This is a genomic window from Planktothrix paucivesiculata PCC 9631 (assembly GCF_900009265.2).
GTDB classification, from domain to species: Bacteria; Cyanobacteriota; Cyanobacteriia; order Cyanobacteriales; family Microcoleaceae; genus Planktothrix; species Planktothrix paucivesiculata.
Genome location: NZ_LR735012.1, coordinates 1 through 57,671, shown reverse-complemented (window position 1 = coordinate 57,671; position 57,671 = coordinate 1). Strand labels below are relative to the sequence as shown.

Annotated in this window: 57 protein-coding genes and 1 pseudogene (1 of these 58 running past the window's edge); 17 read left to right on the top strand and 41 right to left on the bottom strand. The window is 41.6% G+C overall.

Annotated features, from left to right (window positions below; translation table 11 throughout):
* The 30 genes from rpmE to rplC form a co-directional block, all read right to left on the bottom strand.
* Positions 1-224 carry the 5' portion of a 50S ribosomal protein L31 gene (rpmE, locus tag PL9631_RS10310; RefSeq protein ID WP_026786878.1) on the bottom strand. The gene continues 4 nt to the left of window position 1, outside the view, so 224 of the gene's 228 nt are visible here — the first part of the coding sequence; it begins with the start codon at positions 222-224; the stop codon falls past the left edge of the window.
* Between the two features lie 95 nt (positions 225-319).
* Positions 320-730 carry a 30S ribosomal protein S9 gene (rpsI, locus tag PL9631_RS10305; protein ID WP_042151685.1) on the bottom strand — a complete coding sequence of 137 codons (411 nt, stop codon included), beginning with the start codon at positions 728-730 and terminating at the stop codon, positions 320-322.
* Positions 730-1,188, bottom strand: coding sequence for a 50S ribosomal protein L13 (rplM, locus tag PL9631_RS10300; RefSeq protein WP_083619851.1), 459 nt, complete (start codon positions 1,186-1,188; stop codon positions 730-732). The genes rpsI and rplM overlap by 1 nt, the downstream gene beginning before the upstream one ends.
* Positions 1,189-1,261: 73 nt before the next feature.
* A complete protein-coding gene (gene truA / locus PL9631_RS10295; RefSeq protein WP_197046322.1) occupies positions 1,262-2,065 on the bottom strand; it encodes a tRNA pseudouridine(38-40) synthase TruA in 804 nt (267 codons plus the stop codon).
* Between the two features lie 170 nt (positions 2,066-2,235).
* Entirely contained in the window at positions 2,236-2,586 is a 351-nt protein-coding gene (gene rplQ / locus PL9631_RS10290; RefSeq protein WP_026786882.1) for a 50S ribosomal protein L17, read from the bottom strand.
* A gap of 135 nt (positions 2,587-2,721) precedes the next feature.
* Positions 2,722-3,681, bottom strand: coding sequence for a DNA-directed RNA polymerase subunit alpha (locus tag PL9631_RS10285; RefSeq protein ID WP_197046325.1), 960 nt, complete (start codon positions 3,679-3,681; stop codon positions 2,722-2,724).
* 136 nt (positions 3,682-3,817) lie between these two features.
* Positions 3,818-4,210 (bottom strand): 30S ribosomal protein S11, encoded by a 393-nt coding sequence (rpsK, locus tag PL9631_RS10280; protein ID WP_026786884.1) that lies wholly within the window; start codon positions 4,208-4,210, stop codon positions 3,818-3,820.
* Between the two features lie 93 nt (positions 4,211-4,303).
* Positions 4,304-4,684: a 30S ribosomal protein S13 gene (rpsM, locus tag PL9631_RS10275; protein WP_083619842.1), complete on the bottom strand. Its 381-nt coding sequence runs from the start codon at positions 4,682-4,684 to the stop codon at positions 4,304-4,306.
* Positions 4,685-5,008: 324 nt separating this feature from the next.
* Entirely contained in the window at positions 5,009-5,122 is a 114-nt protein-coding gene (rpmJ, locus tag PL9631_RS10270) for a 50S ribosomal protein L36 (protein WP_071782548.1), read from the bottom strand.
* Between the two features lie 103 nt (positions 5,123-5,225).
* The gene (gene infA / locus PL9631_RS10265; protein ID WP_008191178.1) at positions 5,226-5,450 is read right to left on the bottom strand and encodes a translation initiation factor IF-1; all 225 of its coding nucleotides are present in this window, start codon (positions 5,448-5,450) and stop codon (positions 5,226-5,228) included.
* Positions 5,451-5,762: 312 nt separating this feature from the next.
* On the bottom strand, positions 5,763-6,335 hold the full coding sequence (locus PL9631_RS10260) for an adenylate kinase (RefSeq protein WP_083619839.1): 573 nt from the start codon (positions 6,333-6,335) through the stop codon (positions 5,763-5,765).
* Positions 6,332-7,639: a preprotein translocase subunit SecY gene (gene secY / locus PL9631_RS10255; RefSeq protein ID WP_083619836.1), complete on the bottom strand. Its 1,308-nt coding sequence runs from the start codon at positions 7,637-7,639 to the stop codon at positions 6,332-6,334. Before secY ends, PL9631_RS10260 begins: the two co-directional genes overlap by 4 nt.
* 120 nt (positions 7,640-7,759) lie before the next feature.
* A complete protein-coding gene (rplO, locus tag PL9631_RS10250) occupies positions 7,760-8,227 on the bottom strand; it encodes a 50S ribosomal protein L15 (protein ID WP_083619833.1) in 468 nt (155 codons plus the stop codon).
* Positions 8,228-8,266: 39 nt separating this feature from the next.
* On the bottom strand, positions 8,267-8,809 hold the full coding sequence (gene rpsE, locus PL9631_RS10245; protein WP_083619830.1) for a 30S ribosomal protein S5: 543 nt from the start codon (positions 8,807-8,809) through the stop codon (positions 8,267-8,269).
* Positions 8,810-8,952: 143 nt separating this feature from the next.
* Complete coding sequence (gene rplR / locus PL9631_RS10240) at positions 8,953-9,315, bottom strand: 50S ribosomal protein L18 (protein WP_083619827.1); 363 nt, start codon at positions 9,313-9,315, stop codon at positions 8,953-8,955.
* Between the two features lie 3 nt (positions 9,316-9,318).
* A complete protein-coding gene (gene rplF / locus PL9631_RS10235) occupies positions 9,319-9,867 on the bottom strand; it encodes a 50S ribosomal protein L6 (protein ID WP_083619824.1) in 549 nt (182 codons plus the stop codon).
* Positions 9,868-10,007: 140 nt separating this feature from the next.
* Positions 10,008-10,409 carry a 30S ribosomal protein S8 gene (gene rpsH, locus PL9631_RS10230; protein WP_083619821.1) on the bottom strand — a complete coding sequence of 134 codons (402 nt, stop codon included), beginning with the start codon at positions 10,407-10,409 and terminating at the stop codon, positions 10,008-10,010.
* Between the two features lie 18 nt (positions 10,410-10,427).
* Entirely contained in the window at positions 10,428-10,979 is a 552-nt protein-coding gene (rplE, locus tag PL9631_RS10225; RefSeq protein WP_083619818.1) for a 50S ribosomal protein L5, read from the bottom strand.
* 174 nt (positions 10,980-11,153) lie between these two features.
* On the bottom strand, positions 11,154-11,507 hold the full coding sequence (gene rplX / locus PL9631_RS10220) for a 50S ribosomal protein L24 (RefSeq protein WP_083619815.1): 354 nt from the start codon (positions 11,505-11,507) through the stop codon (positions 11,154-11,156).
* Positions 11,507-11,875 (bottom strand): 50S ribosomal protein L14, encoded by a 369-nt coding sequence (rplN, locus tag PL9631_RS10215; protein WP_083619812.1) that lies wholly within the window; start codon positions 11,873-11,875, stop codon positions 11,507-11,509. The genes rplX and rplN overlap by 1 nt, the downstream gene beginning before the upstream one ends.
* Before the next feature lie 38 nt (positions 11,876-11,913).
* Positions 11,914-12,171 carry a 30S ribosomal protein S17 gene (rpsQ, locus tag PL9631_RS10210; RefSeq protein WP_083619809.1) on the bottom strand — a complete coding sequence of 86 codons (258 nt, stop codon included), beginning with the start codon at positions 12,169-12,171 and terminating at the stop codon, positions 11,914-11,916.
* A 148-nt stretch (positions 12,172-12,319) separates the two neighbouring features.
* Positions 12,320-12,547, bottom strand: a complete 228-nt coding sequence (gene rpmC / locus PL9631_RS10205) for a 50S ribosomal protein L29 (RefSeq protein WP_083619806.1) — start codon at positions 12,545-12,547, stop codon at positions 12,320-12,322.
* A gap of 57 nt (positions 12,548-12,604) precedes the next feature.
* Positions 12,605-13,030 carry a 50S ribosomal protein L16 gene (rplP, locus tag PL9631_RS10200; RefSeq protein ID WP_026786898.1) on the bottom strand — a complete coding sequence of 142 codons (426 nt, stop codon included), beginning with the start codon at positions 13,028-13,030 and terminating at the stop codon, positions 12,605-12,607.
* Between the two features lie 79 nt (positions 13,031-13,109).
* Positions 13,110-13,838: a 30S ribosomal protein S3 gene (gene rpsC, locus PL9631_RS10195; RefSeq protein WP_083619803.1), complete on the bottom strand. Its 729-nt coding sequence runs from the start codon at positions 13,836-13,838 to the stop codon at positions 13,110-13,112.
* Between the two features lie 66 nt (positions 13,839-13,904).
* Entirely contained in the window at positions 13,905-14,261 is a 357-nt protein-coding gene (gene rplV, locus PL9631_RS10190; protein WP_026786900.1) for a 50S ribosomal protein L22, read from the bottom strand.
* A 68-nt stretch (positions 14,262-14,329) separates the two neighbouring features.
* Positions 14,330-14,608: a 30S ribosomal protein S19 gene (gene rpsS, locus PL9631_RS10185; protein ID WP_026786901.1), complete on the bottom strand. Its 279-nt coding sequence runs from the start codon at positions 14,606-14,608 to the stop codon at positions 14,330-14,332.
* 87 nt (positions 14,609-14,695) lie between these two features.
* On the bottom strand, positions 14,696-15,559 hold the full coding sequence (rplB, locus tag PL9631_RS10180) for a 50S ribosomal protein L2 (RefSeq protein WP_042151659.1): 864 nt from the start codon (positions 15,557-15,559) through the stop codon (positions 14,696-14,698).
* 121 nt (positions 15,560-15,680) lie between these two features.
* Positions 15,681-15,986 carry a 50S ribosomal protein L23 gene (locus PL9631_RS10175; protein WP_026786903.1) on the bottom strand — a complete coding sequence of 102 codons (306 nt, stop codon included), beginning with the start codon at positions 15,984-15,986 and terminating at the stop codon, positions 15,681-15,683.
* Positions 15,976-16,614 carry a 50S ribosomal protein L4 gene (gene rplD / locus PL9631_RS10170; protein WP_083619800.1) on the bottom strand — a complete coding sequence of 213 codons (639 nt, stop codon included), beginning with the start codon at positions 16,612-16,614 and terminating at the stop codon, positions 15,976-15,978. The genes PL9631_RS10175 and rplD overlap by 11 nt, the downstream gene beginning before the upstream one ends.
* Positions 16,615-16,628: 14 nt before the next feature.
* Complete coding sequence (rplC, locus tag PL9631_RS10165; RefSeq protein ID WP_083619797.1) at positions 16,629-17,318, bottom strand: 50S ribosomal protein L3; 690 nt, start codon at positions 17,316-17,318, stop codon at positions 16,629-16,631.
* 972 nt (positions 17,319-18,290) lie between these two features.
* Between rplC and ndhN the strand changes: the two genes are divergently transcribed.
* The 10 genes from ndhN to PL9631_RS10115 all read left to right on the top strand — a co-directional run bounded on the left by ndhN (position 18,291) and on the right by PL9631_RS10115 (position 32,292).
* On the top strand, positions 18,291-18,767 hold the full coding sequence (gene ndhN / locus PL9631_RS10160) for an NAD(P)H-quinone oxidoreductase subunit N (RefSeq protein WP_083619794.1): 477 nt from the start codon (positions 18,291-18,293) through the stop codon (positions 18,765-18,767).
* 133 nt (positions 18,768-18,900) lie between these two features.
* Positions 18,901-20,157, top strand: coding sequence for a circadian clock protein LdpA (ldpA, locus tag PL9631_RS10155; RefSeq protein ID WP_083619791.1), 1,257 nt, complete (start codon positions 18,901-18,903; stop codon positions 20,155-20,157).
* 143 nt (positions 20,158-20,300) lie between these two features.
* Positions 20,301-22,040, top strand: coding sequence for a R3H domain-containing nucleic acid-binding protein (locus tag PL9631_RS10150; protein ID WP_083619788.1), 1,740 nt, complete (start codon positions 20,301-20,303; stop codon positions 22,038-22,040).
* A 160-nt stretch (positions 22,041-22,200) separates the two neighbouring features.
* Positions 22,201-23,766, top strand: a complete 1,566-nt coding sequence (locus PL9631_RS10145; RefSeq protein WP_083619785.1) for a CheR family methyltransferase — start codon at positions 22,201-22,203, stop codon at positions 23,764-23,766.
* A gap of 48 nt (positions 23,767-23,814) precedes the next feature.
* Positions 23,815-24,897, top strand: coding sequence for a chemotaxis protein CheW (locus PL9631_RS10140; protein ID WP_083619782.1), 1,083 nt, complete (start codon positions 23,815-23,817; stop codon positions 24,895-24,897).
* Positions 24,898-24,950: 53 nt separating this feature from the next.
* Entirely contained in the window at positions 24,951-26,396 is a 1,446-nt protein-coding gene (locus PL9631_RS10135; RefSeq protein ID WP_083619779.1) for a methyl-accepting chemotaxis protein, read from the top strand.
* Positions 26,397-26,416: 20 nt separating this feature from the next.
* Positions 26,417-27,823, top strand: coding sequence for a methyl-accepting chemotaxis protein (locus PL9631_RS10130; protein WP_083619777.1), 1,407 nt, complete (start codon positions 26,417-26,419; stop codon positions 27,821-27,823).
* 42 nt (positions 27,824-27,865) lie between these two features.
* Positions 27,866-30,337 (top strand): hybrid sensor histidine kinase/response regulator, encoded by a 2,472-nt coding sequence (locus tag PL9631_RS10125; protein ID WP_083619977.1) that lies wholly within the window; start codon positions 27,866-27,868, stop codon positions 30,335-30,337.
* Positions 30,338-30,376: 39 nt separating this feature from the next.
* On the top strand, positions 30,377-31,495 hold the full coding sequence (gene cheB, locus PL9631_RS10120; RefSeq protein WP_083619773.1) for a chemotaxis-specific protein-glutamate methyltransferase CheB: 1,119 nt from the start codon (positions 30,377-30,379) through the stop codon (positions 31,493-31,495).
* Positions 31,496-31,536: 41 nt separating this feature from the next.
* Positions 31,537-32,292, top strand: a complete 756-nt coding sequence (locus PL9631_RS10115; protein WP_197046321.1) for a hypothetical protein — start codon at positions 31,537-31,539, stop codon at positions 32,290-32,292.
* 69 nt (positions 32,293-32,361) lie between these two features.
* On the opposite strand, the gene PL9631_RS10110 is transcribed toward PL9631_RS10115, so the two are convergent.
* Positions 32,362-33,846: a BCD family MFS transporter gene (locus PL9631_RS10110; RefSeq protein ID WP_083619767.1), complete on the bottom strand. Its 1,485-nt coding sequence runs from the start codon at positions 33,844-33,846 to the stop codon at positions 32,362-32,364.
* Between the two features lie 338 nt (positions 33,847-34,184).
* On the opposite strand from PL9631_RS10110, the gene PL9631_RS10105 reads away from it, so the two are divergent.
* Positions 34,185-34,736 carry a cyclic nucleotide-binding domain-containing protein gene (locus PL9631_RS10105; protein WP_083619765.1) on the top strand — a complete coding sequence of 184 codons (552 nt, stop codon included), beginning with the start codon at positions 34,185-34,187 and terminating at the stop codon, positions 34,734-34,736.
* 34 nt (positions 34,737-34,770) lie between these two features.
* On the opposite strand, the gene PL9631_RS10100 is transcribed toward PL9631_RS10105, so the two are convergent.
* The 6 genes from PL9631_RS10100 to PL9631_RS10075 all read right to left on the bottom strand — a co-directional run bounded on the left by PL9631_RS10100 (position 34,771) and on the right by PL9631_RS10075 (position 42,254).
* A complete protein-coding gene (locus PL9631_RS10100; RefSeq protein ID WP_083619762.1) occupies positions 34,771-35,166 on the bottom strand; it encodes a hypothetical protein in 396 nt (131 codons plus the stop codon).
* Between the two features lie 20 nt (positions 35,167-35,186).
* A complete protein-coding gene (locus tag PL9631_RS10095; protein ID WP_331281258.1) occupies positions 35,187-36,947 on the bottom strand; it encodes an ABC transporter ATP-binding protein in 1,761 nt (586 codons plus the stop codon).
* A gap of 66 nt (positions 36,948-37,013) precedes the next feature.
* Positions 37,014-37,634, bottom strand: coding sequence for a Uma2 family endonuclease (locus PL9631_RS10090; RefSeq protein ID WP_083619759.1), 621 nt, complete (start codon positions 37,632-37,634; stop codon positions 37,014-37,016).
* A gap of 63 nt (positions 37,635-37,697) precedes the next feature.
* On the bottom strand, positions 37,698-40,097 hold the full coding sequence (locus tag PL9631_RS10085) for a GH116 family glycosyl hydrolase (RefSeq protein ID WP_083619756.1): 2,400 nt from the start codon (positions 40,095-40,097) through the stop codon (positions 37,698-37,700).
* Between the two features lie 98 nt (positions 40,098-40,195).
* Entirely contained in the window at positions 40,196-40,594 is a 399-nt protein-coding gene (locus PL9631_RS10080) for a VanZ family protein (protein ID WP_083619753.1), read from the bottom strand.
* A gap of 568 nt (positions 40,595-41,162) precedes the next feature.
* On the bottom strand, positions 41,163-42,254 hold the full coding sequence (locus PL9631_RS10075; RefSeq protein WP_083616174.1) for an ISAs1 family transposase: 1,092 nt from the start codon (positions 42,252-42,254) through the stop codon (positions 41,163-41,165).
* 130 nt (positions 42,255-42,384) lie between these two features.
* Between PL9631_RS10075 and PL9631_RS26090 the strand changes: the two genes are divergently transcribed.
* Both PL9631_RS26090 and PL9631_RS10065 read left to right on the top strand, forming a co-directional pair.
* Positions 42,385-43,146 carry a hypothetical protein gene (locus PL9631_RS26090; RefSeq protein WP_083619750.1) on the top strand — a complete coding sequence of 254 codons (762 nt, stop codon included), beginning with the start codon at positions 42,385-42,387 and terminating at the stop codon, positions 43,144-43,146.
* 198 nt (positions 43,147-43,344) lie between these two features.
* Positions 43,345-44,149, top strand: a pseudogene (locus tag PL9631_RS10065) (transposase).
* 286 nt (positions 44,150-44,435) lie between these two features.
* Here PL9631_RS10065 and polA read toward each other — a convergent pair.
* Positions 44,436-47,336, bottom strand: coding sequence for a DNA polymerase I (gene polA / locus PL9631_RS10060; protein ID WP_083619747.1), 2,901 nt, complete (start codon positions 47,334-47,336; stop codon positions 44,436-44,438).
* 119 nt (positions 47,337-47,455) lie between these two features.
* Between polA and PL9631_RS10055 the strand changes: the two genes are divergently transcribed.
* A complete protein-coding gene (locus PL9631_RS10055) occupies positions 47,456-47,899 on the top strand; it encodes an aspartyl protease family protein (RefSeq protein WP_083619744.1) in 444 nt (147 codons plus the stop codon).
* Between the two features lie 76 nt (positions 47,900-47,975).
* Here the strand turns inward: PL9631_RS10055 and PL9631_RS10050 are convergent, their stop codons facing one another.
* From PL9631_RS10050 to PL9631_RS10040, 3 genes are all read right to left on the bottom strand, one after another.
* A complete protein-coding gene (locus tag PL9631_RS10050; protein WP_083619741.1) occupies positions 47,976-50,432 on the bottom strand; it encodes a protein kinase domain-containing protein in 2,457 nt (818 codons plus the stop codon).
* Between the two features lie 123 nt (positions 50,433-50,555).
* On the bottom strand, positions 50,556-50,732 hold the full coding sequence (locus PL9631_RS10045) for a hypothetical protein (RefSeq protein ID WP_156090506.1): 177 nt from the start codon (positions 50,730-50,732) through the stop codon (positions 50,556-50,558).
* A 223-nt stretch (positions 50,733-50,955) separates the two neighbouring features.
* Positions 50,956-53,433, bottom strand: a complete 2,478-nt coding sequence (locus PL9631_RS10040; RefSeq protein ID WP_083619738.1) for an ATP-dependent Clp protease ATP-binding subunit — start codon at positions 53,431-53,433, stop codon at positions 50,956-50,958.
* A 649-nt stretch (positions 53,434-54,082) separates the two neighbouring features.
* Between PL9631_RS10040 and eno the strand changes: the two genes are divergently transcribed.
* From eno to PL9631_RS10025, 3 genes are all read left to right on the top strand, one after another.
* Positions 54,083-55,372: a phosphopyruvate hydratase gene (eno, locus tag PL9631_RS10035; protein ID WP_083619735.1), complete on the top strand. Its 1,290-nt coding sequence runs from the start codon at positions 54,083-54,085 to the stop codon at positions 55,370-55,372.
* Between the two features lie 586 nt (positions 55,373-55,958).
* On the top strand, positions 55,959-56,282 hold the full coding sequence (trxA, locus tag PL9631_RS10030; protein WP_083619732.1) for a thioredoxin: 324 nt from the start codon (positions 55,959-55,961) through the stop codon (positions 56,280-56,282).
* A 215-nt stretch (positions 56,283-56,497) separates the two neighbouring features.
* The gene (locus PL9631_RS10025) at positions 56,498-57,565 is read left to right on the top strand and encodes an LOG family protein (protein ID WP_083619729.1); all 1,068 of its coding nucleotides are present in this window, start codon (positions 56,498-56,500) and stop codon (positions 57,563-57,565) included.
* The last annotated feature ends 106 nt before the right edge of the window (positions 57,566-57,671 follow it).

Sequence of the window (57,671 nt, the reverse complement as noted above, 5' to 3'; positions counted from 1 at the left end):
TTCTCAGACTGCTTATCGTCGATCATCCCGTATTTCCGCAGGAAGCGCTCAACTCGTCCTTCTGTGTCTAGGATTTTCTGATTTCCGGTGTAGAAAGGATGATTTCCTGACCACACATCAACATTAAGTCGAGGCTGGGTAGAACCAACGGTGGTGACTAATTCACCGTTGCAATAGACTTCGGCCTCTGGATACCATTCAGGGTGAATACCAGGTTTAGGCATGGTTTTGACGTTCTAAATTTTACGAGTTGTTAACTAACAATTTTAACACCGGATCATTGCCCGGTGAGACACCGAAACGGTAAACCCATGGGGTTTTAACGTTTGGAGTATTGAGGAGCTTTACGCGCTTTGCGTAAACCATATTTTTTCCGTTCCGTAGCCCGGGGGTCACGGGTTAAGTAACCTTCGGTTTTCAGGGGTTTACGGTTATCGGGGTTGAGTTCACACAAAGCACGGGCTACACCCAAACGGATGGACTCGGCTTGGCCGGTTAAACCACCACCACTGGCATTGACCAAAATATCATAGTCATTTTCTAGGCCCAGGGTTTCTAAGGGAGACTTAGCCGCGGATAGATAGCCCTGGTTATATTGCAGGTACAAATCCCCATCTTTACCATTAATGGTTAATTTACCCGTACCCGGAACGAGTCGAACCCGGGCTACAGAAGATTTACGACGGCCAGTTCCCCAGTAAACGGCACGACCAGTATCAGTTGCTTGCATTAATTACCTCCTGTTGGAATAGTATTGATGATTAAGGTTTCGGGTTTTTGAGCTTGATGGGGATGATCAGGCCCCGCATAAACTTTGAGTTTGGTAAACAGGTTCCGTCCCAAGACATTCTTAGGTAGCATCCCCTTAACGGCTTTTTCGATAATTCGTTCCGGGATGCGGGCTTGCAATTTCTCAAAGGTTTCAGTTTTCATTCCCCCCGGTCTACCGGAGTGATGGCGATATAATTTTTGGCTGCGTTTTTTACCCGTAACTTCAATTTTTTCCGCATTTACAATAATTACAAAGTCACCCGTGTCCATGTGGGGGGTGTAAATGGGTTTATTTTTCCCCCGAATAATCTGGGCAACTTCAGAGGCTAAACGACCTAAACGCTGGTTAGCCGCATCAATGACGTACCATTTGGGTTCTAGGGAGGCTTCTGAAGGAAGGAAGGTTTTTGTGCTCATTCTTGATTGTCCTTAAATTTAAGAATAAATGGTGTGTTGGCTTTTCAGGAGTTAAACCAGACTCGGTGTACCATCAACCAACGACAAATTTAGGAAAGGTGTCGAACCAAATATCTGGCTCAAAGGGAAACTCTGGATAACCAACCCGCAGTAGGCAAAGTCCCGGGGCGGGCGCCGCATATTTGACCAGTTCTCGGCGTTCTTGAGTCCAGATGTCTCGAAACTCCTCTAGGGAGCGTTCCCCGTTACCCACCTGTACCAGTAACCCGACTAACAACCTCATCATCCCGTATAGAAATCCACTGGCTTGTACTTCGATATGGATAAAGGGATTTTGGCGTTGACAACTGACAAACTGTACATCTACCCAAGCGTGAGGCCGGGAGGTGCCACTCCTTTGAAACGCCGATAAGTGGTGATATCCCACTAACTGTTCCAGGGCGGCTTGGATTAACTGTTCATCTAAAGGGTGATGATAGTAATGCCAACTGAAAGGACGGACAAATAGGTTTGGTCGAGCATCTGTATAGAGGGTGTACCGATATCGACGCCATTTTGCTGAAAACCGAGCGTGCCAGGAGCTAGGAACGGAGGCAGATGCCCGAATCAAGACATCCTCGGATAAACGGTTATTGAGAATGGTCGCCCAACGATAGTCAGGAATATAGCTGGGGGCATTGAAATGAGCCACTTGTGCCGCCGCATGGACTCCCGTATCGGTGCGACCCGCTGCGTGGAGTGTCACTGGAGCTTGAGTTACCGTTGCGATCGCGGTTTCAATTTCCTGCTGCACTGTCCTCTGATTCGGCTGTCGCTGCCAACCTTGAAAGTGAGTTCCCTGATACTGAATCACTAAAGCAATACGCTGTTGATCCATCACATAAATCAGTTGTCAGTCAACAGTTATCAGTTATCAGTTAACGAGTTATCAGTTAAGACGTTATCAGTCATCAAGTAAGAGTTAAAAATAGCTCATTAACTCTTAACTCTCGCACTGATAACTGTTTACTTTTAACTGATAACTGATAACTGATTACTGATTACTAATTACACCAATTCAATAATTGCCATTTCTGCATTATCTCCCCGACGGCTCACGGTTCTAATAATCCGGGTGTAACCCCCATTGCGAGAGCCATACCGTGATGGAGCCGCATCAAATAACGAATGAACCAGTTGTTTGTCATAGATATACCCCATGGCTTGGCGACGGGCTGCTAAGGAGCCGTCTTTGGCCAGGGTAATCATTTTTTCTGCTTCCGATTGTACCGCTTTGGCTCTAACTTTAGTGGTGGTGATTCGGCCATGGCGAATCAGTTCTGTAGCCAGCGATCGCAGCAATGCTTTTCGCTGATCAGCAGGTTTGCCCAATTGGGGAACACGACAACGATGACGCATAATTACCTTCTGGTAGAGAATGATTGAGTGGTTTAGTCAGTTATCAATTATCAGTAAACAGTTATCAGTGTAGGATTTAAGATTTAATCAACTATTTTTAAATCCTTACCTAATCACTGATTACTGAATTACTGACTACTGATTACTGACCACTGATTTAGATGCCCTTTCTTGAGGCAGTGTAATTCCTAAGCGTTTTTGTAACGCCTCGATGACTTCCTCCGCAGACTTCTGACCGAAGTTTTTAATTTCTAATAAGTCTTCTTGAGTATAATCTCGTAAGTCTGCGACCGAGTTAATTTGAGCGCGTTTGAGACAGTTATAAGCGCGAACCGATAACTGTAGTTCTTCAATCGGAATTTGACTGGTGGGATCAACATCATCATTCTGGTCACTTTTGATCGATTCCAGGGTGATGTCTTTCAACGGAGTGAACAAGTCCACCAAAATGGTCGCGGATTGGCTGATGGCTTCTTGGGGTGTTAAACTCCCATTTGTCCAAATCTCCATGATTAGGCGGTCTTTTTCCAAAGTTCCACCCACCCGTGCATCCTCAACGGTGTAATTCACTTTCCGTACCGGCATGAACACGGCATCAATTTGGAGAAAATCTACAGCCAGTCCCTCGTCCCGATTGCGCTCCACGGCGTGATACCCAGTTCCCTTATCAACTTGAAATTCCATTTCCAAGGTTGATCCTGGGGATAGGGTAGCGATATATTGGTTTTTGTCTACGACCTCAACTTCTGAAGGCAACTTAAAATGACCCGCCGTTACCGTCGCTGGGCCTTGAACTTCTAAGCGACCGATTTGTTTTTGGTGGGTATAGCTTTTGAGTACAACTTCTTTTAGATTCAGCAGAATTTCTAAAACATCTTCTCTGACCCCTTGAATCGTTGCAAACTCATGATTAACATTGGCAAACCGTGCTGATGTAATCGCCGTTCCTTCTAAGTTCGAGAGTAAAACCCGTCTTAGAGCATTGCCAACCGTTGTCCCTTGACCCCGTTCTAACGGTTCTAAGACGAATTTACCGTACTGACTCCGGTCTGTATCAGTGTTCGATTCAATACACTCAATCTTAAACTGCGCCACCGATGGACCTCCCTTCTCCATTGAACCCCAAAATGAATTGACAGTACAAGGCAAAGAATGAAACTAAACTTGAGTATTCATTCTTGCTAAACAAGACGCTAACTTCCAAGTCTTTAACCAAGAGTGAAAGCTGTAGTTAAACGCGACGTCGTTTGGGAGGACGGCAACCATTATGGGGAATTGGAGTAATGTCTCGAATCAAGGTAATTTCCAAACCAGCCCCTTGCAAGGCTCTAATCGCGGTTTCTCTGCCTGCACCCGGCCCACTAACCATCACTTCAACCTGACGCATTCCCTGATCATTGGCTCGGCGTCCGGCGTTTTCTGCGGCGGTTTGAGCAGCAAAAGGCGTTCCTTTCTTCGCGCCTTTAAACCCCGTAGACCCCGCAGAAGCCCAGGAAATGACTTCCCCATTCGGATCGGTGATCGTTACAATCGTGTTGTTGAAGGTGGATTGAATGTAGGCCAACCCATTCGGGACGTTACGTTTTTGCTTTTTAGGCCCTGTTTTTTTCGTTTGTCGCGCCATAGTAATCTCGTTTACGATTTTCTTTGCGGTGAGTAGAATAGACCTGCGGTGTAGTTAACCAGCAGTTCTTGTAAGTTGAAACGCCTAGCTAAATTATTTCTTAGCTGCCGCTTTTTTCTTACCAGCAACGGTACGGCGAACACCCCTACGGGTTCTAGCGTTCGTCCGGGTGCGTTGACCCCGCACAGGCAGACCTAAACGATGGCGACGACCACGATAAGTACCGATATCCATGAGGCGCTTAATGTTCATCGCCTCCATCCGTCGCAGATCCCCTTCCACCTGATACAGTTGGATGGCTGCCCGTAGGGCTGCAACATCGGCATCATTTAGATCTTTAATGCGGGTATCAGGATTAACACCCGTATCTTTGAGAATTTGTTGAGACCGCGAAAGTCCAATTCCATAAATGTAAGTTAGACCGATTTCAACACGCTTATCTCGTGGAAGGTCTACTCCGGCTATCCGTGCCACAATGAACGTCTCCCTTTAAAATGTACAATCACGACAATGCCTAAATCATGCAGTAAAATGATAGGCAATTAATGGATTCCCAATTTGCTGAATGGCCTGAGGCTTTTGGGCAAGTTGAAGCTACTGTACTGATTTCAACTGCACACTCTTTCTCTTTCCTTGGATATGGGAAGGAATAGGATTGTAGCTACTCTTTAAGACTTTACAAGGGTTGAGACTTGTGCAAGTCTAGGCGTGAATCACAGATTTTTCATGGGTCTAGTCTGTTTTTCGGTGTTTCAGCAAGACTCATAATCCGTCCTCTGTGGACGACGACCTTGGGTGTTAACCTTGGCGTTGCTTATGCTTGGGATTAGAACAAATCACCATTACCCGTCCCCGACGACGGATAACACGACACTTTTCACAAATTTTGCGGACTGATGCTCGAACTTTCATGCCAATTAGAGCGACGCTACAACAAATTTATTATTATATCACTGAAAGCTGATTTTTATCTAGTTTAACCCTTAACCTTTGGGATAAGGGGTAAGATTTCCATCTATTTTTTGCGTAGACGATAGGTAATTCTGCCTTTGGTCAAGTCATAGGGGGTTAATTCCACTTTGACTCTATCTCCAGGTAAAATCTTAATGTAATTTCTTCGGATTTTTCCCGAGATATGAGCCAAGACATTAAATCCATTATCTAGGTCTACGCGAAACATAGCATTGGGAAGGGATTCAGTGACTGTCCCTTCCATTTCAATCAGATCCTGTTTAGCCAAGTTGTTTTTACCTCAATTCAACAATCTATCCCCTCGATCAACAAATGACCGAGATTTGCCCATCTGATCACATTCAGAAATCCGAGTTTAAACGCATTTCTTAACATATTTTATCAAAAATCGGAGCGTAATCTCTGTTTTTTGTCAATATCCTCGCTTTAATTTTCATTAAAACTCCAGGTAAACCCATCGGTGAGGGAAGCTGTTGACTGAACTCGAAGGAATTACTTCATCCGAACCACTTTCAACTTAGCACTTGTAGCTACGTTGATTCCTAAAAGGATTTCCAACTTGGCAAATCAAGAATTTTTACTAAGTAGAAACAATCTGTTTCAACTCTTGGGTAATCTCATCTAAGGAACGGTTCCCATTGATAGATTGGAGTTGATTTCGCTGACCGTAATAATCAATTAAGGGAGCCGTCTGTTCCCGATACACTTGTAAACGGTGACGAATAATCTCCTCATGATCATCCTGACGCCCTCTGGCCAACAATCGCTGTACCAGAATTTCATCAGGAACATCAAGGTTAATCACCTTGAGTTCTCCCTCGCTATTTTTAGTTTCGCTGTCTCCCTGGAGTACCAAGGTGGCGATAAAATCAGCTTGAGAAATATTCCGAGGAAACCCATCCAAAATCCAACCGTTCTGAGCATCGGACTCCTCAAGACGATGTTCCACCATATCCAAAATCAGTTGATCTGGGACTAATTCGCCTTGATCCATATAGACCTTAGCTTTTTGACCCAGATCCGTTTTTTCACTGACATGGGTGCGTAAAATTTCACCCGTCGAAATATGAGGAATTCCAAAACTCGTCGCGACGATCGCGGCTTGAGTTCCTTTACCTGCCCCTGGAGGGCCTAAAAAAATCAACCGCACTATCGTTTCACCATCCCTTCATATCGTTGAGAAATCACATAGGTTTGCACCTGTTTAGCCGTATCAATGGCTACCCCGACTAAAATCAGGAGAGATGTAGCTCCAAATCCCCGAAACGTGGGAACTCTTGTGGCACTCTCAACGATAGTGGGGATAATGGCAACCAAGCCTAAAAAGATCGCACCTAAAAAGGTCAATCGATTTAAAACTCGCTCAATATACTCACTCGTAGCCCGACCAGGACGAATCCCGGGAACACTAGCCCCCATTTTCTTGAGGTTCTGTGACATATCTACAGGATTCATAATTAATGAAGCGTAGAAATAGCTAAAGAACACAATCAGTACCAAATAGAAAGCCGCATACAACCAGGGAGTTGATCCACTAGGAGTTAGGGCCGTCGCTATTTGAACCAAAATGGGATTGTTAGTAAATTGAGACAGAGATGCGGGCAAAACTAAAACCGCCGAGGCAAAAATAATCGGCATCACACCCCCTTGATTTAATCGCAGAGGCAAATAGCTGGTTTTTTCTCGGTATAGTTTCCGGCCGACTTGCCGACGGGCAGAAACAATCGGAATCCGACGAGTCCCCTCCTGAACAAAAACAATCCCAACGATCATCGCCAGGAAAACAATTAACAGGAGAATCACCCGACCCACAATGGCTTGATCTCCACTCTGGGCTAATTCTAAGGTCTGACCCAAAGAAGTCGGTAACACCGCTACGATTCCCAGAAAAATCAGTAAGGAAGCACCATTACCAATCCCCCGTTCAGTAATTAGTTCCGAGAGCCACATCACAAACATTGATCCGGCTACCAGGGCCAAAACCACTTGAACTTGGAATAGGATGCCCGGGTTATTGGCAAAGGGATTAATCCAAATCGAAATCCCCACGCTTTGTAAGACAGCCCACCCTAAGGCCACATAGCGAGTAATTTGGGAAATCTTCCGGCGTCCGGCTTCTCCCTCATTTTTCTGTAAATCTTCCAGAGTGGGCAAAGCCGCCGTCATCAATTGCATGATGATGGAGGCATTAATATAGGGCAAAATCCCCAGGGCAAAAATTCCCAGAGCCGAAAGTCCACCCCCAGAGAATAAATCGAGGAATCCAATTACTGGGTTATTTTGAATGGCTGCTCTGAAACTAGCCGTATCAATACCGGGAATCGGTAGGAATACACCCACACGCACCAGGAGCAGTAAGCCAATAGTGACTAAAATCCGACCTCTTAGACCAGCAGCTTGTGCCATCTGCAAGAAGGTTTCCTGTGCAGTTGGCGCTTTGTCTCGACTAACGACCATGAAGGACTCCCTCAATCAGTTATCAGTAATCAGTTATCAACAATCAGTTAAGAGTTATTAGTTAAGAGTTATTAGTCAAGAGTTATTAGTCATTAGCCAACAACTATTAACTCTTAACTCTTACACCGATAACGGTTTACTGTTTACTGATACCTGACAAATCCCGCCGGCGGCTTCAATTTTGGTACGGGCTCCTTGAGTAAAGGCAGCCGCTTCTATCGTCAGGGCAACATTGAGTTCCCCATTCCCTAAAATCTTCAGAGGGCCACGACTTGCGGTCAGGAGTCCGGCTTCTAACAGGGAAGCTAGAGTCACCTCTGTATTAGCAGACAGAGATGACAACTGACCTACATTAATCGTAGTGTACTCTTTCCGATTGACTTGAGGGAATCCCTTGAGTTTAGGCAGGCGTCGATACAGAGGGTTCTGACCGCCTTCAAAACCAGGGCGGGTACTGTGACCGGAACGGGAATTTTGACCCCGCATCCCTTTACCACAGCTTGCACCTTGACCAGCAGAGATCCCACGACCTAGGCGACGTCCGCGTTTGCGAGAGCCTGGTTTGGGTATAGCATCGTTGAGTCTCATGATTGCTTATACTTGAACAGTTTCAGATGGACAACGGAATTAAGCATAAAGATGCTCAATGGGGATTCCCCGCTCTTTGGCGACCTCGGCAAAGGTTCGTAAGGACTGCAATGCAGAAATCGTGGCTCTGGCGTTATTCAGAGGATTACTCGAACCCAGTTGTTTGGCTAAGATATTCCGAACCCCAGCGAGTTCTAAAACGGTACGGACAGCCCCCCCAGCAATTACCCCCGTCCCAGGAGAAGCCGGACGCATCATCACTTGAGCCCCTCCGCCTTCGCCGTTGATGGGATGGGGAATCGAATTGGATTTGGTTAAGGGAACCTCGATCACGTTTTTGCGACCATCGGCAACGCCTTTTTTAACGGCTCCAATCACATCGGCGGCTTTACCCACACCGACACCAACTTGACCTTTTTCATTGCCGACGATAACTACAGCCCGAAAGCTGAGTTTTTTACCGCCTTTGACTACTTTGGTGACCCGACGGATTTGTACAACCCGTTCTTGCCACTCCACTTCTTTTTCTTTGGTGCGGCTACCTTTTTTGTTGTTGCGCCGCTGTTGCTGCTGCTCTGCCATAGTTTGAATATCCTGAACAACGTTGATTTGCTGTGATCAGTCATCAGTAATCAGTAATCAGTTAGGTTGTTGTCGTCATTCATGGTTGATTAACAATAACTTCTATTTTATTTGATTGACTGTTTACTGCTTACTGCCTATTTTTAGAAGTCTAATCCAGCTTCTCGGGCTGCATCGGCGAGGGCTTTGACGCGGCCATGATAGATATATCCGCCCCGATCAAAAACCACTTTTTTGATGCCTTTGGCTACGGCACGTTCAGCAATTAATTGACCGATTTTTACAGAAGCATCACAGGTTGCACCCGATGAATCTGCGGCTTTAAAACCCGGTTCAACGGTAGAGGCTGCGACTAAGGTGTGATGTTGGGTGTCATCGATCACCTGGACGTAGATATGATGGTTGGAACGAAACACGGCTAATCTAGGCCGTTCAGAGGTTCCAACAACCTTGACCCGAACTCGGCGATGACGACGATCACGAGATTCTTGACGAGTTAGTTTCATAGTTTATTTTTTCCCACCCTTACCAGTTTTACCTGCTTTGCGTCTGACGACTTCACCCTGATAGCGAATGCCTTTGCCTTTATAGGGTTCAGGGGGACGCACGGCACGAACTTTGGCGGCCATATTACCGACAATTTCTTTGTCAATCCCGCTAATGATCACGTTCGTGTTGTTTTCAACGGCAACGCGAATACCTTCGGGGGGGATCATTTCCACGGGTTTGCTATAACCCACGTTTAACACCAGGTTTGTGCCTTGTACCGCAGCCCGATAACCGACCCCTTGGATTTCCAAACGACGCTCAAAGCCAGTAGAAACCCCTTCAACCATATTGGAAACCAGGGTTCGACACAGACCATGACGCTGACGAGCCGTGCGAGACTCGGAAGCCCGTTTGACGTTAACAGTTCCTCCGTCCTGTTCCACGACAACCTCGGGGGGCAGAACGCGAGACAGTTCACCCTTGGGGCCTTTGACTATAACCTGTTGACCATTAATGGTTAGGGTGACGGCGGGGGGTACAGAAATTGGACGTTTACCAATTCTAGACATAGTTATTTATTTCAATTCTCGAATAGAAAAGGGTTGGATAAGTTCTGATCGCTGTGAGTGACGATTCAGGACATCCCAAAACAAAAGACATCGCTTTGAAACTTGAAATCAGCAAGCCTGACAAGTGATAAAAGAACTTTTTACCAAATGTAACAAAGCACTTCACCGCCGACACCCTGGCGTCGAGCTTCTCGGTCAGTCATGACACCAGAGGACGTAGAAATAATTGCTACGCCAATGCCGCCTAAGACACGAGGGAGTTCTTTGCGGTTGCGATACACTCGCAAACCCGGTCGGCTGACTCGCTCTAATTTCTGGATGGTTGGAGCTTTAGTTTTAGAGTTGTACTTGAGAGAGACCACCAAATATTTTTTAATGCCTTCGTCTGTTTCCTCAAAGTCCCCAATAAAGCCCTCTTGTTTGAGAACTTGGGCTATACTACGAGTCATTCTTGTAGAAGGAATTTGTGTAGTCTGATGCCGCGCCATGCAAGAATTGCGAATGCGCGTCAACATATCCGCAATGGTATCGTTTGCCGCCATAGTTTCCTCGTTACTTTATTACACACCGCTTTCCCGAAAAGGCATTCCCATTTCCTTTAGCAAGGCTCGCCCTTCTTCATCGGTTTTTGCTGTGGTGACAATTGAAATATCTAAGCCTCGAATTTGATCAATACTGTCATAGCTGATTTCAGGAAAGATCAGTTGTTCTCGGACACCCAAACTGTAGTTACCTCGACCATCAAAACTTTTTCCACTGACACCGCGAAAGTCACGAATCCGAGGTAAAGATAGGTTGATCAGTCGATCTAAGAAGGCATACATCCGTTCTGAACGCAAAGTGACCATTACACCGACAGGCATTCCTTTGCGAACTTTGAATCCGGCAATCGCTTTTTTAGCGCGTGTCACCACGGGTTTTTGTCCGGTAATCACAGCCAATTCAGTCAGGGAAGACTCTAATGCTTTGGCATTTTGAGATGCTTCACCTAAACCTCGGTTGATTGTGACCTTAACAATCTTAGGAACTTGATGGATGTTCTCATATTGGAACTGCTCCATCATTTTGGGGACGATTTTGTCCAAGTAGACAGTCTTGAGTTTAGCTACCATAATAAGTTGCTCTTTACTAATCCTGGGCTTTGTCAGGATGGTTGACAGTTGGAATTACGAATTACGAATGGGTAATAGGTAATGGGTAATAGGTAATGGGTAATGGGTAATAGGTAATGGGTAATAGAGAATGAACTGTTCCCTGTTCCCTGTTCCCTGTTCCCTGTTCCCTCTTTAATCGATAATCTCACCGGTTTTTTTCAGCATTCTCACCTTGCGTCCGTCTTCGGTAAAGGTGTAACACACCCGACTGGCAACGTTTTCTTTGGTGGAATACAGCATCACATTAGAACTGTGAACCGGGGCTTCAAAAGTCATAATCTGACCGGATTCTCCCTCTTGACGAGGTTTAACGTGCTTGGTTCTCACGTTAACATCCTTAACAACGACTTTACTGGCTTTGGGAAGAACCCGGATAATCTCTCCGACTTTTCCTTTATCGCTACCCGTAATCACCTGCACGGTATCGCCTTTTTTAACGTGCATTTTATAGCGTTCGGGCTGATTGGATGTGGTTTTTTTGGACATTACAGAACCTCCGGTGCAAGAGAAACAATTTTCGTGAAATTCTTATCCCGTAGTTCTCGGGCTACAGGGCCAAATACACGAGTGCCTCTGGGATTACCGTCAGCGTTGATAATCACCGCCGCATTGTCATCAAACCGAATGGTCATACCACTATCCCGACGTAAACTATGACGGGTACGGACAATTACGGCCCGAACCACGTCAGACTTTTTCACGGCCATATTAGGGATAGCATCTTTGACAACCGCAATGATCACATCGCCGATTCCGCCATAGCGACAGTTACCACCCTTTAAAACGCGAATACACATTAATTTCCGCGCACCGCTATTATCAGCAACATTGAGAATTGTTTGGACTTGAATCATGATCTCCCGTTTTTCTTTCTCAAGTAATACCCAAATCCCTACAGATTGGTTTTGTCATTACCGCTTAGAATTTCGACCACATTCCAGCGTTTTGTTTTACTTAAAGGGCGAGTTTCAGAAATGCGAACCCGATCTCCTTCTTGACATTGGTTGTCTTCGTCGTGGGCTTTATATCGTTTAGTTTTAACGACAATTTTGCCGTATTTAGGATGGGGAGAACGGTTTTCCACCGTTACAACCACCGTTTTATCCATTTTGTTACTAACGACTAAGCCAACTCTTTCTTTTACTGCCATAGCGCAAATCTCTCCAAAATCAATTATCAAGTATCCGAATTATCAGTTATCAGTTTTTGGCTTTTAGTTATCAGTTATCAGTTTTTGGCTTTTAGTTATCAGTTCTGATCCAACAGTTGATAACTATTAACTATTAACTATTAACTTTTTACTGATCACTGATTTCTGATAACTGATTACTGATGAGGCGCTCCCGTTCCACCGTTTTTAATTGAGCTAAACGATGGCGCGTATGCTTAAACTCATGGGGTTTTTCTAAACGCCCGGTTGCTTTGAGCAGCCGCAGGTTAGCCAATTGTTTTTTGACGTCTAAGATTTGCTGAGACAGTTCTTCATCATTTAACTGTCTGGCTTCTGCGATTTTAGGAAAAGACATAACAGAGTCCTTGGAGATTGATAGTTAACCGTTAACCATTAACCGTTAACAACACTTTTATTGAGCTTCTTCGTCAACAGGGCGGGCAATAAATTTGGTTTTAATCGGTAATTTAAACGCCGCTAACCGCATTGCTTCTCGGGCAATTTCTTCGGTAACTCCGGCAATTTCAAATAATACGCGACCGGGTTTAACCACAGCCACCCAATACTCAGGAGCACCTTTACCAGAACCCATCCGGGTTTCTGCGGCTCTCATGGTCACGGGTTTATCAGGGAAAATCCGAATCCAAATTTTGCCACCCCGACGAATATAACGAGTCATGGCTCGACGGGCTGCTTCGATTTGGCGAGAGGTAATCCAACAGGGCTCTAAAGCTTGCAGTGCAAAATCACCGAAATTTAGATCATTACCGCGGGTCGCTTGACCTCTCATGCGGCCACGCTGTTGTTTGCGGAATTTTGTTCTTCTGGGACTTAACATGATCGAATCCGATAATCAGTATTCACGTATGTATCCGCATTATCAGTTATCGGTAAATAGATAACAGACAACAATCTTTTTATCCTTCGTTAGAACGGTCGTCATATTTTTGACGACGAGGTTGCCGATTCCGACGGGGTAGAGTGGTCGGAGAACTCGCTAATTCCTCTTGTCCAGGGATAATTTCGCCCTTAAAGACCCAAACTTTAACGCCGAGAATGCCGTAGATTGTCAGTGCCGTGCAGTAGGCGTAGTCAATATCAGCACGCAGGGTATGCAAAGGCACTCTCCCTTCCCGAGTCCATTCAGTCCGAGCGATTTCTGCCCCATTTAACCGACCACTGACCTGAATTTTGATGCCTTCAATTCCGGCTTTCTGAGCTCGGGTAATCGCTTGACGCACGACTCGACGGAAGGAAACCCGTTTTTCGAGTTGTTGGGCGATGTACTCAGCAATCAGGGTTGCATCCGCGTCAACTTTGGCAACTTCCACCACGTTGATCCGAATTTGGCGATTATTGCCGAGTTTTTTCTGGAGGCCCACACGCAGGGTTTCAATTCCTGCCCCCCCACGACCTACGACCACACCCGGTCTGGCGGTATGAATTTCTAGGTCAACTTGATCGGCTTTGCGTTCAATTCTGACTTTGGAAATTCCGGCATTGTTCAATTCCTTGCGAACATACTCCCGAATGGTATGGTCTTCCTGTAACAGTTCAGGATACTGTTTGGAATCCGCAAACCAACGAGATCGATGTTCTTGGGTAATTCCTAACCGAAACCCAATAGGATTAATTTTTTGTCCCATGTTTCAATTCTTTTTTAGAAAAGAGTTTAGAATGTCCTACTCGCGCTTTTTGCTGATTACTGTTCCCTACTCCGTCGCTGGAGCTACGGCAACAACAATATGACAAGTCGGCTTTCTAATTTGGTAGGCACGACCCTGGGCGCGAGGTCTAAACCGTTTAATGGTTGGCCCTTGATCCGCATAAGCCTGGGAAATCACTAAACTGGCTGGATCTAAACCAGAATTGTGTTCTGCGTTAGCAACCGCAGAGCGTAAAACTTTGAGAATTGGCTCACAAGACCGATAGGGCATGAATTCCAAAATAATCAAGGCTTCACGGTAGGATCGTCCTCGAATCTGATCCAGGACTCGTCTTACTTTATGAGGTGACATCCGAATGTAACGAGCGATCGCCTTCACCTCGGCGCTAGTATCTATAGCCATAGTTCATGTGTCAGTCATTATGTATCCGCATCATCAGTTACCAGTGAAATAATATCGACTGTTAACTTTTAACGGCGGGCTTTTTTGTCACTTTTGGCGTGGCCTCGAAAAGTACGAGTTGGAGCAAATTCTCCTAATTTATGACCGACCATTTGCTCCGTCAGAAACACGGGAACGTGTTGTCTACCGTTATGGACAGCGATCGTATGACCCACCATTTGAGGAATAATCGTCGATGCTCTTGACCAGGTTTTAATCACCTGTTTTTCTCCTTTGGCATTGAGTTTTTCAACTTTGCTCAGGAGATGATCCGCCACAAAAGGGCCTTTTTTAAGTGAACGAGACATAGTTAATTTATTAACCGTTAAGGTGTCAAGGTTTTGCAGTGTTGACTGTTGACCGAATGAACTGTCAACCGCCAACTGACAACCCGATTAAGTTTGCCGTCCACCTTTACCCCGTTTCGAGGACTTCCGACGACGACGAACAATCAAAGCGGTACTGCGTTTTTTCTTGTTCCGAGTCTTCGCACCTAGGGCGGGTTTACCCCAAGGGGTAACAGGGCCAGAACGACCGATAGGAGCGCGTCCTTCACCACCACCATGGGGGTGATCCACCGGGTTCATGACACTACCGCGAACTTCAGGACGACGACCTTTCCAACGCTTACGACCGGCTTTCCCGATACTGATGTTGCGAGCATCAATATTACCTACCTGTCCAATGGTGGCGTAGCACTTAGCTGGGATTTTGCGTTGTTCACCCGAAGGTAACTTCAGGGTCACATAGTCCCCTTCTTTTGCCAGGACTTGGGCTGTAGTACCTGCGGCTCGAACGATTTGTCCCCCTTTACCGGGAATCAATTCGACGTTATGCACGTCTGTCCCTAACGGAATTTTCGATAAGGGCAGGGCATTCCCGATCTCGATCGGAGCTTCTGGGCCAGAAACAATCATGGTTCCGACTTTGAGTCCTAACGGATGCAGGATGTAACGCTTTTCCCCGTCGGTGTAATACACCAGGGCAATTCGAGCATTGCGGTTAGGATCGTACTCAATCTCCGCGACTTTAGCGAGGATTTCGTGCTTATCCCGACGAAAATCAACAATTCGATACAGCTTTTTGTGTCCGCCACCCCGATGACGGCAGGTAATCACGCCTCGGTTGTTTCTTCCCTTGTCCCGGTGTTTGGAAGTTGTTAAGGAACGTTCCGGTTCAGAGCGGGTAATTTCTGCAAAGTCGGAAACAGTGTGTTGGCGAGTACCGGGAGTATAGGGTCGGTATGAACGAATTCCCATTATGTAATCCTTACTAATCAGTAATCAGTTATCAGCTATCAGTTATCAGTCAAGAAAAAATGCAAGATTTGATGTTTAATTCTTACAATATTTACTGTTTACTGATTACCAACAACTGACTCTACACCCCTGGGAATAAGACTTTCCGCAGAGGCTCCCCATCCTCTAGGGTGATAATTGCCCGTTTGTAGCCTGTTTTAAAACCCACAAATTTACCGACCCGACGACGTTTACGAGGCGGAATATGGGTATTAACGGCTTTGACTTTCACGGGGAATAACAGTTCAATAGCTTGTTTGATCATCGGCTTAGTTGCGTGCCGATCAACATCAAAGGTGAACTGATTGATTTCCATTAACCTCGTGGCTTTTTCGGTCACAATCGGACGCTTCACCAAATCAATCAGATCGCCGGGATCATGTTGCATCTCCGTAAACCTCCTGAATTTTGGCTAGGGCAGCAGCGGTTGTTACAATTTTGTCAGCAGCCAGGACGTCATAAACATTCAAGCTATCAGACAAGCACATTCTCAATTTGGGGATGTTGCGACCGGACAGATAAATATTGGGTTGTTTCTCTGACAGCACCAAGAGAACTCTAGCTTCGGGTTCAATGCCCCAACGGGTCATCGCTGATACTAGGTCTTTGGTTTTAGGTCGAGAAAACTGATCCGCAAAGTCTTCTACCACAATCAGATCCTCAGCCCGGCTTTGAAAGGCGGTGCGTAGGGCTAACTGTCTTTCTTTGCGATTCATTTTCTGGGAATAGTCTCTGGGTTTTGGCCCAAAGATCACCCCGCCCCCTCGCCATAGCGGGGAACGAATAGAACCGGCTCTAGCGCGACCTGTGCCTTTTTGACGCCAGGGTTTACGACCGCCCCCCCGAACTTCCGCCCGGGTTTTGGTGCAGGCTGTGCCTTGACGAGCATTGGCTAGTTGCCGGACTACGGCTCTATGAACAATATGACTGGCATTTTCGGGGGATGCGACTTTCAGATCAAGGGTCGCTTGTCCTACGCTTTCACCCTGCCAATTTCGGACTACACAATCAACCATAGTTATCTCCTTGACTACTTACCACCGACGATATTAGCGGGGGCGATGCTCAACAAACCACCGGGCTTGCCAGGAACCGCTCCTTTGACTAATAGGAGGTTACGTTCAGGATCGATACGCACAACAATTAATTTGCGTGTAGTCACTTGGCTGGCTCCATACTGTCCGGCCATGCGTTTTCCAGGATAAACACGACCAGGAGTGGTTCCTGGGCCGATTGAACCGGGTTGACGATGGTTTTTGGAACCGTGAGCCATGGGGCCACGTTTGAAGTTATGCCGTTTTTGATAACCGGAGAAGCCACGACCCATACTGGTTCCACTAACATCCACCAGTTGTCCAGGGGTGAAAATGTCAGCTTTGAGTTGTTGGCCTAATTGAAAAGATTCGGGTTCGCTGACCCGGTATTCTTTCAGGTGACGTACACAGGTGCCGCCGGATTTGGCTAAATGTCCTTGTTCCGCATTGCTGAGATACTTATTGACCTCTTTGTCGGGAGTTTTTTTTGTATTAAGCTTGCGTTTGTTATCAGGAACTTCACCGTATCCCAGTTGGATGGCTGTGTAGCCGTCGGTTTGTTTAGTCTTAATCTGGGTCACAATGCAAGGCCCGGCTTGAATGACGGTGACAGGAATAGCTTTCCCGCTTTCCGCTTCAAATACTTGGGTCATGCCAACCTTTGTGCCGAGGATACCTACAGACACTTAAACTAGCCTCTCTTTTCTAAGCATTACATTGACACTCACCGCCCTAAAAGTGCGGTAATTCCTGGGCTGAATCTTGCCTCTAACGACGATGCCGATTTTGGTCTTACAGTTTCATGTCTAGTCCGACTACACCTTTTACGGCAAGCACTCTGATGGACTACTCCCCCAGCGTAAATTTCCGTATGCCCTACGGTATTTGATTGCTTTGTGTCCTTACAGTTTGGACTTACTTTTACACCATTGACTGCTAGGAATTATAAAATTCGGATCAACTTTTAGGAAGAATCCGCTTGCAACAGACAAACAAGACATTTTTGAAAATGGCTTGCTGAAGTTTAAACACACCAAAAACGTATCCCACCGTTTAAGGAGGATAAATTTTGGGGGAGTTTAGAACAGTTTCACGCTATCAACAAGTTCTAAGCTGTTTGCGAATCGAGGATTTTTCTCGATATTGCCTTCTGTCGTCCTGGACTTGAGCAGTAAGCTACTCAGTATCCGTTGCTGACATATTTTAAACCCTGTGCAGATTATTTGGCTTGCGCCGAATTTGTTTAGGATTTAAAGTCAGTGGGCTGCTTTTTCCTTGCGGATTCGGCTTCGCTGATCTACTTCTAATCACCTAAGTCTTTAGCGGTGTACAACGTTAACGCGATGTCTTCACCGCCTCTGAAATTCGATGTTTTAGAAGCCAGCAGCATTTGCCCAATTAGCGACAATTTTTAATTGTAGGGTAATTCTAACAATCTGTCAATCACTGATCGAAATTTTGATCGAATTGCTCGGGGAAATTGGGGGAGTTGGGTTAAGCTAAAGATATTGACTAGCCTACCATCTGGAACATGAGAAAGTTTCCAGGGGAGTTGAATCGTTTTCGGTGTGAAGTTAATCTGTGACAATATATTATTGTGTCAAAATATTTGCAGCGAAGATTCAGCAAGATGCAGTTAAGAGGTTAATCACCAAGTTATGGCATTAATTACAACAGGAAGCAAGCTGATTAGGGATTTAGAAACATACAAGGCTTTAGGAATGTATGTTCCCCTCGAAGGTGGGTTTGAAGGTCGGTATTGTCGTCGGTTGCGCGCCCATGGATATACGACCTATAACCTGAGCGCCAGGGGTTTAGGAGATTTGGCTGCTTATTTAACGGGGGTGCATGGGGTTCGCCCTGCCCATTTAGGTAAAAAAAGCAGTGGGAATGAAGCCGCGGTTGGGGATATTTATTATGTTCCGCCGATTTTAAATACCCAGTTAGATCAACTTCCGCCCAAGTCGAAAGGTTTAGTGCTGTGGATGATTGAAGGTCATATTCTATCGAGTCAAGAAATTACGTTTCTGACTCAGTTACCCTTACAAGAACCTCGGGTAAAGCTGGTGGTAGAGATGGGGGGAGCGCGGGTTGTGCAGTGGACACCCCTGAAGGATATTGATGTAGCCGCTTGAACTACAGTTATCAGTTATTCAGTTATCAGTTATCAGTTATCAGAAAATAAAATAAAGATTATTGTTGATGAACAAAAACTAATAACTGATTCATGACTAATAACTGATTACTGTTTACTAATAACTGATAATTGTGAACAATCATGAATCCCCTCTTACAGCCTTGCAACAAGGTCACTGGTTTAAACTGATCTGTGGAGCCAGTTATCAGCATTTGCCTGCCATCCGAAATTTAACCCTAGCCTACACCTTAGCGGGGGCGGACTGTATCGATGTGGCGGCTGATCCATCAGTGATTATGGCGGCTCAGGAAGCCTTAAACCAAGCTGAATTGCTGGGTAAACAGGCTCAAAACCTGGGGTTTGGCTATCGCTATCGTCCTTGGCTAATGGTCAGCTTGAATGATGGTGAAGACCCCCATTTTCGTAAGGCCCAGTTCGAGGCGACTGCTTGCCCTGAAAGTTGCTGGCGACCCTGTGAAACGGTTTGTCCCACGGGAGCGATCGCCTTTTCGCCGACGAAATCCGGCGTTATTGATGAACTGTGCTATGGTTGCGGACGCTGTATTCCGATTTGTCCGGCCGATCTGATTTATGCTCGGTCTTATGTTTTTCGCCCCGATGAAATTGCACCCCTGGTGTTACAAACTGGGGTAGATGCGTTAGAAATTCATACTCAAGTTGGACGGGAAAATGATTTTCAACGACTATGGAATAGTATCCAACCCTATTTGGAAAAACTCAAACTGGTGGCAATTAGTTGTCCTGACGGTGATGGCGTGGTCGAATATCTAAAAACCCTATCTGAAATTATTACACCCTTAAATTGTCCCTTAATTTGGCAAACCGATGGCCGACCGATGAGTGGAGATATTGGGGCGGGGACAACTTTAGCAAGCGTGAAACTGTGCCAAAAAATTTTGGCAGCAAATTTACCTGGATATGTACAGCTTGCGGGTGGCACAAACGATTATACTGTAGCCAAGCTCAAATCCCTTGGGCTTTTACAGCCAACAGTTATAGATGATCCTGTGCTTAACCCCGTTTTTCCAAATCCTGATCAACAAACTCAGACCATCGGTGGAAAACAGTTACGGTCAGTTAATTCTAGTCATTTGGTGGCGGGTGTCGCCTATGGAAGCTATGCCCGTGTTCTGTTGTCACCCCTGTTGGAACAGTTGGAATCCCGATTCACTCCCGAACCTCAAAGGGTGACTTTTCAACGGCAGGAAACCCCAACCGACAGAGCTCAACCTTCAAAGATCCTTTCCCCAATCAAGACGCGCCCTAGCCTATCTGTACTCGAAGCAAATCCGAAGTTGCTCTGGCAAGCGGTTGGTAAAGCCTCAACCCTTGTCTCCCAACTTAAATCAGTTATCGGTGATAGTTAATCATTTATCAGTGTGAGATTTCAGATTAAAAACCACTGATTACCAACTGAGTCTTAACTGTTTAGAATTAACTGCGGATGGCAGATAACTTAAAACGGGTTCTTTTCTTTACCGATAACTAATAACTGTTTACTGATAAAAGTATGCAAATTACAGACGACCTGAACAAATTACTCTCCATTGTTCCTGATGAGATTCGGCAGAATTTGCAACAGCATCCCCAACGAGACAGTCTGATTGAGATTGTGATGGATTTGGGGCGTCTTCCAGAAGCTCGTTTTCCCTCCAAAGCTGAATATCTCTCGGATATCCCTGTCTCCTTGGATGATCTGGAACATTGTATTGTGCAGATTGGGGAATTTAGCGGAGATAACCGGGCGGGGATTGAGCAAACCTTACATCGAATTAGTGCGATTCGCAACCGGACGGGAAAGGTAATTGGTTTAACCTGTCGGGTGGGTCGGGCCATCTTTGGCAAGATTGGCATGATCCGAGATTTGGTAGAAACGGGTCAATCTATTCTCTTACTTGGTCGTCCGGGGGTGGGAAAAACTACGGCATTGCGAGAAATTACCCGTGTGTTAGCAGATGAACTAGAAAAACGGGTAGTAATTATTGATACCTCCAATGAAATTGCCGGGGATGGAGATATCCCCCATCCGGCTATTGGGCGGGCGCGTCGGATGCAGGTGGCTCGTCCTGAACTGCAACATCAAGTTATGATTGAGGCCGTGGAGAACCATATGCCAGAGGTGATCGTGATTGATGAGATTGGCACAGAACTAGAGGCTTTGGCGGCGCGAACCATTGCCGAACGCGGGGTACAGTTGATTGGTACGGCCCACGGGAATCGGATTGAGAACTTAATGAAAAACCCCACCCTCGCCGATTTGATTGGGGGAATTCAAGCGGTGACTTTAGGGGATGATGAGGCTCGACGTCGAGGTTCTCAAAAGACGGTCTTAGAGCGTAAAGCCCCTCCCACGTTTGATGTAGCCGTGGAAATGTTAGAACAGCAACGCTGGGTTGTACATGAATCCGTGGCGACTACGATTGATCATCTGTTACGGGGAATGCAACCGATTTTGCAAATTAGAACGATGAATGATGCGGGTGAAGTCGAAGTTTTTGAGGAACGATATACTCCCGTCAACCCCATTGCCAGTCCTGCACGCTCAACGATGAAATCTCGGGAACCTGTGGCTACAATTCCCGGTGTTCGTGGGTTGCGAGGTTCAGGAAAAATGATGCCTTTACCTGTGGAAAATACGGCGTCGGAATCTCAATATTTTGAGCAACTCCTGGAACAGTCTTTTTCTGGGGTTATCCCCCTACACCCCGATGAGGAATTTCCCTTAATTCATAAACTAGGGGACGGTTCACCGTTAAATATTTATCCTTATGGGGTTCCTCGTCATCAAATTGAACAGGTGATCCAAATGTTATCTTTACCTGTGATCTTGACGAAGGATATTGATAGTGCGGATGTGGTGTTGGCGTTGCGATCGCATATTAGAAATCAATCCAAAATCCGTCATGTTGCTAAAACTCGTCAAGTTCCAATTCATACGATAAAATCAGGAACAGCCCCTCAAATTGCCCGAGCCTTGCGACGTCTGTTACAAATGGAAGATCCCAGTACCCCAGAAATTGCGGATTTGAATTTGTTTGCGGCCAGTGGTTCTTCCGATGAAATTGAAGCGTTAGAAGAAGCCCGTTTAGCGGTGGAACAAATTGTGATCCCCAAAGGGCAACCTGTGGAATTACTGCCTCGGTCTCCCCAAGTCAGAAAAATGCAGCATGAATTAGTAGAGCATTATCGCCTGAAATCCAATAGTTTTGGGGAAGAACCCAACCGTCGTTTAAGAATTTATCCCGCCTAAGTCAGTGATCAGTCATCAGTCATCAGTTAACAGTCATCAGTTATTAGTTAATAAGCCAACAGTTAATTAACTAATAACTAATAACTCTCAAACTGATGACTGATTTTGATTAACTCTTAAACTGATAACTGATGACTGTTAACTGATAACTGATTATTATATGGAACCTGAATTAATCAAACTTTTTATTAATCTTATTACAAGTCAAACGGGGTTATTTATTCGTTTGCAGGACTACGGTATACTGGCTGAAAAAATCAAGATCAGAGTTAAATCTTTAAAATTACCTGATCCTCAAGTTTACTTAAATTTATTAAGTAGCGATACCTCCCAAAGTCGAGAGGAATGGAAACAATTAATTCCTTTAATTACAACCATAGAAACTTATTTTTTTAGAGATCAAGGTCAAATTAATCTTTTACGAACGATTGTTTTACCCGAATTAATTGCATCGCGGCAACATACGAAAAAGCTAACTCTTTGGAGTGCCGGTTGTTCGACGGGAGAAGAACCCTATACCCTGTCTATTTTGCTTCAACAGTTAATCCCAGACTGGGGAAGTTGGAATCTTCAGATTCTGGGAACTGATGTAAATGAAGAAGCCTTAAAAAAAGCCAGTCAAGGCTTATATACGGCTTGGTCTTTCCGTATGGTTGACTTAGAACTGAGAAATCGATACTTTGTGCGACAAAGAGAGGATTGGAAAATTAATTCGTTAATTCAAAGTCCGGTTAAATTTTTTAATTTGAATTTAGTTAAAGATTCCTATTGTTATCCTGACTATACCCCAATTCAAGATGTGGATTTAATTATTTGTCGAAATGTTTTTGTTTATTTTGAAAAATACTATATTAATCAAGTAGTTTCTAAGTTTTTTGATGTTTTAAAACCAGGAGGCTATTTAATTACTGGTCATGCGGAATTACAAGGGACAGAAAGCATCGAAAAATTTCAATCAAAAATTTATCCCGAGTCCATGATTTATCAACGCTCGATAGGTTTATTCAAAGAATCCTTGACTCTGCCCAAAAACTTGATCAGCAATCGGGATCATCGTTGGGATAATTTATTGTATTCTGCTCGAAACCATCAGGAGCAATACCCAAAAATCAACAAACAGGAGCATCATCAATCCGAAGTTGTGAAGTTATCTCAAAAAAGCCTAGAAGAAGCAAAAAGATATTTTAAAAATAAACAGTATCAAGCCGCTATTCAAAAAGCCGAACAATTTATCCAAATGCCTAACTATTATTTAAAAAATCTGGATTTGACCATTGCAGAAAAAAAAGAAAGAAATGAAAATTATAACCAAAAATCTGCTAATAACTTTGATGCTTATTATTTATTAGCACAAGCATGGGCAAATCTAGGAGAATATGAACAAGCTATATCTTACTGTAAAAAAGCGATTGAAATAGATTCTTTATCTATCTTACCTTATTATTTACTCTTGCACATCGCTCAGGAACAGGAGGATTTAGTGGGGGCAAAATTATTGTCCAAACGAATTATTTATCTGCTTCCCTCCTCCATTCCAGCCTATCTGGAACTCGCATCAATTTATGAACAAGAAAAAGATCACACCAGAGCAGCTAAAATGTATAGTACAGCTTTATCTCTACTCAAATCCTTACCTCCGACCATGAGAATTGAACATTGGGAAGGAGTGATGGCTAAAGATTTAATTGTTTTTCTGGAAAACAAACATTTGGCTATTGACTGTTGACAATTCGCTGTTTACTGTTCACTAATAACTTTTTACTGATAACTGATTATGGCTTATTTAATTTTCACACTGAAGTCTATGTGTTATGCAATTATGGCTTCCGTCGTGGAAGAAATTTTTTTCCTGCCGGAATTAACTCCAATTCCCTCCGCACCTGCGGATTTAGTGGGTTTAATTAATTTGCGTGGGGAGTTACTTCCCGTGATTGATTTAACCATTCGATTAGGCTATCCTGAGCCGAATTATGCACTATCAGATAGCGTGATTATTTTAAGATTTAATAACATTAGACTCGGAATTATTGTCACTCAAGTTTCCGAAGTGAAAATGATTACTACCGATGCCATTAAAACTGAATTAACGTTTAACTTCCAACAGGAATTTGATCAGTTTCACCCTTCCTATTATCTTCAAGGTGTGGCTCAAGTTGATGAACATTTAGTCATGATTTTAAATCCAGAAACCCTGATCCAATATATTAGTCACTCTCTCCCAGATTTTAATTTAGAGAGAATAAATCTTGAAGATAATCAACCCCATATCCCGGGAGATTCCTCCAGAAAATACACCCACCAGAAAGTACAAAATTATATTTTCTCTCCCAATGCAACCCCAGAAGAACGCATAATTTTTCAGGAACGAGCTAAAAATTTAAGACGTCCTATTGATAATCAAGATTTTGCCGGGTTAGTTCCTTTAGCGGTGATTTGTTTAAATGAAGAATATTTTGGGGTTAACTTAGAAATTATCCGAGAATTTACAGACATTCATCATGTGACACCGATTCCTTGTACTCCCCCTCATATTGTGGGAAATATGAACTTACGCGGAGAAATATTAACCTTAGTGAATATTCGGGGTCTAGTGAATTTGCCTTTACAAACCTCCCAGGTATTCTCTAAGGCTATGATTGTTAAAATTAATGATATTGTGGCTGGAATTATAGTAGAAGGAATTTTTGATGTCATATACTTAAAAGAATCGGAGATTAAAACTATTCCTACGGCGGTTCATCTCAAACAGGATGAATACTTACAGGGGACAGCCTTCTATCAAGATAAAATGATGAGTATTCTGAATGTAGCAAAAATCATGACTCAAGGGGAATTATTTGTTGACCAAGAAGTTTAATCTCCGAATTCATATCGCTTCCACAAATTTTATAGTCAACCTGCAAAAATGATATGTTTAATGATTTAAAACTAAGGGAAAAATTACTTTTAGGATATAGCGTACCTGTTCTTTTATTCATGGGACTAACAGGGTTAGTTTATGCCAATATCAATCAGGTATCTACGATTTTTCAAGAGGCTGAACGAGTTCAAGAAGTGATTTTGAAAGTAAACGAAATAGAGCGGGGTTCTCAAGGGATGATTCGCAGCCTAAGAGGATACATCGGTCTGAAAAATCAAGACTTTGTTAATGAATATAATACCTCTTTAATCGCCTATCGAGAAGCCTCCAAAGCCCTAGAATCTTTAGTTTATCGTCCCGAGCAAAAACAACGGTTACAAACACTGAATAACTTAGTTACTCAGTATGATCAAATAGCTGAACAGGCTTTTTCACTGATCAATCAAGGAAAATTAGCCGAAGCAATTCAAAAAGCCAAAATAGGGACTCAATATGTGGCAGATTTTGATCGAATTAGCACTGAATTTACGATAACAGAAGCCAATATTTTAAATCAGGAAAGAACGAAAACAAAAGAAGCCCTAGAAGCGTTATTATATGTGCTAGTAATTGGAGCATTTCTAATTTTAGTTACAGTTGTGATCATTGCTTTATTAATTTCGCTTAATATTAGCGGAACTATTCATCAAGCCACGCAAGTTATAGCCACTTCTTCCACTGAAATTGCTACTACCCTGTCAGAACAAGAACGAACTGCCAATCAACAGGCAAGTTCTGTGCATCAAACCACAACAACCATGGATGAATTGAGTGCCTCATCTCAATCAACGGCAGAACAAGCCGAGTCAGCAACCTATGGGGCGCGACAAGTTTTAGGATTAACAGAAGGAGGAAAAGAAGCGGTTAATAGTACCTTAGAAGGAATGGAAAATCTTCAGCAAAAAGTTGAAGTGATTGCCCAACAAATTATCCGTTTAAGTGAACAAACAAACCAAATTGGCAATATTTCTGAATTGGTCAGTGATCTAGCTAATCAAACGAATATGTTGGCCTTAAATGCTGCGGTAGAAGCGGTTAGAGCCGGAGAACATGGGAAAGGATTTGCAGTTGTTGCCACTGAAATTAGAAAATTAGCGGATGAAAGTAAAAAATCTGCCTTTAAAATCAATACCCTCGTTGCTGATATTTTAACTGCAATTAATTCAACGGTAATGGCAACGGAAGAAGGGACAAAAACTGTGATATATAATGCAAAACTAACCCGAGAAACGGCTGATACTTTTACTGGGGTTTCCGAAGCCGTCAATAATGTGGTCTTGAATAATCAGCAAATTTCGCTTAATGTGAAGCAACAAGCGATCGCGATTGGACAGGTTTTAGATGCAATGAATGTTTTAAGTCAAGGGGTCGGTGAAACCGCTAATGGCTTAAGTCAAGCTAAAATAGGAATGGAAAAATTGAATGAAGTGGCGTTAAATCTAAACTCAATTGTTTAATATAGCAATAGCACCGGAATATGTTAAAAGTCAATGGTTTAAGGTACTGGATTATTGCCGGTTATTTAATTCCAATTTTGCTCTCTTTATTAGTAGCTGGAATTGTATCCTCCAATGTTGAAAAAGTTCGGAGAACAACCCTAGAAGTCCAAACATCCGGTGATGCCCTGCAAGCTATTAATAACTTAGCTTTAGCCACGAAAGACTTAACAATTGCTGCCCGGGGATATATTTTAGTTAAAAATCCTCAGTCCCGTGAGATGTATCAAATTGCTGAATCTCTTTATCAAGAAGCGTTGGTAGATGTGAAAACACTGATTACCAATCGTGAACTGATTCAAGATTTAGATAGTTTAACTGCATCGGTAGACCAATTAGAACAATACTATTCGGCATTATTCAAATTAATTAATGATAATCAAGTTGACCAAGCCCTAGAGATTTGGAAGCAAGGAAAAGGTACGGAACTATCAACAACAGTTTTGGAGAAAACTCAAAAATTTATCAACTTAGAAACTCAACAAGTAGAGGAGCACCATCAACGGCAAAATGATGCTTTAGATCACCTGATTAATACGGTTTGGAGTGGCACAGGAGCAACTATATTTTGTTCGGTTTTGTTGGGAATTGGACTCATTACTCTGATCTTCAAGCGAATTAATCAAGAAGCATCCCAAATTTTGCAAGCCGCCCAAGAATTAGTCAGTGTGATGGAATCTCAAGAACGAGTCACCGCTCAACAGGCGAGTTCCGTCAACGAAACCACAGCTAGTATGGATGAATTAGGTGCATCAAGTCGCCAATCCGCCGAACAAGCATCAACGGCCGCCGCCGGAGCTAATCAAGTTTTACTTTTAGCGGGTGGTTATCAAAAATCATCTTTTGAAACCGAGAGTAGTCTAAGTTTGAAAATAAAAATGGAACAATTACAACAACAAATTATGCGTTTAAGTGAACACTTAGGACAAATTTATAGTATTACTGCTGTGGTTACGGATTTAGCCAGTCAAACCAATATGTTAGCCTTAAATGCTTCTGTAGAAGCAGCCCGAGCCGGAGATAATGGTAAAGGGTTTGGGGTGGTGGCATCAGAAATTCGCAAACTCGCCGATCAAAGTCGCAGATCCGCCGAAAAAATTAGTTCGATTGTTACTGATATTCAAACCGCCGCTAATTTAACGGTTAGAGTGACGGAGGACGGCTCAAAATCAGTTCGAGAGATTATTCAGGCGATTAATGATGTGGCGGTTAATTTACAACAAATTTCCCTGAATACCAAACAGCAATCAATTGCTGTGGAACAAGTGGTTGATGCGATGAATAACCTCAATTTTGTCTCAACAGAAATTGCAGCCAGTATTAACCAAACAAAACAAGGGGTTCAAAAGTTAAATGAAACCGCAAAAAATCTCCAAACTCTGGTTTAATCGTTCAACATTAGATGCAAGTTACAGGATCAAAAACTTATGATGATTGAAGATGACGAACTCCGGGAAGTTTTTAAAACCGCCAGCGAAGAACATTTACAGAATTTGGATGAGGGATTGTTGTATCTGGAAAAAAATCCCAATGATGCGGCTAAATTGGAAGAATTATTACGAGAAGCCCATAGCCTCAAAGGCGATGCGGGGATGTTAGGGGTTAAGGATGTTGCCACTTTATCCCATCAAATTGAACATTTATTAGGGGGATTAAAACGTCAGGAAACAACTCTGACAGTGGATTTAGTAGATCGAATTTCCTATGGGATTGATGCGATTCGTCAGTTGGTTTATGCTGCGGTTACAGGAGAACCCTGTGATATTAATGCTTTTCATAGTTTAGCCTATCTGATGGGAGCCAAACCCGAAACACCCACCAACGCAATTTCAGCCATACCGACAGTACCCCCAGAACCTGCCTCCCCTACTCCTTCTGCTCCCGAACCTGCCCCCCCTGCCTCCCCTGCTCCCCCTGCCGAACCTGCCGAACCTACCCCTCCCGAATCAGATGAAACGGCTATTCTAATGACGACCATGGCCGAGTCGATGAATGCTACGGCTGCGGTGAAAACTGATCGCGACTCTACTTATAAAATCGAAACCATTCGAGTCCCCACCCGTAATTTAGATGGGTTAATGACTCAAACGGGAGAATTAACCGTTACTAAAATTCGGATTGCCCATCGGTTGAATGAAATTGAAGACCTGGTGAGTTTATGGGAAGAATGGAGTCGAGATGCCTTTGTGAATCGGTTTGTGGTTCATGACCTAGAAAATAACCTCAATCGTCATGTTTCTGGACAAGGAACCATGGGGCAATTGCAAAACTATTATCATCGCAGTACGGAACGTTTAGAACAGTTAGGAACTTTAATTAATCAACTTAGAAATACTTTTTCTGAAGATATAGCTCGTTTAGATATTATTAGCGATGAACTCGAAGATGGGGTCAGAACCTTACGTTTATTACCACTATCAACTATTTTTAATTTGTTTCCTCGCATGGTACGGGATTTAGCGCGGCAACAAGGAAAAGAAATTGAATTAGTGATTTCTGGTGGAGACACCCGTGCAGATAAACGAATTTTAGAAGAAATGAAAGATCCGTTGATGCACATTTTAAGAAATGCGATTGATCATGGGATTGAAATTCCAGAAGAACGGCAAAAATTAGGGAAAGCGGCGATCGCCAAAATCGAGTTACGCGGGTATCAAACCGCGACCCATGTTGTGTTAGAAGTTTATGATGATGGTCGAGGATTAGATATTGAAAAAATCAAACAAACTGCTTTAAAACGGGGAATTTGCCAGCAGGAAGAATTATTGGGTATGACTGCGCAACAAATCCATGGCTTAATTTTTGCCCCAGGTTTTACCACCCGAACTGTGGTGACAGAAGTATCAGGACGGGGGGTAGGAATGGATGTGGTGCGAACCAATGTCGAACGTTTAAAAGGTATTATTCAAGTTGAATCTTTCCCAAATCAGGGTTGTTTATTTCGGATTCAATTAGGAACTACCTTAGCAACGGCCCATGTTTTAATTGTGTCGGTTCAGGGGATTTCCTATGCCATTCCCGTGGAATTTGTCCAAATGACCCGACTGGTTCAGACGGATGAAATTTTTGCCATTGAAGGTCGAGAAACCATTGTTTTTGAAGATCAACCGATTTCCGTAGCTCAACTAGCTGATTTATTAGAAATTCGTTGGACTTCTGCTCAATTTGAATCGGAATCTGCGGTGGCTAAGGAATCAAAATCCCAGGCTTCGATTTCCCCATCCTTTATGCAAAGAAATCCCAATTCTGTAATGATGGATGCGGCTTCACCCTGCATTATTTTAAAAGTAGGGGAAGAAAAACTAGGATTATTTGTTGATGCTTTAATTGATGAGCAGGATGTGGTCTTAAAACCCCAAAGCCAATTATTAAAACGGGTCAGAAATGTGGCAGGAGCTACGATTTTAGGCACGGGGGAAGTCTGTATTATTTTAAGTCCTCAAGATTTAATTAAATCCATTCGCAAACAGGCAGGTGTGATCAATTCCCCCATCGCCCGCTCAACTTTAAGGGTTCAAGAACAGGAGAATTCCTCCGTTAAACCGGTGATTTTATTAGTAGAAGATTCGATCGCCACTCGGACTCAAGAAAAACGAATTTTAGAAGCTGCTGGTTATGAAGTGGTGACGGCGGTGGATGGATTAGATGGGTTTAATAAACTCAGCACTCGTTCCTTTGATGCGGTGGTTTCAGACATCCAGATGCCTAATTTGGATGGGTTAAGTTTAGTCACCAAAATTCGACAAAATCAGGCTTATAGTGAACTGCCAATTATTCTGGTGACTTCTCTAGCTTCCGATGAAGATAAACGCAAAGGTGCAGAAGTTGGGGCAAATGCCTATATTACTAAAGCGTCTTTCAATCAAGAAGTTTTGATCGAGACCCTAAAAAGATTAGTATAATTAGGAACACCCCACATCCCACAAGTGACTAACTGTAAAATGCCAATTCGAGTTCTCCTAGTTGAAGATTCGGCTGTTGCTTTAATTATTCTGAAACGAATTTTATCAACTTCTCCAGATATTACTATTGTAGGAACTGCTCGAACAGGTAAGGAAGCATTAACATTAGTTCCCACTGTCCAACCGGATGTGATTTGTACGGATTTTCATATGCCCCAAATGAACGGACTGGAATTTATCCAGGAAGTCATGACAATTCACCCCCGTCCGATTTTGGTGATCAGTGCTTCGGTTCAATCCGATGATACTCAAAATGTTTTTCAACTGTTAAATGCTGGGGCTGTTGATGTGTTTCCTAAACCGAAAACGGGTTTAGCTTCCGATTATGAATTGATCGGACAGGAGTTAATTCAAAAAATTAAAGTGCTTTCGGGTGTCAAAGTTTTTACCAAACATCGCAAATCCTCACCGATTATCAGTCCAAAGCGTTTATCGACGACTCCACCTCCACTGATCAGTCGAACTGTTTTGTCGTCACCCAAGTCCCAAGCCATTGAACCCTCAAACCTTTTCAGTCTATCTTCTCCCACGATTAAACTTCTGGCTATTGGTGCATCAACGGGTGGGCCCCAAGCCTTACATACAATTTTGACACAATTTCCTAGTAATTTTCCCGTTCCTATTGTTTGTGTTCAGCATATTAGTGAAGGATTTCTGCCGGGGTTAGTCAGTTGGTTAAATGGGGAATGCCATTTATCAATTAAAATCGCCATGGTCGGCGAACTTCCCCAGGCGGGCTCGGTTTATTTTGCCCCAGATGGACACCATTTAGAATTGAGCCGCACGGGTCGCTTTGCCTACTCGACGGCACCTCCATTAGCCGGTCATCGTCCGGCGGTGACAAAAACTTTAGAGTCTGTTGCTGAGTGTTATGGTTCTAGTGTGGCGGGGGTTTTGTTAACTGGAATGGGACGGGATGGGGCCGATGGCATGAAAGCCATTTTTGATCGGGGTGGGTTAACAATTGCCCAAAACCAAGACAGTTGTGTGGTCTTTGGAATGCCCGCAGAAGCGATCGCTTTAGGGGCAGCCCAACATATTCTATCGGTGAATGACATTGCCCCTTTTATTCTGAATCGAGTCAAGGGGTTAATTTAAGGGGTGTTGACTAAGATTAATCTATTTTTGAATGAGGGATTATGAAAATGAAGTTTAAGTTTGATCTAAAACTGGAAAAAAATCAGCAGTATCGGGTGTTTAGAATCTTAAAAACCTTGGGTTTAATCGGGGGACTATCTTTAATTGATTTTCCAGCTTTAGCGCAAATTAATCTGGCTACTTTGACGGATATTATTGGTAATAATAATCAAGTATTTATTGAAGATCAAGTTGCTGAAGTTAAGGAACAAGCAACATTAGGACAGGAAATAAGAACTCAAGAAGCTCGCGCTCAAGTTGATTTTAACACGGGTGCTAATGGCCGAATGGGGGAAAATTCTAAGATTACGGTGGGTCAATGTGCGGAATTACAAGAAGGAGTTTTAATTGCTTCTGGCCCAGCAAATGGTTGTATTTTAGGGTTTGCCACCGGAGTTCAAGGAACAACTTATGTGTTAAATATCGATAAAAATAATCAAACTAATGTTAATACGGGATCGATTCGGGTTTTAGAAGGTAAAATTCTATTATCATCACCCAATGATCCGAATAATCCTAATCCAATTACCCTGGAAGCTGGACAAAAAGTTTCCAGTTTAACCTCTGATTTAAAGTTGTCTCAAATTTCGATTGAACGCATGACCAAACAAGAATATGAGACGATCATTATAGGGCCATTATTCCAAGGGTTTAAAACTCCCCTACTCAATCAAGATAAAATTAACGATGTTTGTAAAGTCCTCTATGGGAATTGTCGTCCTGTTGGGGGAGAGAAACCTGTTCGGGGATTATGGTAAGAATCAGTTAACAGTGTAGAGACGCGCCAATAGCCTACGGCATCGCTGCGCTCGGGCACGTCTCTACAATTAATCCAGTTCTTGTTCTAATACATTGGCGATCGCTTGTTTGGCTGTTTCATTAAATTCTCTAATATTCACACGATTTAATAATACAATCGCCAGAATCATGCCAATAGCTTGGACGGCAAAAACTGAACCATAGGCTAGGAAAGGAACCTCAAATATTGCCCGTCCTAAATCTAAAATTGCCCCCCCTAAAACCGTGGCTAATCCCCGCGCCATGGCTTGAGCTAAACCCCAGGCTCCAATAAAGGTTCCGGCGGTTTCAGCTAAGGTTAAATCTAACATTAAATTAATCGCCCCTGCCGTCAAAATTCCCGAATTTAAACCAAATAATAATAACGCTCCTTTCAACAATCCAGCATTAGCATAAAAACCCGCCACAATAAAAAATAATAAACAAATTGCGACTCCAATACAACCGATTTTGACCGTATTTTTTTTGCCAATCCGGGGAATAATTAAAAATCCCGTTGCAGCAATCCCAATTAAAGTTCCTATACCAAAAAACGCATTTAATTTAGTGGTTTCAGAAACACACATTCCAAACACTTCACCCCCATAGGGTTCTAATACAGCATCCTGCATAAATAAGCTAATGGTCATCACCAATAAAAAGCTAAAAAACAACCCCGTTTGTCGGCTGGCGGTGAGAACTTTAATGGCGCGACCAAAGGTAATTTGATCTTCTCGTTCAACAATTGTTGAGCGCGATTTGTAGCGAGAAAATTTGCGTTCAATTCCAATAGTTGCCAGAAAACATAAACCAATTACTATTAATGGGATAATAATAAATAACAGATTAACAGAGGCTTGTAATTGAGGTAAATTTGTCCCTGTTGATGGGGCGATGGGATTATCGACTAAAAGATCTACACCACAGAGTTCGGGACGATGGAGAATTTTAGAACTAATAATTGCCCCAATCACAATTCCCACCATCAGCATTGACCAAACAATACTAACTAATTTAGAACGATTATTTTCATCGGAAATATCAAATAATAGGGCGGTAAATGGTGTGGAACTTGCACTTAAAGCTAAACCATATCCGGCAAAAATTAAGGCTAATAAACCTGCCCATAAATAGGCAATTCCAGTGAATCCATTACTTTGAATACTCGCACCTAATGGCCAAACCACTTGCAGGGCTAAAAATGCCATACTGGTAAATAAAATTAACCCAATCCAAACATAACTACTGCGATGATATCCCCATAACGGTTTGGCATCGGACATCTGACCAAACCACACCCTAGCCGGAGAAACAAATTGGTGCATGGCGATCGCCCCCGCCGCCACCAGCGCTGGAACTTTTAACTCATCAATCATAATTCGGTTAATTACTCCCAGGGTTAGCAGAGACATAATCCCTAATCCCATTTGAAACAGACCTAACCGAAACATGGTCAATAAGTTAATCGAAGGTAAGGGTTGACTATTGGGGGGATCGGTCGATGGTAATTGATCTGAGGAGTCACTACTTTTCATAGAAGGTGAGTTGATACAACAAAAGGAAAAACTAATCTTTGACAATTCCGATTAAAGTTTAGACAAAACTCTGACCTATGATTATAATAGAATCAATTCTCCTTTAGACCGTTTAAAGGAATTTATGGCTGTTTCTGCCATCCACAAGACCTTAGATCTGATAAAATGTGCTAAAAATTCATCAACTGATAGTTACGATATAGGCAAAGTAATGATAAAATTATTCTATGGGATTGCCCCCTGTTAGTTTAGCATTTTATGTTAAGTGTCAAGACTTTTATTTTAGAAAAATCGGGTTGTATTTACTCCGTAAAAGCTGTGAGGAATATTATTAAAGAATGACTAATAAAACAGAAAAAGCACTTTTTCTTATTGGTGGATTAAGCGATGATGATTTACATTGGGTTGTCAATAAAGCAAAGCTAGAAACAATTCCCCCTGGGGAAAGACTAATTTATGAAGGACGTCCGATTAATGCCCTATATTTTGTATTAAGTGGGTTGTTAAGTGTCGTCATCGGTGCAAATGAGGATCGGGAATTAGCCCAAATCATCAAAGGGGAAGTGGTAGGAGAAATTTCTTTTATTGATAGTCGGCCGCCTTTAGCAACGGTTAAAGCCTTAGAAACGACTCAAGTTTTAGCAATTTCTCGATTTGAACTCAATAGTAAATTACACAGTGATGCTAAATTTGCAGCCCGATTTTATCAAGGTTTATCTCTGTGTTTAGCCAGTCGAATGCGTGGCACTATTCGGCGTTTAGGATATGCTGATTTCATAGAAATAGAAGATCAACCAGAAACCGACGAATTTAGTCAACATACCCAGGAATTTCTGGCTTTGGCTCAAGCAAAATTTAACTGGTTAGTTCAAAGTCTAAAAGTCACATAGGGCTGAAGGGCTGGACTTCTGTTATTAATAGAGTTTAGTCCCTAGTAGAAGTAACCCACTTCCAAAAGGGATGAGTTTTCCCCTGTTTAAGAATTTTAAAGACCTGCTGTTCTAAACGTTTTTGATAGGCGGAAGAAACTCCGAACAAAATGTTGCGACTATGCCAAACTAATGTGGCTGTTGTTGTGCCAATACATAACCCCAAACCCATAGCAGCAAGACGGTTATAGGCTAAACCATAGCGAACGGCTGACCAGGTAAAATGATCTTGCCAAAGAGCAATTTCTGCTCGTAATGCCCATAAACTTAAGGGTGCAATAGTTACCCACAAAATCCCGATTACAAGCCATCGAGTATAAACGGTGATTTGGTGCATTTTTTGGACTTGACGCTTAAAATTTGCATCATCCGTCTCAGGATTTTGTTCCATTTATGCCTCCTATTTTTAATTTAGGTATTAAATTGTTGAGCATAAAATTGAGCATAGCGATCGCCTTTTTCTAATAGGTCTTGATGGGTTCCTGACTCCACAATTTTACCCTGTTCTAATACCAGAATCCGAGTTGCCCGTCTGACGGTGGCTAAACGGTGGGCGATAATAAACACCGTTCGATCCTGCATTAATCGTTCTAAGGCTTCTTGAACTAGGGCTTCTGACTCAGAATCTAAGGCGGATGTGGCTTCATCTAAGATTAAAATTCTAGGGTCTAATAATACGGCCCTGGCGATCGCAATTCGTTGTCGTTGTCCACCCGACAAATTAACGCCACGTTCGCCAACTAGGGTTTGATATCCATTAGGAAACTGCATAATAAAGGCATGGGCATTAGCAATTTTAGCCGCATTTTCCACGTCTTTTAAATCATAATAGGATTGACCAAAGGCAATATTTTGGGCAATGGTTCCCGAGAATAAAGTAATATCTTGGGGGACAATGCCAATTTGTCGCCGGAGGCTTTTTAAGGTGACATCCTGAATATCAATATCATCAATTTTAATCGTTCCTGATTGACGATCATAGAATCGGGGTAACAGGGTAACTAACGTGGTTTTTCCAGCCCCTGACGGCCCCACTAAAGCCACCATTTCCCCCGATTCAACGAATAGATTCAAATTTTCTAAAACGGGTTTATTATCTTCCTGGCTTTGAGAAAAATCGGTTTTAGGATAGGTAAAACTAACGTTAGAATATTCAACTTTTCCGGTTACATGGGGCAAAACAAAAGCATGGGGTTTTTCCACAACCGTCGGTTGTACATCTAAGAGTTCAAAAATGCGATCGCACGAAGCCTGACCCTGTTTAAAATCACTATAATTGCTGGTGGTTAATGAGATGGGATCGATTAATAATGCTACGGCTGCAATATAGCTAATAAATCCACCCCCAGTTAAATTCCCTTGGGAAATTTGCCATCCTCCTAAAAAGAATAATAAAATCACACTCATGGCTTCTAAAAAGCCTACGACTACAAATTGTAAAGCCTTAATTTGTTCGGCTAAATATTTAGCTTTGCGGTTTTGTTCGGCTTCAATACTAAAGCGATTAATTTCATATTCCTCGGCGGCAAATGCCTGGACTAAGCGAATTCCACTAAAGACTTCTGTTAATAAAGAGGCTAAATTAGAAACTCGGTTTTGACTATGGCGAGTAAAGGTTAATAATTTTTCGCCAAACCAACCAATTAATACCGCCATAAATGGGGCTATAATTAAAGTAGCTAAAGTTAATTGCCAGTTAAGATAAATCATATATCCTAAAACTACAATTAACTGCAAAATACACGGGATAAATTGATGGAAAAATTTATTAATCACTTCCCCAATGCGCTCAATATCTTCCGTCAGGCGATAGGCAAGATCTCCGGTTTTGGCGGTTTCAAAATACCCAATATTCAGTTGTTGTAAGTGACGATATACCTGTTTTCTTAATTCCAAAACAATCGTTAAAGCCGCTCTGGCCATCAAAGTATCTTGGCCGTATTGTACCGTTCCTCGGATGAAGAAAACCACCGCCGCCACCCCCGCTAATTGAGCAATAGCGTTCACATCTCCCCGACCAATATAACCTGCCATTTGTCCGGCTAACCAGGCTAATAACGGCCAAAATACGGTAAATGCCATCGTACAAACCAAGGCTTTAGTAATAGTTTTTCCCTGGGTACGAATATAGGGAATTAATTTTTTGTAACTAGAGGGTTGTTTTTGTTTCAAGTTGCGATCGCCAAAATACTTTCTTTTAACTTATCATATTTTGGCACAACATTTTCATGATTTTATTTAAAGCTGACCCGCCTGAAAAACTTGCAAAGCAGTTAAACTTAATTCTGGAAAAATTCGCGATTCAATCCGTTGATAGTCTCGAAATTGTTGGACTTGATACTCTCCTTCAATAAGCTGGTAAACAGAAAGAGTCGGTTGTTTAGGATTGCCAATAAATCGTCTTCCCCCTAATCCTAAATAATCCACAATCCAGTATTCATGAATCCCCAAAATTTCATATTCTTCTAGTTTTAACGCATAATCATCACTCCAATTAGTAGAAACAACTTCCACAACTAAAGGGATAGAATTTCCTTGAGTAATAATTGATTCTTTTTCCCATCGAGGATTATTATTAACCTGTTTTTCATCAATAATAATCAAATCTGGTTCATACCCCGACTGATCACGGACAGATTTAATCAGACATTCTTTAGGAATAAAATAGGGAAGTTTAAGCCGTCGGATTTCAAAGTTAAGTTCAGCGATCAAAAAACCAGCAATTCGTGAATGTTTGCCCGTGGGTTTAGGCATTTCTATAATAGCTCCATTATGTAATTCATAGTGACATCCTGAATTTTCTGGATACCAAGTAATAAACTCATCAAAGCTTACGGTTTTGGGGATAGTTTGAATCATAGAAAAATCCTAGTTGTAATATTTATTTTTTGGAATTAACTCAATTTGGGGTTAGTTTTTCACTCAATTAGGATTACTATATTGATAATAAATTGCCCAAATTGCCATCGCCCTTAAATAGTGACTAGCGCGGAAAGTTCCGGCGGCGGTAATTGCTTCTGGTGTGCGAAATTGTAAGCCATGATCATAAATTTGTTTAACCACAACTTCGGTTAATTCCCAGGCTTCGGCATTCATTCCCGTTTGTAAGAAAAAGGCAGCTAAACCAAAATTAATTCCCGTCCAAACTTCTAAGGGATGAGTATCTTTTGGGTTAACCGCTTCTCCATTGGGTCTGACCCCGTTGGCGGCTCCAAATTGTCCATTATGAAACTTTTTAAAACAGGAATTATAAACGGTTTTTAAAGCCGAAATAGTACAATCTGGGGGAACAATATCAGGTAATCTTAATAGTTTAGCATAGAATTGACCGCATAATTGATCTGTCATTACTACATCGGAACCGCTCCCACTATCTAAACGATAATATTCACCATTCCAGAGAGTTTTTTGATACAAAGGTTTAGCAGTTTCTAACCATATTTTATAGGTTGGAATGACCTTATTAGGATGGGGTGTAACTGCTTCTTTTTCTAAGAGTCTTCCCATGGCAATCATAGCTTCTAATGCCGCTAACCATAAGCCCCCACAATAGGCACTAATTCCCTGTAATTTCCAATCATCAAAGGTTTGATCTGGTGCGCCACTATTTTCGGGAATTGAATCTTGATCTAAATCAAAAGTTTTCAGATAATTGATGGTTTCAACCATCGCTGGCCAACAATCAGTTAAAAATTCAAAATCCGTTGCCCCTGTTAATAGAAAATCTCGATAAACTTGCAGGACAAAATCACAGGGTAAGTCTTTCCAAAGGTTACAATCTTGATAACTGGTATAATTAGTTTTCTCCCATGGATGTTCATTCGGCGCGCCCAAATCATGGGGGGTTGCACCCACGGCTTTTCTAATAGCTGAAGCCTGATTATAACCAATAATTCGGGGGGTATCATCTCCTTGAGAAACTGCTCGAGCATAGGCAATTAAGATGGATTTTTCTAACTCCGGCCACAACATTAATAGAGAAAATGATCCGTATAATCGCACATCTAAACTTTCATACCAGCGATAATCTAAACATTCTAAAACCCCAAATTGTCCCATGGGATCTCGCTCATCCGCCGCGCTCCAAATTGCGCCCCCATCGGTGAGTAAATATAACTCATTAAACAGTGCCATTTTAAACCAATTCGGTAAATCTTGACGCTGTAAAATGGGGTTTTGCCATGCTTGAATATGTTCTCGCCAGGTGTCAGAATGTTTCATCGCTGTGCGAATCATTGACCAAGCATTGCGACCATTCCGACCAAAAAAGTCAGTATAACGCCGATAATAATTAATTCCCGATGCAAATTGAGTAATGGGTAAATCCCAAGCTAAATAAAAAGGAATTTTTCTGGTTTTCCCGGGTCTAATGGTAAATTTAACCGCTAAAGCCACCGCAATTCGTTCGCCTTCTTTGGCGGGTTGATCACTTTCTTGATCTAAAAGTGTGCCATCTTCTGAGAAACATTGCCAAATATCTTCCCCATTTCCGGTCGGATTCCAACGGGTTTGATCATATACTTCAACGGCGGGATTTGTAATAGTTGCGATCGCAATTTGTCCGTCTCCTTCTTGCACATCTTCATTCACACTTAGGCGAGTCATCAAACACCCAATGCGATGAAAGTCTTCAACTAAATGATTACAACATCCGACACTTTTTCCCCAGTTGGGTTCATATTCATATACCGGACTTCCATCATCTCTAACCTTTACTTCAGGACTGGATAAAGTATTAGTAAACCAGCCAATTGTATTTTCCCAAGTTAATAATATACTTAAGGTAATCGGTTCATCCGTGGGGTTATGGGCTGTCCATTCAAAAATTGCGATCGGATAACTACTTTCTTGATAATTTTTTGCCCAAACTGGAGAGAATTGTTCACAGCTTAATTGGGCAGAAAACACATTTTCATAGATAAACCAACTGCGGGGATATAAGGCATGATAAGTTCCCGTTGATTCTCCAGAGTTTGTAGTTTTAGGATACCAATTCCAAGCGGATAAACTGCCATCTTCAGGGGATTCTGTTGATAAGGCATAAGCTTTTTTCTTGCCCTTTGTTTCTTCATAAACGCTAAATTGACAAGCGGGAAGTGTCTTAAAAATATGTTCTCCCCCGTCCAAATGCCACAGGTTAAAATCCCCCCGAGAAGACCGCCCAATACAACCCGCACCCAACCCCCCCAGAGGCATTCCGTGCCAAGGGCCATCATCTAAATTACTTGCGTAGCGGACGGTATACGGTTTTTCCCACCCTAAACCAATGGGGCGACTCCAAGTAGACTCAGGAATATTGTTAATAGGGCTAGAATGGGTCATGGGGTTAAGGGATAATGCTATTTTAATAAAACTAAATTCCCCGTTTGGGATGTTTTGAATTTTCTCACAATTGAGTTAAATAAGCAAGGGTAATTTTATTACCTCAGTCTTTTTTTATGATAAAAAATCCATAATTCTGCTAGATAATAAAATAGAATAATCCCAATTAAACTGGCATTCAAATCAACGATACTGAAGGTACGATGGGGTAAATAAATTTGTGAGATTTCTTCAGCAATGGTTACGACGGTAAATAAAAACGGCCCTAGGGGAATGAAAATCTGATCAATTATAATCTTTTTTCCTCCCAAAGCTAAATGGCTTAAAAAAGAGGCTATTCCATATAAAATAAAATGTCCATAGATATCATAATTAGGAATTTTCCCTAAGAAATTGTAGGGTAAATTTCCCCCATTGGCTGTAATTACAATTAAAAATAATAACAGAAAATAGAGAAGAAAGGCAACTTGCCAAGGTTTTTTAGCTGGTTTTTTCATGATTTTAAGGGTTCGTGATTAGGTGATCAGGCCTTATTCCTAAGATAGAAGGGCTAACACCTAACAACAATTCCTATTTCATTACTTCCGCATGAAACAGAGATTAAAGGAATTTCAAACCGTCAGAGAATGCGTGGATGCTGCCTTGAGAAATTGCCCTAACATATGCGCGTAGCACTACATTTGAAATAAATGCTGAAACTTGGTGGACTGAATGAAAGCTGGTCACTTCAAAAAATCTTCAAATTTGGTTGTCATTCTTTGAGCAGGAGTTAGGGTGGCCACCATATCCTCCTCCCTGAAAGGGGAAATGTAAAGCCGTCCCAAAAGGGCAGGGGGTTTTCATTTTCCCAAATGCGATCGCTATCTTCAAAAAAAATTATCAATTTTTCCGATCAAATTCTCTCTAATTTTCATCAGATAAGTGGGAAATATTAAGAATGAACAATTTTCATATTTATTAACAGCAAAAGATAGCCATTGTCTTGATTAATAAGACTTTATGACTATTTATTATTAAATATTTTGAATGTTTTTTTAGAAAAATAGTTTTAAAAACTTAATTAATTCAGGCGATCGCTAAAATCTTTTCCCAATTATTTCCCAACCATGACTGTCCCTCTTTTATTGAGCTAAAACCCAAACTTCTGTATATATTCAAAATTAATGTTACTAATAACGAGAATTTTCCGGCTACGTCTATGCCTTTTATTCTTGATTTATCTTCATTAAAATTCACATCTTTGACCCAATGTACTTGATTTTCAATTAACCAATGTGCTTTAATTTTTTCTGCAAATGTTTTCGCACTTAATTTCTGACTACTAATATAATATAAAGTCTCATTATATTCTTGATCACCCCGAAAACCCGTTCTTTCTACCTGAATAAAACTTTGAAGATGAGGATAATTTTTATGGTTGACATTTTGGCTATCAAATACTGATACTTTTCTGCTAATATTTCGCCCATGACTGACATCTTTTTCTTCATATACCGTTAAAGGTTTTTCGATTTCTGCTAAAATCTTGATCCGATTGTGCAATTTAATTTGATTCCCTTTTACCGTAATTAAATAATTATTTTTGCTCTCAATTATTGCCTGAGTTGTTTCCTTACTACAATGGAGAGCATCGAGGGTAAATACTTTATTTAATAACCCGCATTTTTCTATCATAGACAGAACTTTAGCGTTTTCAGAACTTTGTTTACTTTCAAAACTTTCCGATTTAATTACTAACTTTGTTTCTTGACTAAACCAAGATACCATAATTAACATATTTTGTTTCTGATTTTCATAGTTAGTCAGGGTGTTTTTTAAAGATTTTCCATCGATCGCAATCCAATCAACGCCTTCTTGTTGCCAATAATATTCCTGGACTATTGACTGAAAAACCAACTGAATTTCTATTGAATTTATTCCGAGCATTACTCGTCTTATGGTACTATAAGACGGCAATTTTTTAGTGTTAGTTTCTAATAATTTAATTAGCTTATTTTCTTCATTTTTTCTAAAATTATCTATTTGCTTATAAGTAACATTGCCAGTTAGCAGTGCTAAAACAATGATAGTCAACACTACCCATAATTCATGTCTTTTACCACGATTTTTCCGAAAATCCTTGACTAACTTCAGTTGTTCGATTATACTGTTTAACATAGTTTTTTAAAATCAAATAAAAGTGATCTTTCTTTGATTTTACCAAAAAAAGATCACTTTTATTTTCTTTTTTACCCCCGACAATGAAAACACCCTGCCCAAAAGGGCGGGGTTTATACCCATTTTTCTGATGAATAATATCCGTCGCTTTAGATCTGTTTCTCTATCGCTAGTTTCTGCATTATCACTTTTGGCGGCGACAATACCTGTAAGTGCAGTAGAAGTCCTCGCACCAGGTTCTGAAGTCGAAGGCAAGACAATTGCCGAATGGACTACCGACTGGTGGCAATGGGCATTCGCTCAGTCTAAGCCAACGGACGCTTTTACAGACCAGACTGGTGATAATGCTGGCGTAAACCAAGCCGGGCCTGTGTTTTTTATCGCAGGGACTGCTGGAGTTGACGCAAATCGGTCATTTACTGTCCCGGGGGATAAGTACCTTTTATTGCCGATGTTGAACGCTGAAAATTCAACTTTAGAAACTGGCTTGAGAGGACAAGAACTGCAAAATAGCGTCATTGATCTGATCGATGGGGCTGATAATTTAGTAGCCAAAATCAACGGGGAAACTATACCTAATCTTTTTGCCTACCGCGAACAATCTCCATTATTCAACTTCTTCGCTGCTGAGAACAACCCATTTGGGGTAACACCAGGATTTTCTGGCGATGCTTACGGTGATGGATATTATCTGATGCTTGCGCCTTTGGGTTCGGGAAAATATACCCTTGAGTTTGGCGGTGCGTTGCCGAGTCTCAATTTCTCCGTTGCAGTCAAGGATACTATCACGGCTGTTCCTGAACCAACTTTTAATTTAAGTCTCCTGGCTTTTGGTACATTGGGTGCAGTTTCCGCACTCAAACGCAAACATAAGCAGTTGAATTCTATCTAGGATTAACAATCTTAAAAACTTCAAAAGAAAGTTAATTTCCCAGGTGGTCGGCACTCCGTAAATTTCGGAATATAATCAGGACTTACGCAGTGACGCTATATGTAGCGTACTAAGGAGTTAGCGATCGCTAACCCAAAAGAAATCTGGAAACGGAGAATAAGGAATGTTAAAATAGCATCAGAATCTATGCCCAAAAATATGAGCATCAATTATCTATACTATTGCCAATATCTCCTGAGTAGCCAAATCAATTATACTCTAACCAACTTCGCTGAACATATTCAAGAGTTTAGCCATGATACAATTAATCGTTACTTGAATTCAGAAAACTTAACACCCGAAGTGATTTGGGAAAAAGTGCATTCAGAACTTCAGAGCCATCCCGAAGCTTGTTTAGTTTTTGATGATACGGTACTCGACAAAAGATTTTCCTCGAAAATTGAACTTGTCCGCCGTCAATATATATGCAGCGCAAAAGTTAATGGCTTTGATTGATAATTTAGGGAAAATTTATTATGTTCCGCTCAAAAAAAACCGGCTGGTTGATGATACAGGAGGTCAAAAAAAATATCAGCCTATTGAACAGTTAATTTGGTCTGAAATTGAAGAAAAACAGGGAAAGCTAATCAAAATAAATAAATTCCCTAGAGATAAAAAAGTTAAACTATTTCGGGTAACTGTTTCTGCCAACAGAACGGAATATGTAGCTACAAATGATTTAAATCAGTCTTCAATAGATGAAGTCATCTCTCAATGTAAACTGCGATGGAAAATTGAGGAATTTCACCGAGAAATTAAACAATTAACGGGGATAGAATCTTGCCAATGCCGTAAAGCGAGTATTCAAAAAAACCACATTGCTTGCGCTTTATTAGTTTGGGTTTTTCTGACTCGTATGGCTAAGAAAGTTTCTCAAACTGTCTATCAGTTAAAAGCTAGTTTGTTAGCAGATTACCTGAGCCAAGAGCTTAAACATCCCTCTCTCAAGCTTTCTTTTATTTAGTTTACTTATCAATTCAAACACAGATTAATTCTCTTTTTATAAGCGCGCTCGCGTAGCGTGCCGGACGCATATCGCCCTTCTGTCTGAATCAAGCGATCGCCTGATCCTGAATGCGCTATATATAGCGTCCTTGCGTAAGTCCTGATAATCCTATTCGTAGGGGTAATTCATGAATTATCCCTACGAATCTAGCGGTTTTCAATAGGTTATAATATTTGATTATAGGGGTTTTGCCACTAATCATTTAGAATTGTTTTAGAGGTGATAGGTCAGTCCTCTATTTAATTTATTTGGCTTCCTTCCAATTTTGTCCAGCATGAATATCCACGACCAAAGGAACACTTAAGGGAAGCACTTGTTCCATAATAGTCTTAATTTTAGGTTGAAGTTCTTCCCATTCTGTTTCGGGAATTTCAAAGACTAATTCATCATGAACTTGTAACACTAATTGGGATTGATATTGGCTTAAAAGTTTGTGTACTTGTACCATCGCCATTTTAATAATATCAGCACTAGAACCCTGTATGGGAGCGTTAGCAGCGGCTCTCAATAGTTGGGAATCATTTTGACCCATTTTTTTCTTCAATTGGGTTAAATCAATTTCATTAATATCAACTCCTTTTAAGGTTTGTAGACTATCTCCTTGGAAATTAAAATAGCGTCTTCGTCCTAATATGGTTTCGACATATCCTTGAGCAATAGCTTGTTTTTTCACCCTTTCTAAATAGGCAAAAACTTGAGCATACCGTTGGTTAAATCGTTCAATAAATATCTTACCTTCTGCACTACTAACTTTGGCTTCCCGGGCGAACCTTTGCGCCCCCATTCCATAAATTACGCCAAAATTAATCGTTTTTCCTAACCGTCTTTCTTCCGATGTGACGGTTTCTTTTTCAAATAATAATTTAGCGGTAACAGTATGCACATCCTGATTGTTTTTATAGGCTTCTAATAAAATCGGTTCTTGACTTAAATGAGCTAAAATTCTCAGTTCAATTTGAGAATAGTCGGCTGAAACTAACAGCCAGTTGGGTTCGGTAATAAATGCTTTTCTAATTTTACTCGAAAATTCGGTTTTAATCGGAATATTTTGTAAATTGGGATTAGAAGAAGATAACCGTCCCGTGGCGGTAATAGTTTGGTTAAAACTGGTATGAATGCGTTGGTTTGCATCTACTAATGTGGGTAAAGCATCGACATAAGTTGACTTGAGTTTGGCTAAGGTGCGATGTTCTAATATGATATCAATAATCGGATGATCTCCTTGTAATTTTTCTAAAACATTCACATCCGTTGAATATCCGGTTTTAATTTGTCGGGTTTTTTTGGTACTTAATTCTAGGGTTTCAAATAAAAGTTTACTCAGTTGTTTGGGAGAAGCCAAATTAAATTGTTCTCCCGCCACTTGATAGGCTTGAGTTTCGGTAATTTCTAACTGTTTATCTAATTGTTCGGCTAAGGTATGTAAATAGTCAATATCCAAGTGTACACCCCCATATTCCATATCAGCTAAAACCGGTTCTAAGGGCTGTTCAACGTCCTTTAGGAGTTTCATTAATTGAGGTTTATCTGTAAATTCTGCTTTAATTTTATCGACTAATTGAAAGGTGACATACACCTGCATTCCGCAATATTCGGCGACTTGAGCAATATTAATGTCGGCGATAGTTTTTCCTTTTGGTACTAATTCTTTATAACTCGGGGCTGTTAATTCTGAACCCAAATATTTACGAGTTAAATCAATTAAATTATGATTATCTTCAGGATCTAACACATAGTTTGCTAACATGGGATCAAAGACTACACCTTTTAATTCTATCCCATGAACTCTAAAAATTAATCGATCATATTTAGCATTTTGAAAGGTTTTCGGATAGCGATCGCTTTCTAAAATCGGACGTAAAATATTTAAGGTTTGGGCTTTATCTAAATTCGTTCCTTGGGTATGATTTAAAGGAATATAAGCCACCTCTGTTGGCGCTGTTCCCCAACAACAACCAATTCCAACTAATTCCGCTTCTCTCGGTTCTAAAGAGGTGGTTTCCGTATCCCAAGCAACGGGATAATTAGTATCAGTATGATTTTGTAAAATATCAACTAACTGTTCTAAGGCTTCCGGGGTTTGAATTAAACGCAATTTAATCTTAGATGCGGGATTATTTGCTATTTTTTGTTGTTGATAAATTTCGGTTTCTTCCCGGGTAAAAAAACTGGCATCTTCGTCGGTATTAACTGAAGTTTCTGCTGGTTGTATTTGAATATTTCCCTTAAATTGTTTTTGAATTTGATTAACTTTATCTAAAAAGGTTTGCAATTGTAAATGTTCTAAAATCGGTTGAATTTTAGCTTGATCAAACCCTTGTAATTTGAAATCTTCCAAACCCACTTTTAAGGGTACATCTTGAATAATTCGCGCTAAGGTTTGAGAATGATCGGCATCCAGTTTTCCTTCCTCTAATTTCTTGCGCGTCGCTCCTTTAATATCTTCAATATGGGCATAGATATTTTCTAAAGAACTATATTCTCCTAATAACTTAACCGCCGTGGTTTTCCCAATGCCTTTTACCCCAGGAATATTATCGGATTTATCCCCACATAATGCCTTATAATCAATCACTTGATGGGGATAAATTTGCAACTTCTGATAGACCTGTTCGGCTAAAAATTCCGTAGGGTTGCTTCCTTTACCCGGTTCCAAATGTAAAACACTAATATTTTTTTTAATATCAATTAACTGAAATAAATCCTGATCTCCCGATAGGATTTTAACTCGATAGTTTTCCCGACTTCCCCTATAAGATAACGTCCCTAAAATATCATCGGCTTCATAACCAGGAGCGGTAATAATTGTTAAATCAAAGGCTTGTAATAATAGTTTTAAATTCTCCACATCCTCAATAAAATCTTGAGGGGTTTCCGTCCGATCTGCTTTATAATTTTCATCAGCCTCATGGCGAAAAGTGGGCTGTTTTAAGTCAAATGCGATCGCTAAATAATCGGGTTTATGACTCGCCATCACATCTAATAAGGACTTAAAAAATCCAAAACAAACACTGGTAGGAATACCCGTTGACGTGCGTAACCCCCCCTGGCGACTTTTGCCAAAGGCATAATAGGAACGAAACGCTAACGAATGACCATCAACTAAAAGCAAAAGGGGATATTCCAACACTGTTTTTAGACCCACTGCAATACAATTCCTATTTTAAACCATAGAAACCGGGTTTCTTGATCCCACGCGATCGCCCTCAAAAGAAGTTACAATTAAAAGACGCCATAACTCCAACTCTTAAGTAGGAGAAAAATATGCAAATTCAAAGCCACAATGAAATGGGAAAAGTTTTCGCCACTCTAACAATTACTAACCGCGCCGACCAAATTCGAGCAGAAGATGGGACAATTTTACTAGAGCAAATTCGCTCAATCACCCTCAAAAATGTATTAGTAGACACGGGTGCAACTACCCTATGTTTACCCCAAGATGCGATCGCCAAACTGGGGCTAAAACTCCTTAAAGAAGTGGACGTAGCCACCGCCATTGGTATTGGCAAAGCCCGAATTTTCCAAGATGCCAAAATATCAATGTTTGAGCGGGAAGGAACCTTCGAGTGCTTAGAATTACCAGGAGGTAAAGATGCTCTTTTAGGAGTCATACCTTTAGAAGCTTTGGGGTTAGAAATCGACTTACAAAATCAAACCTTGAAGGCGTTACCCATCAGTCCAACAGAAACTTATTTAACGATTTTGTAGCAGAAGAAGGAGGAAGGAGGAAGGAGGAAGGAGGAAGCAATTAAGAACGTCCTAAGCTGTTGTGCATTCAATCCCTTTAATTAATAATTTTAACTTGTTGTATTTGAGTAATATCTATGGATAAACCTTGATTAGTTTGGTGAGGGTTAGTGGTAATTTTTATATTAATTTTTTTACCTTGCAAAGCATTTAATTGACCATTGTTAGTCAACTCGTTAAATACTTTCTTATCTAAATTTACAATATAAATATTAAAATCCTGACCAGTAACTTTTAAAGTGTAGTTATTTCCTTTTATAGATGAACCATTTACTATACCAATTATTTCGTAAGGAGTAAAACCTTCAGGACAGTATAATTTGACAGGATTCTTACTAAAATCAGAACAAACTAATAGAGAATCAACCCGTTCCATTAGTTTCTCAAATTCTGTATAATCAGGTTCAAAAACTGGTTGCTCATCTTTGCTTTTATCTCCATAATTAGCTTGCTCATAACTTTTAATTTTTTTAGAGGCATATAACATAACTTTTTTAATTGAATTTTGATCATTTTCACTTAAATTAGGCGAAATATATACACCAGAACCTGGGATCTTTCTGCTTATACCAACTAATCTTAAATCTGGGAATTTGTTATTAATAATGTCGCCCATAGCAGCAGAACCTATATCTACTTCTTTATTAATTACCATGTCTCTAATTTTTGCGCCTTTATGCCCAGTGCTTACAGAAATAGTTTTACCGTATAAATCATAAATAGGCAAATAAAAACTAGAAGCAGAATTAAAATTACCTAAAGCAATTGTTGTACTGGGTTTTATATCATCTAATGATTGAATTGGACTACTTTTGTGTACAATAATGCCTGCTTCATAAAAAGGTTTATCAGGAAACATACTGGCAATATATTTATAACCCTGTTTCTTAGCATGAATAGAAATGATAGGAGATAAAGTAAAAGCAACATCCCATTGTTTATCAGTAATTCTTTGTTGAGCTTCTTGATAGGAGAGAGTCTTATCTCCATTAATATTAACCGTTATTTTTTTTCCTCTAATATAATCAATAAAATTACTAGGAATTAACTCAGTTTCTAAATGTTTCCTGAGTTCAGTATATCTTTTGGGTTCTTCTAAAGTACCAATCGTAATCGTATCAATACTAATCTTAGCTTTAGTGAAATAAGGAATAGATTTGATAAAAAATCCTAAAACAGCTATTCCCACTACAACGCCTGCTATTGTTAATCCTAATGATGGTTTTAGTAGCTTTGATTTTGCTGTATTAATATTATTTATGGGTTGTGATGTATATTTGATTTCTGTAATAGGTGAAACTACTGCTGAAGTTATGGGTTCAGAACTTACATTTGTTGATTTTCGGATTTTTAAATCATCTAATATTTCTTGAACATAACGATATCTATTTTTATAGTCAATAGCTGTCATTTTCTCAAGAATACATATTAAATGATCGGATAAATGCTTTGCTTCTACTTGCCACTGGCCTTCATTGATTTTACTAATTTTTAATCCTGTAGCTGCTTGAATTACTATCATACCAACTGCGTAGATATCACTATTCAATTGTGGTTGGCCTTGTAATTGTTCAAAAGGCATATATCCCTTTGTACCAATGATAATTGTACCATCAGTTGAATTATTAACTATTTGTTTAACTGCTCCAAAGTCAATTAAATATATTTTTTTATTATCAATATTTCTAATTAAGTTTGAAGGTTTAATATCTCTATGAATAACAGAGAGAGAATGTAGATTATTTAGGGAAGTTAAAATATCTTGTAAAAGTTTAGTGACCCTAGATTCACTAAACTTATTCCCATTATTCTCAAGCAAAATTTCTTCCTCTAAAGTATTACCATCAATAAACTCTTGGACTAAATAAAACTGATTATCTTCTTCAAAAAAAGCTTTTAAATTAGGAATGCTATCAATTTTATTTAATTTGTAAAGAGTTTGAGCTTCTCTTTTGAATAAACTTTTAGCACTCTTAATAGTTTCTTCATCTGATGATTGAGGTCTAAATTGTTTAACAACAACTTTCTCATCAAAAGAGTTAGTATCATTCGCTAAATAAGTTTGCCCAAAACTACCAGCACTCAAAATCTCAATAATCTTATACTGGTTATTTAAAATTGTACCAATAGGTAATAAATTAATATTACTAGACTGTGTTTCAAACTCACCAGACTCTAATTTTATTTCCTCAGCCTTATTTTGTGCAATAAGAATTGTTTTATTAATTTTGTCTGTATCTTTTGGTTGTTCTTGAATTTTCTGAATCTCAGATAGTAAAGCTTGATAATTATCATCTAACTGTTTTAACTCAACAGCAGATTCTTGCACTGTAACTGAAATAGGCTTGACTGGTTCAATAAAATCAGGGATATCTTGAGTATATTTTTTATTTAATTTCAAATACCAAATACATAGTTTATGAGAGTTTTTCAGTTGTTTAAGAGCTATTCTATAATTTTTTTCATGTTGTTCAGCAGGACTATTACCACTCATTTCATGATTAGCTTTATTACCAGCTATTCTAATCTGATGGAATAGAGTGGAGATATTACTTCTAATGATACCTTTTTTTTCTAAATTAACTAATAAATTATATTGGAACTCTCTCGGATTATTTTATAAACCAATAGAAGCCGCTAACTCTTTAGCTAATAATTCTCCAAATTGTCTAATTTTCATCAAAGAAGTAATAGGATCTTGATAAAGATATTTTTCTGCAAAAATACAAAATTCAGCTAATTTTGGATCACTATTTTTAAATGTTTCAAAATTTATACTTCTATAATTATCCATAATAATTGTTATTATTGTTTAATAATTGTTATTATTTTGGGTTTAGATAGCTTTGAGATGGGGTTGGAGTACCCAACCCCTACCATAAAATATTACAACCGATTTGGAATTGCTATATAGCGGTTATTATCGTGGTGAGGTGCACTGACTCGCTTGATAATCAAGCTTTTTAACTTCAAGGTGTACCTCACTTGACAGGGAACCGCTATATAATTAAAACGGATTAAGACTCAGCGCCTTGGGGTAACAATTCCCGACTGGTGGTACTTTGGAACACCACCACTTGAGCATTTTCATCCACATCAACCATAGCCGTATCCCCTTCTTTGATCCGTCCAGACAGAATTTCTTCTGCTAAACTATCTTCGAGTAACCGCATAATGGCTCGACGCAGAGGACGCGCCCCGTAGCTGGGGTTGTAGCCTTCTTCCACTAACCTTTCTTTGAACTTGTCCGTCACTTCCAAGGTAATGCCTTTTTCGATCAAGCGTCCGAAGACTTCTTTTAACATGATCACGGCAATTTCCTTGACTTCTTCCTTATTCAACTGACGGAAGACAATAATTTCATCCAAACGGTTGAGGAACTCAGGACGGAAGTATTGTTTGAGTTCTTCATTAACTAAGTTGCGGATACGGTTGTATTGGGCATCGTTTTCGTTTTCCGAGAACTCGAAGCCTAAACCACCGCCACCTTTTTCGATCACCTTCGATCCAATATTGGACGTCATGATGATCAAGGTATTCTTGAAGTCCACCGTCCGACCTTTAGCATCGGTCAAACGACCATCTTCTAAGATTTGCAGCAACATATTAAAAACGTCGGGGTGGGCTTTCTCAATTTCATCGAATAGCACCACCGTATAGGGACGCCGACGCACCGCTTCGGTCAGTTGTCCGCCTTCGTTGTAGCCCACATAGCCTGGAGGCGACCCAATTAACTTAGAAACCGTGTGACGTTCCATGTATTCGGACATATCCAAGCGCACCATCGCTTCTTCTGACCCGAAGAAATAGGCTGCTAAGGCTTTGGTTAATTCGGTTTTACCCACCCCAGTCGGCCCAGAGAAGATAAAACTGGCGATCGGTCGGTTGGGGTTCTTCAGACCCACCCGGGCGCGACGAATAGCACGGGACACGGCTTTAACGGCTTCATCCTGACCAATTAACCGTTGGTGCAGGGTTCCTTCCATGTTCAGCAGTTTCTCGGACTCAGACTCGGTGAGTTTGTTCACCGGAACCCCTGTCCAACTGGCCACAATTTGGGCGATGTCTTCTTCGGTGACAACGGGACTATCATCTTCGCTGCGGGTGGTTTCGGCTTTCTTCGTTTGACTAATAGTACGAATTTGAGCCTTAATTTCCATTTCCCGATCGCGCAATTCTCCCGCCCGATCAAAGTCTTGGGAACGCACCGCCTCGTCTTTTTCCTTCAGAACTTGGCGCAGTTCTTTGTCCAATTCCTTGGCTGCCGGGGGCAGTTGGGAATTGATTAAACGCACCCGAGAACCCGCTTCATCCACTAAGTCAATGGCTTTATCGGGTAAATAGCGATCGCTAATATACCGATCCGAGAGTTTAGCCGCCGCTTCGAGGGCCTCATCGGAAATTTTCAGTTTATGGTGTTGCTCATAGCGCTCGCGCAACCCAAACAGAATTTCAATGGTTTCAGAAACCGAAGGTTCACCCACCATCACCGGTTGGAACCGACGTTCTAGGGCCGCATCCCGTTCAATGTGTTTGCGGTATTCATCTAAGGTAGTCGCCCCGATGCACTGCAACTCGCCCCGGGCTAAGGCGGGTTTGAGGATATTGGCTGCATCGATCGCCCCTTCGGCTGCCCCGGCCCCGATCAGGGTGTGGACTTCATCAATCACCAGGATGACATTACCGGCCGACCGGATCTCATCCATGATTTTTTTCAGCCGTTCTTCAAATTCCCCGCGATATTTGGTTCCAGCCACCAATAGACCAATATCTAAGGTAACCACCCGTTTGTCTTCCAAAATATCGGGAATATCATTGGTGGCAATGCGTTGGGCCAAGCCTTCCGCGATCGCCGTTTTACCTACCCCCGGTTCCCCAATTAACACCGGGTTATTTTTCGTCCGCCGACCCAGAATTTGGATCACCCGTTCAATTTCTTTCTGGCGACCGACCACCGGATCAAGTTTACCTTCGGCGGCCATTTGGGTTAAATTTGATCCAAACTCATCCAAAGTTGGGGTCTTGGTGCGGCTATTACTGCCTCCAGCGGCAACTTCAGCCGTTTCACCCAACATCCGAATCACTTGAGTCCGAACTTTCGAGAGGTCAACCCCCAAGTTTTCCAAAACTCGAGCGGCTACCCCTTCCCCTTCCCGGATCAGACCGAGAAGTAAATGTTCCGTGCCAATATAGTTATGTCCCAGTTGGCGCGCTTCTTCGAGGGATAGTTCTAGGACTCTTTTGGCCCGAGGGGTAAACGGAATCTCGACGGCGACAAACCCCGAACCCCGACCAATAATTTTTTCGACCTCGATCCGGGCATCTTTGAGATTGACTCCCATTGATTTCAGGACTTTGGCTGCAACGCCCGTGCCTTCCCCGATCAGACCCAGGAGGATCTGTTCAGTTCCCACGAAGTTATGCCCCAGGCGGCGTGCTTCCTCCTGGGCTAACATGATGACTTTAATGGCTTTTTCTGTGAAGCGTTCAAACATGGCTAATTCCCATCACCTGCTGCTTACCCGTTACGCTAATTTTAGCGTGAGACTTCTAACTTCGGAAAAATTAAAAAGTTGACTCGAAAATGAAAGGGTTCATTTCGGCACTTTAATTTCTCGCTGAATTCGGTTCTAGGTGGGTGTTGCCGGGTCTGGCTGCCAATAGGAATAGTTTCCCAAATTAGCTTTGACCTACAACTTGCCCTAGAAATTTCTATAAAATTGATTATGCAGGATATTCCCTGGGATTTGAGTCTTTATTTATCCGGTTAGATCCAACAACTGACTCAAGGGCGAGTCCCAATCTTTATTCCTTCTCTTGAACTATTAAGATCAGGATAGGGATCAAGATTTCAATATAGATAGCTTAACCTAAATTGAATTTTGATTCTGTATAGGGGTTGTCTCTCTCCAAGCCTCCACTGTGTTGACATTCAAGGGATTAGTTTCAATTGGCAATGAATTAATGGTGGATTCTAGCATAGGGAGAAGGAGAGTATCAGCACCGATACCAACTTTCACCCAAACCTTAAAATGTTCCAAGAACTGCGACTAGATCAACCAATAACCTGTTAACCTGTCTCTTGTCTCAACTCTTTCAAGCCTGGGACGCATCTTCACTGACTAATAAAGGATAGATATAGATATGTCAGACCCTGGAATTCTTACTATTATTTCCCGTGAAATCCTAGACTCGCGGGGACGCCCGACCCTGGAAGCCGAAGTCTACCTTGATAACGGAGCCTATGGACACGCTCAAGTTCCCAGTGGAGCCTCTACGGGAAGCTTTGAAGCCCATGAACTTCGAGATGGCGATAAAAGCCGTTATGGGGGTAAAGGGGTTCTGACGGCGGTTAAAAACATCAACGAGGTGATCGCCCCAGCCCTTAACGGAGTTAGCGCCCTGGAACAAACGGTCATTGACCAAATCATGCTCGATCTCGATGGTACGCCCAATAAAAGCAATCTGGGAGCTAATGCCATCCTCGGTGTCTCCCTGGCCGTTGCTAAAGCTGCCGCCGAAACCGTGGGTTTACCCCTCTACCGTTATTTAGGTGGCCCCATTGCCAATGTCCTGCCCGTGCCCCTAATGAATGTAATCAACGGAGGCTCCCACGCCGCCAATAACGTTGATATTCAGGAATTTATGATCGTTCCGATTGGCGCTCCGACCTTCAAAGAAGCCCTACGCTGGGGGGCGGAAGTTTTTGTTTCCCTGAGTGATGTTCTCAAACAAAAAGGACTCTTGGGCGGAGTCGGGGACGAAGGAGGTTTTGCTCCTAACTTGGGCTCTAATCAAGAAGCCTTGGATATTTTAATCCAAGCGATTGAAATCGCGGGTTATCAACCCGGTGAACAGATTGCCCTGGCCCTGGATGTGGCTTCCAATGAATTCTATAAAGATGGAATTTACACCTATGATGGTCAACCCCACGGTGGAGATCAACTCATCGAGTATCTGAGTCAATTAACGAGTCAATACCCGATTATTTCCATTGAAGACGGTCTTCAAGAGGATGAATGGGACAGTTGGCAATCCCTGACCCAGAAACTCGGTGGTAAAATTCAACTGGTGGGAGATGATTTATTTGTTACTAACCCCACCCGTTTAAAAAGAGGGATTGAGCAGAAAGTTGCCAATTCTATTCTAGTGAAACTGAATCAAATTGGTTCTCTGTCAGAAACCTTGGAAACCGTTGACATGGCGACCCGCAATGGTTACACTTCCGTTATTAGTCACCGTTCTGGGGAAACTGAAGATACTACAATTTCAGACCTAGCTGTGGCGACCAGGGCCGGACAAATTAAAACGGGTTCTCTGTGTCGGAGTGAACGCATCGCCAAATATAACCGTTTATTACGGATTGAAGATGAACTCGGGGCTCAAGCCGTTTATGCTGGAGCCGTTGGTCTAGGACCCCGATTCTCTAAATAACTGGGGTTAGGTTTGAGAATGATTGACAAAACTTGTTAAATCGTTGTAAAACTTACGACTCAACCTGTAATTCTATGAAATAAAATGGCACAATAGAAGAAGCGGAGACGTATGTTTCCGTTCACTCCTCACACCACACTCCGCCTGGACTTTTGTTCGGGCGGTTTCTTGATCTTAGCAATTCAAGTTAATTGCATCGGTGATCAATCTCGACTATCAATAATTGTTCAAGAGAAGATCCTTTTGCGGTAAGATTGGGTGAGGTTCCGCTAAACAAAGCCCGGGTAAGCACCTGACCCCGAAAAGACGGGGTATAGACCCCCAGTATTTAAGGGTTAGGTAAACAAAAAACAGGCAACAATTTAACAGAAAAATTCATTTCTGTTGTACCTTCGTCTGTTGTCAGACAGTCAGTAGACGTAAGGATTAAAGTTCTTGTAGACGCGATTGCATGGAACCAGTTAAATTTACCCTTAACTCAATGCTAATCTCGTCCTGCATACAAGAATCCTTCGTGAGATAGTTTGCTATTTCCGATGGGACTGTCAAATTTGATAGGGTCTGTTATATATAAGGATTTCTAGGGATGTCCAACGCCGTACCAGTTACTGATGCTACTTTTAAAGAAGATGTGCTTGATAGCCCAATCCCGGTTTTAGTGGATTTTTGGGCTCCTTGGTGTGGGCCTTGTCGCATGGTTGCACCGGTTGTGGATGAAATTGCAGACCAATATATTGGACAGGTCAAAGTAGTCAAGATTAATACAGATGAAAATCCTAATACTGCTAGTCAGTATGGAATTCGCAGTATTCCCACGCTGATGATTTTCAAAGCGGGTCAACGAGTGGATATGGTTGTAGGTGCTATTCCTAAAACGACTTTAGCAACTACTTTAGAGAAGTATCTTTGATTGGTGCAAGGGCTGAATACAACCCTTTTATCGTTGTTGCACCGGATTGATAACTCTACTCAAAAACTTGCTTAAAGAAGTAGGCTTAAGTCGGTTATATAAGAGTTATTTTCGATTCCTTTGAAAGTGATACTTGAACCTCAAGCTGATTATTCACGGGTATTGCGCCTTGGAACCTTGGCTCTGAGGCGCTTTGTTTTAGGTGATAAAATTTTATGAACCCTTCAGATATTAGTTTAGCAGTAGATTCTCTACAAGCGGATATTATCCAGTTGGTGGATAAATTGCCGAATTTAAAACATAAAAAATGGATTTCCCGAGCGCTTTCCAGTCTAGTTCGGATGGCTGGAGAGGAATTTGAAACCCTAGACTGGAAAATTATTTCGGCTTCTTTACTGGACTTGGAGCGGGGGTTTCAGATTTTTTATCCCTATCGCCATGTTCGCAAAATTTGTATTTTTGGTTCGGCTCGCATTCCCTCGGATACCCCGGAATATCAAATGGCGGCGGATTTTGCCCAATGTGTCACCCAACAAGGTTTTATGGTGTTAACCGGGGGTGGGGGTGGCATCATGCAGGCGGGAAATGAGGGGGCGGGTCTGGATTTATCCTTTGGCTTAAATATTCAACTTCCCTTTGAACAATCTTCAAATCCTTATATTCAGGGGAATAAAAAAGCAATTATGTTCAAGTATTTTTTCACGCGCAAATTATTCTTTCTGCGTGAAAGTGATGCTTTAGCAATGTTTCCCGGGGGTTTTGGCACTTTAGATGAAACCTTTGAATGTTTAACTTTAATTCAAACCGGAAAGTTCGGCCCAGCCCCGTTAATTTTGGTGGATCGTCCAGGGGGAGATTATTGGTATGATCTGCATCAATTTATTGAGAAACAATTGCTAAATCGGGGATTAATTTCGCCGGATGATCCGAGTTTTTATACGATTACTGATGATCTGTCTGTGGCTTGTGAAGCGATCGCCAGTTTCTATCGTGTTTATCATTCTAGCCGCTATGTTAAGGATAAGTATGTGATGCGGTTAAAGTCTGAATTATCTGATCAACAAGTGGAACAATTGAATACGGAGTTTCACGATATGTTATCTAAAGGAAGGATTGAGAAAGCTCAAGCCTTCCCTGAAGAAATGGGCGACGATACGGACAAATTACCCCGTTTAACTTTCCATTTTAATCAACGTCGGGTTGGACGACTATATCAAATGATTTATATGATTAATAGCATGGGAGCTACTTCCCCAGAAGCGGCTCATCCAGAGCAGAAGTAGGAGTATCGGAGCAGGGGAGGCAGGGGGAGCAGGGGAGGTAAACTTTTGCTATTACCCATTCGTAATTCGTAATTCGTAATTCGTAATTCGTAATTACCCATTACCC

Bases quoted from the DNA above. Each gene is read 5' to 3' on its own strand.
- rpsC (WP_083619803.1), bottom strand. From the start codon at position 13,838: ATGGGACAAAAAATTAATCCTATTGGGTTTCGGTTAGGAATTACCCAA.
- rpsI (WP_042151685.1), bottom strand. From the start codon at position 730: ATGCAAGCAACTGATACTGGTCGTGCCGTTTACTGGGGAACTGGCCGT.
- ndhN (WP_083619794.1), top strand. From the start codon at position 18,291: ATGGCATTAATTACAACAGGAAGCAAGCTGATTAGGGATTTAGAAACA.
- rplV (WP_026786900.1), bottom strand. From the start codon at position 14,261: ATGGCTATAGATACTAGCGCCGAGGTGAAGGCGATCGCTCGTTACATT.
- rplO (WP_083619833.1), bottom strand. From the start codon at position 8,227: ATGAGACTCAACGATGCTATACCCAAACCAGGCTCTCGCAAACGCGGA.
- PL9631_RS10050 (WP_083619741.1), bottom strand. From the start codon at position 50,432: ATGAGTGGTAATAGTCCTGCTGAACAACATGAAAAAAATTATAGAATA.
- PL9631_RS10085 (WP_083619756.1), bottom strand. From the start codon at position 40,097: ATGACCCATTCTAGCCCTATTAACAATATTCCTGAGTCTACTTGGAGT.
- PL9631_RS10125 (WP_083619977.1), top strand. From the start codon at position 27,866: ATGATTGAAGATGACGAACTCCGGGAAGTTTTTAAAACCGCCAGCGAA.
- rplB (WP_042151659.1), bottom strand. From the start codon at position 15,559: ATGGGAATTCGTTCATACCGACCCTATACTCCCGGTACTCGCCAACAC.
- rpsE (WP_083619830.1), bottom strand. From the start codon at position 8,809: ATGGCAGAGCAGCAGCAACAGCGGCGCAACAACAAAAAAGGTAGCCGC.
- PL9631_RS10140 (WP_083619782.1), top strand. From the start codon at position 23,815: ATGGCTTATTTAATTTTCACACTGAAGTCTATGTGTTATGCAATTATG.
- PL9631_RS10130 (WP_083619777.1), top strand. From the start codon at position 26,417: ATGTTAAAAGTCAATGGTTTAAGGTACTGGATTATTGCCGGTTATTTA.
- PL9631_RS10080 (WP_083619753.1), bottom strand. From the start codon at position 40,594: ATGAAAAAACCAGCTAAAAAACCTTGGCAAGTTGCCTTTCTTCTCTAT.
- PL9631_RS10105 (WP_083619765.1), top strand. From the start codon at position 34,185: ATGACTAATAAAACAGAAAAAGCACTTTTTCTTATTGGTGGATTAAGC.
- rpsK (WP_026786884.1), bottom strand. From the start codon at position 4,210: ATGGCGCGACAAACGAAAAAAACAGGGCCTAAAAAGCAAAAACGTAAC.
- rpsS (WP_026786901.1), bottom strand. From the start codon at position 14,608: ATGTCTCGTTCACTTAAAAAAGGCCCTTTTGTGGCGGATCATCTCCTG.
- PL9631_RS10110 (WP_083619767.1), bottom strand. From the start codon at position 33,846: ATGAAAAGTAGTGACTCCTCAGATCAATTACCATCGACCGATCCCCCC.
- rpsH (WP_083619821.1), bottom strand. From the start codon at position 10,409: ATGGCGGCAAACGATACCATTGCGGATATGTTGACGCGCATTCGCAAT.
- rplE (WP_083619818.1), bottom strand. From the start codon at position 10,979: ATGGTAGCTAAACTCAAGACTGTCTACTTGGACAAAATCGTCCCCAAA.
- rpmJ (WP_071782548.1), bottom strand. From the start codon at position 5,122: ATGAAAGTTCGAGCATCAGTCCGCAAAATTTGTGAAAAGTGTCGTGTT.
- rpsQ (WP_083619809.1), bottom strand. From the start codon at position 12,171: ATGGCAGTAAAAGAAAGAGTTGGCTTAGTCGTTAGTAACAAAATGGAT.
- PL9631_RS10115 (WP_197046321.1), top strand. From the start codon at position 31,537: ATGAAAATGAAGTTTAAGTTTGATCTAAAACTGGAAAAAAATCAGCAG.
- PL9631_RS10145 (WP_083619785.1), top strand. From the start codon at position 22,201: ATGGAACCTGAATTAATCAAACTTTTTATTAATCTTATTACAAGTCAA.
- truA (WP_197046322.1), bottom strand. From the start codon at position 2,065: ATGGATCAACAGCGTATTGCTTTAGTGATTCAGTATCAGGGAACTCAC.
- rplN (WP_083619812.1), bottom strand. From the start codon at position 11,875: ATGATTCAAGTCCAAACAATTCTCAATGTTGCTGATAATAGCGGTGCG.
- PL9631_RS10100 (WP_083619762.1), bottom strand. From the start codon at position 35,166: ATGGAACAAAATCCTGAGACGGATGATGCAAATTTTAAGCGTCAAGTC.
- rplF (WP_083619824.1), bottom strand. From the start codon at position 9,867: ATGTCTAGAATTGGTAAACGTCCAATTTCTGTACCCCCCGCCGTCACC.
- rplD (WP_083619800.1), bottom strand. From the start codon at position 16,614: ATGGTTGATTGTGTAGTCCGAAATTGGCAGGGTGAAAGCGTAGGACAA.
- secY (WP_083619836.1), bottom strand. From the start codon at position 7,639: ATGGTCGTTAGTCGAGACAAAGCGCCAACTGCACAGGAAACCTTCTTG.
- PL9631_RS10175 (WP_026786903.1), bottom strand. From the start codon at position 15,986: ATGCAACATGATCCCGGCGATCTGATTGATTTGGTGAAGCGTCCGATT.
- rplQ (WP_026786882.1), bottom strand. From the start codon at position 2,586: ATGCGTCATCGTTGTCGTGTTCCCCAATTGGGCAAACCTGCTGATCAG.
- rplR (WP_083619827.1), bottom strand. From the start codon at position 9,315: ATGAAACTAACTCGTCAAGAATCTCGTGATCGTCGTCATCGCCGAGTT.
- PL9631_RS10040 (WP_083619738.1), bottom strand. From the start codon at position 53,433: ATGTTTGAACGCTTCACAGAAAAAGCCATTAAAGTCATCATGTTAGCC.
- PL9631_RS10135 (WP_083619779.1), top strand. From the start codon at position 24,951: ATGTTTAATGATTTAAAACTAAGGGAAAAATTACTTTTAGGATATAGC.
- rplP (WP_026786898.1), bottom strand. From the start codon at position 13,030: ATGTTAAGTCCCAGAAGAACAAAATTCCGCAAACAACAGCGTGGCCGC.
- rplX (WP_083619815.1), bottom strand. From the start codon at position 11,507: ATGTCCAAAAAAACCACATCCAATCAGCCCGAACGCTATAAAATGCAC.
- PL9631_RS10055 (WP_083619744.1), top strand. From the start codon at position 47,456: ATGCAAATTCAAAGCCACAATGAAATGGGAAAAGTTTTCGCCACTCTA.
- eno (WP_083619735.1), top strand. From the start codon at position 54,083: ATGTCAGACCCTGGAATTCTTACTATTATTTCCCGTGAAATCCTAGAC.
- PL9631_RS26090 (WP_083619750.1), top strand. From the start codon at position 42,385: ATGAATAATATCCGTCGCTTTAGATCTGTTTCTCTATCGCTAGTTTCT.
- PL9631_RS10045 (WP_156090506.1), bottom strand. From the start codon at position 50,732: ATGGATAATTATAGAAGTATAAATTTTGAAACATTTAAAAATAGTGAT.
- cheB (WP_083619773.1), top strand. From the start codon at position 30,377: ATGCCAATTCGAGTTCTCCTAGTTGAAGATTCGGCTGTTGCTTTAATT.
- PL9631_RS10075 (WP_083616174.1), bottom strand. From the start codon at position 42,254: ATGTTAAACAGTATAATCGAACAACTGAAGTTAGTCAAGGATTTTCGG.
- rpmC (WP_083619806.1), bottom strand. From the start codon at position 12,547: ATGTCTTTTCCTAAAATCGCAGAAGCCAGACAGTTAAATGATGAAGAA.
- rplM (WP_083619851.1), bottom strand. From the start codon at position 1,188: ATGAGCACAAAAACCTTCCTTCCTTCAGAAGCCTCCCTAGAACCCAAA.
- trxA (WP_083619732.1), top strand. From the start codon at position 55,959: ATGTCCAACGCCGTACCAGTTACTGATGCTACTTTTAAAGAAGATGTG.
- PL9631_RS10025 (WP_083619729.1), top strand. From the start codon at position 56,498: ATGAACCCTTCAGATATTAGTTTAGCAGTAGATTCTCTACAAGCGGAT.
- PL9631_RS10090 (WP_083619759.1), bottom strand. From the start codon at position 37,634: ATGATTCAAACTATCCCCAAAACCGTAAGCTTTGATGAGTTTATTACT.
- PL9631_RS10150 (WP_083619788.1), top strand. From the start codon at position 20,301: ATGCAAATTACAGACGACCTGAACAAATTACTCTCCATTGTTCCTGAT.